Source organism: Actinotignum sanguinis, assembly GCF_003957255.1.
GTDB lineage: Bacteria > Actinomycetota > Actinomycetes > Actinomycetales > Actinomycetaceae > Actinotignum > Actinotignum sanguinis.
This window is the reverse complement of sequence record NZ_QDIE01000002.1, coordinates 1-57671: the sequence shown is the minus strand read 5'-3', so window position 1 is coordinate 57671 and position 57671 is coordinate 1. Positions and strand designations below refer to the sequence as shown.

The 57671-nt window shown below is 59.0% G+C and carries 52 protein-coding genes and 3 tRNA genes (1 of these 55 running past the window's edge); 34 read left to right on the top strand and 21 right to left on the bottom strand.

Features of this window, described 5'->3' with window-relative positions; genetic code table 11:
* The 6 genes in view from DDD64_RS00910 to DDD64_RS00885 are tightly spaced (at most 45 nt apart) and all read left to right on the top strand, a layout consistent with a single transcriptional unit that may run on beyond the window.
* A protein-coding gene (locus DDD64_RS00910) for a metal ABC transporter substrate-binding protein (protein WP_241227322.1) crosses the window boundary here: on the top strand, positions 1–431 show its final stretch. It extends 544 nt beyond the left edge of the window; only the last 431 of its 975 coding nucleotides appear in the window; its start codon lies off the left edge, out of view; it ends in the stop codon at positions 429–431.
* The gene (locus DDD64_RS00905) at positions 422–1171 is read left to right on the top strand and encodes a metal ABC transporter ATP-binding protein (protein ID WP_126134609.1); all 750 of its coding nucleotides are present in this window, start codon (positions 422–424) and stop codon (positions 1169–1171) included. Before DDD64_RS00910 ends, DDD64_RS00905 begins: the two co-directional genes overlap by 10 nt.
* Positions 1168–2028 (top strand): metal ABC transporter permease, encoded by an 861-nt coding sequence (locus DDD64_RS00900; RefSeq protein ID WP_126134608.1) that lies wholly within the window; start codon positions 1168–1170, stop codon positions 2026–2028. The genes DDD64_RS00905 and DDD64_RS00900 overlap by 4 nt, the downstream gene beginning before the upstream one ends.
* Complete coding sequence (locus DDD64_RS00895; RefSeq protein WP_126134607.1) at positions 2015–2464, top strand: Fur family transcriptional regulator; 450 nt, start codon at positions 2015–2017, stop codon at positions 2462–2464. Before DDD64_RS00900 ends, DDD64_RS00895 begins: the two co-directional genes overlap by 14 nt.
* A gap of 2 nt (positions 2465–2466) precedes the next feature.
* Positions 2467–2991: a VTT domain-containing protein gene (locus DDD64_RS00890; RefSeq protein ID WP_126134606.1), complete on the top strand. Its 525-nt coding sequence runs from the start codon at positions 2467–2469 to the stop codon at positions 2989–2991.
* Between the two features lie 45 nt (positions 2992–3036).
* The gene (locus tag DDD64_RS00885) at positions 3037–4434 is read left to right on the top strand and encodes a glycine--tRNA ligase (protein WP_126134605.1); all 1398 of its coding nucleotides are present in this window, start codon (positions 3037–3039) and stop codon (positions 4432–4434) included.
* Here the strand turns inward: DDD64_RS00885 and DDD64_RS00880 are convergent.
* Positions 4431–4667, bottom strand: a complete 237-nt coding sequence (locus DDD64_RS00880; protein WP_126134604.1) for an RNA-binding S4 domain-containing protein — start codon at positions 4665–4667, stop codon at positions 4431–4433. The two genes, DDD64_RS00885 and DDD64_RS00880, sit on opposite strands and share 4 nt — an antisense overlap.
* A 99-nt stretch (positions 4668–4766) precedes the next feature.
* Here DDD64_RS00880 and DDD64_RS00875 point away from each other — a divergent pair, with 99 nt between their 5' ends.
* Both DDD64_RS00875 and murJ read left to right on the top strand, forming a co-directional pair.
* Positions 4767–5999 carry a carboxylate--amine ligase gene (locus DDD64_RS00875; RefSeq protein WP_126134603.1) on the top strand — a complete coding sequence of 411 codons (1233 nt, stop codon included), beginning with the start codon at positions 4767–4769 and terminating at the stop codon, positions 5997–5999.
* 15 nt (positions 6000–6014) lie between these two features.
* The gene (gene murJ, locus DDD64_RS00870; RefSeq protein ID WP_126134602.1) at positions 6015–7784 is read left to right on the top strand and encodes a murein biosynthesis integral membrane protein MurJ; all 1770 of its coding nucleotides are present in this window, start codon (positions 6015–6017) and stop codon (positions 7782–7784) included.
* A gap of 81 nt (positions 7785–7865) precedes the next feature.
* On the opposite strand, the gene DDD64_RS00865 is transcribed toward murJ, so the two are convergent.
* Positions 7866–9098 (bottom strand): lipid II:glycine glycyltransferase FemX, encoded by a 1233-nt coding sequence (locus DDD64_RS00865; RefSeq protein WP_126134601.1) that lies wholly within the window; start codon positions 9096–9098, stop codon positions 7866–7868.
* A gap of 86 nt (positions 9099–9184) precedes the next feature.
* Here DDD64_RS00865 and DDD64_RS00860 point away from each other — a divergent pair, with 86 nt between their 5' ends.
* The gene (locus DDD64_RS00860; protein WP_241227321.1) at positions 9185–10339 is read left to right on the top strand and encodes a YibE/F family protein; all 1155 of its coding nucleotides are present in this window, start codon (positions 9185–9187) and stop codon (positions 10337–10339) included.
* Between the two features lie 72 nt (positions 10340–10411).
* Here the strand turns inward: DDD64_RS00860 and DDD64_RS00855 are convergent, their stop codons facing one another.
* Complete coding sequence (locus DDD64_RS00855; RefSeq protein ID WP_126134600.1) at positions 10412–10759, bottom strand: PRC-barrel domain-containing protein; 348 nt, start codon at positions 10757–10759, stop codon at positions 10412–10414.
* Between the two features lie 197 nt (positions 10760–10956).
* On the opposite strand from DDD64_RS00855, the gene dusB reads away from it, so the two are divergent.
* The 3 genes from dusB (at position 10957) to dnaG (ending at position 15906) form a co-directional block, all read left to right on the top strand.
* Positions 10957–12303: a tRNA dihydrouridine synthase DusB gene (gene dusB / locus DDD64_RS00850; RefSeq protein ID WP_126134599.1), complete on the top strand. Its 1347-nt coding sequence runs from the start codon at positions 10957–10959 to the stop codon at positions 12301–12303.
* A gap of 125 nt (positions 12304–12428) precedes the next feature.
* Positions 12429–13679 (top strand): deoxyguanosinetriphosphate triphosphohydrolase, encoded by a 1251-nt coding sequence (locus tag DDD64_RS00845; RefSeq protein WP_126134598.1) that lies wholly within the window; start codon positions 12429–12431, stop codon positions 13677–13679.
* Positions 13680–13767: 88 nt separating this feature from the next.
* Positions 13768–15906 (top strand): DNA primase, encoded by a 2139-nt coding sequence (gene dnaG, locus DDD64_RS00840; protein ID WP_164545860.1) that lies wholly within the window; start codon positions 13768–13770, stop codon positions 15904–15906.
* A gap of 28 nt (positions 15907–15934) precedes the next feature.
* Here dnaG and DDD64_RS00835 read toward each other — a convergent pair whose 3' ends face one another.
* Together DDD64_RS00835 and DDD64_RS00830 are read right to left on the bottom strand one after the other, a co-directional pair.
* Positions 15935–16693, bottom strand: coding sequence for an IclR family transcriptional regulator (locus tag DDD64_RS00835; RefSeq protein WP_126134596.1), 759 nt, complete (start codon positions 16691–16693; stop codon positions 15935–15937).
* On the bottom strand, positions 16659–16916 hold the full coding sequence (locus DDD64_RS00830; RefSeq protein WP_126134595.1) for a hypothetical protein: 258 nt from the start codon (positions 16914–16916) through the stop codon (positions 16659–16661). The genes DDD64_RS00835 and DDD64_RS00830 overlap by 35 nt, the downstream gene beginning before the upstream one ends.
* A 149-nt stretch (positions 16917–17065) precedes the next feature.
* Between DDD64_RS00830 and DDD64_RS00825 the strand changes: the two genes are divergently transcribed.
* The 4 genes from DDD64_RS00825 to DDD64_RS00810 all read left to right on the top strand — a co-directional run bounded on the left by DDD64_RS00825 (position 17066) and on the right by DDD64_RS00810 (position 21292).
* Positions 17066–18349 (top strand): enolase C-terminal domain-like protein, encoded by a 1284-nt coding sequence (locus tag DDD64_RS00825; RefSeq protein ID WP_016442580.1) that lies wholly within the window; start codon positions 17066–17068, stop codon positions 18347–18349.
* 136 nt (positions 18350–18485) lie between these two features.
* Positions 18486–19943, top strand: a complete 1458-nt coding sequence (locus DDD64_RS00820; RefSeq protein ID WP_126134594.1) for a GntP family permease — start codon at positions 18486–18488, stop codon at positions 19941–19943.
* Between the two features lie 224 nt (positions 19944–20167).
* Entirely contained in the window at positions 20168–21058 is an 891-nt protein-coding gene (locus DDD64_RS00815; protein WP_126134593.1) for a dihydrodipicolinate synthase family protein, read from the top strand.
* A 160-nt stretch (positions 21059–21218) separates the two neighbouring features.
* Positions 21219–21292, top strand: a tRNA-Ile gene (locus DDD64_RS00810).
* Between the two features lie 925 nt (positions 21293–22217).
* Here DDD64_RS00810 and DDD64_RS00805 read toward each other — a convergent pair.
* Genes DDD64_RS00805 through DDD64_RS00790 form a run of 4 tightly spaced genes read right to left on the bottom strand, consistent with a single transcriptional unit; the run spans position 22218 to position 26983 of the window.
* Complete coding sequence (locus DDD64_RS00805) at positions 22218–23585, bottom strand: GntP family permease (RefSeq protein WP_126134592.1); 1368 nt, start codon at positions 23583–23585, stop codon at positions 22218–22220.
* 27 nt (positions 23586–23612) lie between these two features.
* A complete protein-coding gene (locus DDD64_RS00800; RefSeq protein WP_126134591.1) occupies positions 23613–24476 on the bottom strand; it encodes a Cgl0159 family (beta/alpha)8-fold protein in 864 nt (287 codons plus the stop codon).
* 2 nt (positions 24477–24478) lie between these two features.
* Positions 24479–25468: a 5-dehydro-2-deoxygluconokinase gene (gene iolC / locus DDD64_RS00795; RefSeq protein WP_126134590.1), complete on the bottom strand. Its 990-nt coding sequence runs from the start codon at positions 25466–25468 to the stop codon at positions 24479–24481.
* A 24-nt stretch (positions 25469–25492) separates the two neighbouring features.
* Positions 25493–26983, bottom strand: a complete 1491-nt coding sequence (locus tag DDD64_RS00790) for a CoA-acylating methylmalonate-semialdehyde dehydrogenase (protein ID WP_126134589.1) — start codon at positions 26981–26983, stop codon at positions 25493–25495.
* Between the two features lie 247 nt (positions 26984–27230).
* Here DDD64_RS00790 and DDD64_RS09125 point away from each other — a divergent pair, with 247 nt between their 5' ends.
* On the top strand, positions 27231–28013 hold the full coding sequence (locus tag DDD64_RS09125; RefSeq protein WP_126134588.1) for a GntR family transcriptional regulator: 783 nt from the start codon (positions 27231–27233) through the stop codon (positions 28011–28013).
* 155 nt (positions 28014–28168) lie between these two features.
* On the opposite strand, the gene DDD64_RS00780 is transcribed toward DDD64_RS09125, so the two are convergent.
* From DDD64_RS00780 to DDD64_RS00760, 5 genes are read right to left on the bottom strand one after another with little or no spacing between them, the layout of a single operon-like run.
* Complete coding sequence (locus tag DDD64_RS00780) at positions 28169–29503, bottom strand: hypothetical protein (protein WP_126134587.1); 1335 nt, start codon at positions 29501–29503, stop codon at positions 28169–28171.
* A complete protein-coding gene (locus tag DDD64_RS00775; RefSeq protein ID WP_126134586.1) occupies positions 29504–30478 on the bottom strand; it encodes an ABC transporter permease in 975 nt (324 codons plus the stop codon).
* A complete protein-coding gene (locus tag DDD64_RS00770) occupies positions 30475–31965 on the bottom strand; it encodes a sugar ABC transporter ATP-binding protein (RefSeq protein ID WP_126134585.1) in 1491 nt (496 codons plus the stop codon). The genes DDD64_RS00775 and DDD64_RS00770 overlap by 4 nt, the downstream gene beginning before the upstream one ends.
* A gap of 2 nt (positions 31966–31967) precedes the next feature.
* Entirely contained in the window at positions 31968–32924 is a 957-nt protein-coding gene (locus tag DDD64_RS00765; RefSeq protein WP_016442592.1) for an ABC transporter substrate-binding protein, read from the bottom strand.
* 60 nt (positions 32925–32984) lie between these two features.
* Positions 32985–34013, bottom strand: a complete 1029-nt coding sequence (locus DDD64_RS00760) for a LacI family DNA-binding transcriptional regulator (RefSeq protein ID WP_126134584.1) — start codon at positions 34011–34013, stop codon at positions 32985–32987.
* Between the two features lie 297 nt (positions 34014–34310).
* On the opposite strand from DDD64_RS00760, the gene DDD64_RS00755 reads away from it, so the two are divergent.
* The 6 genes from DDD64_RS00755 (at position 34311) to DDD64_RS00730 (ending at position 37164) form a co-directional block, all read left to right on the top strand.
* Positions 34311–35153, top strand: a complete 843-nt coding sequence (locus DDD64_RS00755) for a methyltransferase domain-containing protein (protein ID WP_407706503.1) — start codon at positions 34311–34313, stop codon at positions 35151–35153.
* Positions 35154–35164: 11 nt separating this feature from the next.
* Positions 35165–35506 (top strand): cupin domain-containing protein, encoded by a 342-nt coding sequence (locus DDD64_RS00750; protein ID WP_126134583.1) that lies wholly within the window; start codon positions 35165–35167, stop codon positions 35504–35506.
* A 9-nt stretch (positions 35507–35515) separates the two neighbouring features.
* Entirely contained in the window at positions 35516–35881 is a 366-nt protein-coding gene (locus DDD64_RS00745) for a hypothetical protein (protein ID WP_126134582.1), read from the top strand.
* A 23-nt stretch (positions 35882–35904) separates the two neighbouring features.
* A tRNA-Asn gene (locus tag DDD64_RS00740) sits at positions 35905–35976 on the top strand.
* A gap of 113 nt (positions 35977–36089) precedes the next feature.
* A complete protein-coding gene (gene def, locus DDD64_RS00735; protein ID WP_126134581.1) occupies positions 36090–36602 on the top strand; it encodes a peptide deformylase in 513 nt (170 codons plus the stop codon).
* Between the two features lie 55 nt (positions 36603–36657).
* Complete coding sequence (locus DDD64_RS00730) at positions 36658–37164, top strand: DUF3145 domain-containing protein (protein WP_026428785.1); 507 nt, start codon at positions 36658–36660, stop codon at positions 37162–37164.
* A gap of 30 nt (positions 37165–37194) precedes the next feature.
* Here the strand turns inward: DDD64_RS00730 and DDD64_RS00725 are convergent, their stop codons facing one another.
* Positions 37195–37584 (bottom strand): phosphopantetheine-binding protein, encoded by a 390-nt coding sequence (locus DDD64_RS00725; protein WP_126134580.1) that lies wholly within the window; start codon positions 37582–37584, stop codon positions 37195–37197.
* Positions 37585–37618: 34 nt separating this feature from the next.
* Between DDD64_RS00725 and DDD64_RS00720 the strand changes: the two genes are divergently transcribed.
* The 4 genes from DDD64_RS00720 (at position 37619) to DDD64_RS00705 (ending at position 40216) form a co-directional block, all read left to right on the top strand.
* The gene (locus DDD64_RS00720; protein ID WP_126134579.1) at positions 37619–38227 is read left to right on the top strand and encodes a hypothetical protein; all 609 of its coding nucleotides are present in this window, start codon (positions 37619–37621) and stop codon (positions 38225–38227) included.
* A gap of 104 nt (positions 38228–38331) precedes the next feature.
* On the top strand, positions 38332–38946 hold the full coding sequence (locus tag DDD64_RS00715; RefSeq protein ID WP_126134578.1) for an L-threonylcarbamoyladenylate synthase: 615 nt from the start codon (positions 38332–38334) through the stop codon (positions 38944–38946).
* A complete protein-coding gene (locus DDD64_RS00710) occupies positions 38943–39605 on the top strand; it encodes an HAD hydrolase-like protein (protein ID WP_126134577.1) in 663 nt (220 codons plus the stop codon). The genes DDD64_RS00715 and DDD64_RS00710 overlap by 4 nt, the downstream gene beginning before the upstream one ends.
* 173 nt (positions 39606–39778) lie before the next feature.
* Complete coding sequence (locus DDD64_RS00705; RefSeq protein ID WP_126134576.1) at positions 39779–40216, top strand: hypothetical protein; 438 nt, start codon at positions 39779–39781, stop codon at positions 40214–40216.
* Here DDD64_RS00705 and DDD64_RS00700 read toward each other — a convergent pair.
* Positions 40213–42000, bottom strand: coding sequence for an ABC transporter ATP-binding protein (locus tag DDD64_RS00700; RefSeq protein ID WP_126134575.1), 1788 nt, complete (start codon positions 41998–42000; stop codon positions 40213–40215). The genes DDD64_RS00705 and DDD64_RS00700 overlap by 4 nt on opposite strands.
* Complete coding sequence (locus tag DDD64_RS00695; RefSeq protein ID WP_126134574.1) at positions 41997–43850, bottom strand: ABC transporter ATP-binding protein; 1854 nt, start codon at positions 43848–43850, stop codon at positions 41997–41999. The genes DDD64_RS00700 and DDD64_RS00695 overlap by 4 nt, the downstream gene beginning before the upstream one ends.
* A gap of 91 nt (positions 43851–43941) precedes the next feature.
* Here DDD64_RS00695 and DDD64_RS08725 point away from each other — a divergent pair, with 91 nt between their 5' ends.
* Complete coding sequence (locus tag DDD64_RS08725; protein WP_164545858.1) at positions 43942–44082, top strand: hypothetical protein; 141 nt, start codon at positions 43942–43944, stop codon at positions 44080–44082.
* 12 nt (positions 44083–44094) lie between these two features.
* On the opposite strand, the gene aceE is transcribed toward DDD64_RS08725, so the two are convergent.
* Positions 44095–46830, bottom strand: a complete 2736-nt coding sequence (aceE, locus tag DDD64_RS00690) for a pyruvate dehydrogenase (acetyl-transferring), homodimeric type (protein ID WP_126134672.1) — start codon at positions 46828–46830, stop codon at positions 44095–44097.
* A gap of 337 nt (positions 46831–47167) precedes the next feature.
* Between aceE and DDD64_RS00685 the strand changes: the two genes are divergently transcribed.
* Together DDD64_RS00685 and DDD64_RS00680 are read left to right on the top strand one after the other, a co-directional pair.
* Positions 47168–47566: a DUF3052 domain-containing protein gene (locus tag DDD64_RS00685; protein ID WP_126134573.1), complete on the top strand. Its 399-nt coding sequence runs from the start codon at positions 47168–47170 to the stop codon at positions 47564–47566.
* 97 nt (positions 47567–47663) lie between these two features.
* A tRNA-Val gene (locus DDD64_RS00680) sits at positions 47664–47737 on the top strand.
* 41 nt (positions 47738–47778) lie between these two features.
* Here DDD64_RS00680 and DDD64_RS00675 read toward each other — a convergent pair.
* Positions 47779–48618: an aldo/keto reductase gene (locus DDD64_RS00675; protein ID WP_126134572.1), complete on the bottom strand. Its 840-nt coding sequence runs from the start codon at positions 48616–48618 to the stop codon at positions 47779–47781.
* Between the two features lie 525 nt (positions 48619–49143).
* Between DDD64_RS00675 and DDD64_RS00670 the strand changes: the two genes are divergently transcribed.
* The 4 genes from DDD64_RS00670 (at position 49144) to DDD64_RS00655 (ending at position 54467) form a co-directional block, all read left to right on the top strand.
* On the top strand, positions 49144–50586 hold the full coding sequence (locus tag DDD64_RS00670; RefSeq protein WP_241227319.1) for a peptide MFS transporter: 1443 nt from the start codon (positions 49144–49146) through the stop codon (positions 50584–50586).
* Between the two features lie 105 nt (positions 50587–50691).
* A complete protein-coding gene (locus DDD64_RS00665; RefSeq protein WP_126134570.1) occupies positions 50692–52746 on the top strand; it encodes a CocE/NonD family hydrolase in 2055 nt (684 codons plus the stop codon).
* Positions 52747–52760: 14 nt separating this feature from the next.
* Positions 52761–53546 carry a Nif3-like dinuclear metal center hexameric protein gene (locus DDD64_RS00660; RefSeq protein WP_126134569.1) on the top strand — a complete coding sequence of 262 codons (786 nt, stop codon included), beginning with the start codon at positions 52761–52763 and terminating at the stop codon, positions 53544–53546.
* 180 nt (positions 53547–53726) lie between these two features.
* Complete coding sequence (locus DDD64_RS00655) at positions 53727–54467, top strand: zinc ribbon domain-containing protein (protein WP_126134568.1); 741 nt, start codon at positions 53727–53729, stop codon at positions 54465–54467.
* Positions 54468–54858: 391 nt separating this feature from the next.
* Here the strand turns inward: DDD64_RS00655 and DDD64_RS08720 are convergent, their stop codons facing one another.
* Positions 54859–57264 carry a coiled-coil domain-containing protein gene (locus DDD64_RS08720; protein WP_164545857.1) on the bottom strand — a complete coding sequence of 802 codons (2406 nt, stop codon included), beginning with the start codon at positions 57262–57264 and terminating at the stop codon, positions 54859–54861.
* A gap of 178 nt (positions 57265–57442) precedes the next feature.
* Positions 57443–57671, bottom strand: a 229-nt coding sequence (locus DDD64_RS08885) for a hypothetical protein (protein ID WP_206435358.1), incomplete at its 5' end; no start/stop codon positions are given.

Below are 57671 nucleotides of genomic sequence, written 5' to 3'. Positions count from 1 at the left end.
ACCCGGAGCATCGCGCTGATTTCGAGGCGAATTTCGCGCGCCTCAAGAACGAGCTAGCCGATCTTAATTCGCGCTATTCCACGGGCCTCGCCCAGTGCGCTACTACTACCGTGGTGTCCTCCCACGCGGCTTTCGGTTACCTCACGGACCGTTATAACCTCGTCCAGGTGGGAATCTCGGGGATTGACCCGGATCAGGATCCCTCCCCGCTCGATATTTCCGAAGTGAAACGCATTATGGCGGAAACCGGGACCCGCACCATCTTTGCGGAAGTAAATAGCCCCGCGAAAACCGCCGAGGCCATCGCCGCGGAAACCGGCGCGCAACTCTCCTCGCTGAGCACCGCGGAATCCGATCCGGATGGCGCGGGTTACCTGAGCATTATGGATACCAACCTCGCCCACCTGCGTGAGGGATTGCAGTGCCAGTAAGTCCGTCCCCGGCACCCGGCACGGGCGCGATATCCGTTGCGGGCCAGGCCCCGGCGCAGTCTACGCTTCCCCCGGCCCTCCTTGCCCGCGACCTGTGTATTACCCTGGGCGGGCGCGAGATCGTGCATTCGGCCCACCTGGAGATAGCGGCCGGGGAATCGGTGGGGATCTTCGGGCCCAATGGCTCGGGTAAATCCACCCTCGTCAAGGGGCTTCTCGGCGTCGTTGCCCACACCGGAACCGCGCAAATTTTCGGGGCGGATACCGCACGCCCCCGCCAGGTGCCCTGGCACCGGGTGGGCTACGTGCCCCAGTCGATGGTGCACGCCGGGAACTTGCCCGCCACCGCGCTGGAAGTTGTGCGCTCCGGTTTACTATCCGGGCGTCACCTTTTCGCGGACAAGGGGAAAGCGGCCCGCGCCGCAGCCTATGACGCCCTCGCGGCGGTGGGACTGGAGGATCGCGCCCAGGATCCGGTACGGGTCTTTTCCGGCGGCCAGCAGCACCGCGTCATGATCGCCCGCGCGCTGGTGCGCCGCCCCGATCTACTGGTGCTTGACGAACCGCTGGCCGGGATCGATGCCCGTGCCCGCGCCGATCTGGCCGATATCCTCACCCGCCTGCACGGCGCGGGGCTCACCCTCGTGATGGTGCTCCACGAACGCGGGGAACTCGCTCACCTGGTGCACCGCGATATCCAGGTATCAGATGGCTACGTTCACGGGGGAGTGGCGCAATGATCGCAGATATTCTTTCCTCGCCCCTCATGATGCGTTCCCTGCTGGTAGCGGTACTCGTGGGGCTGGCAGCGCCGGTGGTGGGCAGCTACCTCGTCCAACGCGGCATGGCCCTCATGGGCGACGGTATCGGGCACGTGGCTCTCACCGGGGTGGCCCTCGGCTGGCTCACCGGCACGTGGTTGCATGGCCAACCCGAACGTTTCGCGGTGCCCGGTGCCCTCGTTATCGCGGTGCTCGGCGCCCTCATTATCGAATGGGTGCGGTCCGCGGGAATTACCTCGGGGGATACCGCGCTCGCGATTTTGTTCTACGGGGGTATTGCCTGCGGGGTGCTGCTCATTTCTCTTGCGGGTGGCACGACGGCGAACCTCAACTACTACCTCTTCGGCTCAGTTACCACGGTCACGGGGCAGGACGTGTGGTACACCGTGGCCCTCACCGTGGTTATCCTCGCGGTGGGTATCGGGCTGCGCGGCCCGCTTTTCTCCGTGACGAACGACGAAGACTTCGCGCGTGCCTCGGGACTGCCGGTGCGGGCCTTTAATATCCTCATCGCGGTCACGGCAGCGCTCACGGTCGCGGTGTCCATGCGGGTGGTGGGTATTCTGCTGGTGTCGGCCATGATGATCGTCCCGGTGGCCACCGCCCAGCTGGTGTGCTCCTCCCTGGCGCATACCCAGCGCCTGGCCATGGGGCTCGGATGCGGAGCCGCACTTGTCGGATTGGTCATTACCCGCTATGTTTCTGCCTCTCCGGGGGCTATGATCGCGGTGATTCTCATTGCCGGGTACGCGGCCGTGGCAATGGTATCCACGCTGGTACGGCGCAATCACAGGAGGGTTCATGAACGCGTCTAAACCGCGGGTAACTGCCCAGCGGATCGCCATTTCGAAGATGGTGGAAACGATCCCAGAATTTGTTTCCGCCCAGGAGCTCCACGAAAAACTTTCTCGGGAGGGCCGGCGCATCGGGCTCGCCACCGTGTATCGCACCTTGCAGGCCATGGCGGAGGAGGGGATTCTCGATACCATGCAGGAGGGGACCGAAACTCTCTACCGCTATTGTGAAACCGAAGAACACCACCACCACCTCATGTGCCGGCGCTGCGGCAAAACCGTGGAAATCGCACTCGAAGGTGCCGAAGATTGGGTGCGTTCGATTGCCACCGCCAACGGTTTCTCGGATGTGGACCACACCCTTGAACTCATTGGGGTCTGCTCTGATTGCGCCGGGCAAACAACCGGGCGGGGTGGGCAGGGAACGAGCCGCACCGGAGAAAGCGCGGGTCGCTGAGCATGGATTCTTTCGCGTTCCTGGCCGGGCGTTCCTTTGCCTTCGTCTATCTTTTTCTTTTCCTCGTGGTTTCCTTGCGCTCCAGCGCCACCTTCTGGTTGGGCCGCTATGCCGCTTACCTGGTGGCGCGCCAGCGTGAACCGCGCAATCGCCTCGCCCACCGCGCCTGGGCCTGGGCGCATGACGAACGCGTTATCGCGGCCTCGGCACGGGTGGCGCGCCGCGGCTGGCCTCTCGTCACTCTCTGCTTCTTCACCATCGGCGTGCAAACCGTCATCCTCATCGGCGCCGGGCTCACCCGCATGAGCGGCTGGCGTTTCACCTTGGCCGCGCTTCCCGGCTGGCTGGGGTGGGCGGCGATCTACTCCACGGTGGGTATGCTCGCCTTGCGAGCGGTATGGGCAGCTATTTTCGGTAACCCGTGGGGGATAGCAGCAGTGGTGGTGCTGGGCGTCGTCGTCGCATATTTCCTTTTCGTTTTCCGCACCGGCCGGGACCGCGCGGAAACGGGCGCGGCGGTAGACTAGACGGGCCACGCATCATCCGGATGCGCGCAATAGAAAGGAACAACGTTGGCTAAGCCTGCTCCCTCCCGTCTCGATAACGTTATTTCTTTGGCCAAGCGCCGCGGTTTCGTGTTCCCCGCCGGGGAAATTTACGGCGGCACCCGCTCGGCCTGGGATTACGGCCCGCTGGGAACCGAGCTGAAAGAAAATATTAAGCGCCAGTGGTGGCGTTACATGGTGCAAAGTCGCGATAACGTTGTCGGCATTGACTCCTCCATTATTTTGCCGCGGGAAGTGTGGGTGGCATCCGGGCACGTCGGGGTGTTCAACGATCCGCTCATCGAATGCCTCAACTGTCACAAGCGCCTGCGCATGGACCAGCTCCAGGAAGCCCAGGCCGCGAAGAAGCATATTGACGACCCGGATTCCATTACCACCGCGGAGCTGGGCTGCCCGCATTGCGGGGTGAAGGGCCAATGGACCGAGCCGCGCGATTTTAACATGATGCTGAAAACCACCCTCGGCCCGGTGGAAGATGAATCCGGCTTGCACTACCTGCGCCCGGAAACCGCCCAGGGTATTTTCGTCAATTTCGCGAATGTACAAACTACCTCGCGCAAGAAGCCGCCGTTCGGCATCGGCCAGATCGGCAAGTCTTTCCGCAATGAAATCACCCCCGGAAACTTCATTTTCCGCACCCGTGAATTTGAGCAGATGGAACTGGAGTTCTTCGTCAAGCCCGGGGAGGATGAAGAATGGCACCAGTACTGGATTGACCAGCGCCTAGATTGGTACAAGGACCTGGGGATCAACCCGGAGCACCTGCGCCTGTACGAACACCCCCAGGAAAAGCTCTCCCATTACTCTAAGCGCACCGTGGATATCGAATACAAATTCGGGTTCCAGGGATCGGATTGGGGCGAGCTGGAAGGCATCGCCAACCGTACCGATTTTGACCTCACCACCCATATGAAGCATTCGGGTAAGGATCTGTCCTACTTCGACCAGGCCAGCGGGGAACGCTATGTTCCTTACGTGATTGAGCCCTCCGCCGGGCTGACCCGTTCACTTATGGCTTTCCTCGTGGATGCTTACGTGGAAGATGAGGCGCCCAATACCAAGGGCGGGGTGGATAAGCGCACCGTGCTGCGCTTGGATCCGCGCCTGGCACCCGTCAAGGCCGCGGTGCTCCCGCTCTCGCGCAATGAGAAGCTCACCCCCTTGGCGGCGGATCTTGCCGCGCGCTTGCGGGCCTCGTGGAATGTTGATTTCGACGACGCAGGAGCGGTCGGGCGCCGCTACCGCCGCCAGGATGAAATTGGCACCCCGTACTGCGTGACCGTGGACTTCGATACCCTCGAAGATCAGGCGGTCACGGTACGCGACCGCGACACCATGGAGCAGGTCCGTATCCCGCTAGAGAAGGTGGAGGGCTTCCTGGCCCAGAAACTGGTGGGCTGCTAGAGGCTCGTCACTCGTACGCGCAGCGCGCCGCGCGGCTGGGCGAGGGCAACCACATCGCCCTCCGCCAGCGCGCTGCCGCGGCGGGTTTCTACCCGACCGTTCACGCTAATATCGCCCGCTTCGATAAGCTCGCGGGCCTCGGCGCCCGAAGCCGCCAACGATGCTAATTTCACGAACTGGCCGAGTTTAATCGGCAAACGAACCTCGATGCTGGGGATAGCGGTGTCGGTCATGACGGTCCTTTCACGTGGGCGGAGTGCTGGCTTCTACTTTAGCGCGGCGCTGCTAGCATAATGATCGTGCCCGCGGCGGGGCGCGGAGGGAGAACACGTATGGATGCACTGCCGGTGATCTTCGGTAATGAGGTGGAAGCCTATAGTTTTGCGCGGCTTTTCCACGAAACCTACGGGGTGAATTCGCTCGTCGTTGCCGAATACCCGCGCGGGCATATTAATAACTCCTCGATTCTCTCGGTGCGGTACTGCGAACGCCGCATTATGGAGGACGAAGAAAAATTCGTGGCCTTGCTTAACTCCCTGGCTGCGGAGTTTGCGGATCGTACCCTCATCTGCCTCGTTAATGTTGACGAGGGCGTGGACGTTATTGTGCGTAACCGGCACCGTTTGGCCTCGAATTGGTTCTTCCCTTTCGCCGCCCCGGAGGTCGTGGACCTGGCAAATTCGAAAGAGGCGATGGCGCAGGTATACGAAAAGGTGGGGGAGGCGGCTCCGCGGCGCGCCGTCGTCCATTTATCCCGGCCCGAAACCTGGGACGCGGCCCTCGCTGCGCTGCCGTTCCCCATTGTGGTGAAACCTGCGCGCGCGGATAACCCCACCTCGCTGTACGCCACGGGTCTGAAAAAGGTGGAGGTATTCGACGACGCCGCCGCAGCCCGCGCGAAATTTGCCATGCTTGCCGGCCGCCAGGTTGGTATTGACCTTATCGCCCAAGAGCTTATTCCGGGGGATGACACCACCCAGTGGGTTGTCAATGGCTATATTGATTCACGCGGGCACCTCAGCGCGATTGGCTCGGGGAGGGTGTTACTGGGATTGCATGAGCCTTCTCTTATCGGCAATGCTGGGATTATCCTCACGGATCCGGATGGTTTCCTCACCGACCGGGCCGAACGGATCGTGCGGGAGGTTGGCCTGCGGGGCTTCTTCTCCATGGACGTGAAAATAGATCCGCGCACCGGCCGGGCCTACTGGCTGGATCTCAACCCGCGGGCCGGGCGCGGGCACTACTACCTTAAGGTGGGCGGGGTGAATCTGGCGCGTGCCCTGGTGGCGGATATCGCCGGGGAAACCGCGCCCCTCCAACGGGTTAACCGCGCCGGTATTTTCGCGATTATTCCCGCGTGGCTGGCGGGCCGGAACTATGTGCGCGATCCGCAGCTGGCTGCGCAGGTGCGGCGAGTGCGCCGGCGTGGCCCGGTGGTCAATCCGATTGCCTATAGCAAGGACCGCCACCTGAAACGCGCTATTTTCCGGATGCTTTCCGATATTCGCGCGGTGCAGAAAATGCGGCGCTTCTACCCGCATCCCACCGAATCTGGATTCTAAGGATAAGCTCAAGGCATGCGTTTCTTCCCCCCGCGCCGCCCGACGGGGCGGCATTTTGTGGCCGATGATTGTGCCGATGCCCGCCCGGAACTAGCGGAGCCCGATACCTCCGCTAGTTCCGGTGCAAAAAGCGCGAGTGCCGCGCGGGCCTCCATCATTATGTTCTTCGGCACGCTCGTCTCGCGTATCCTCGGCCTGGTGCGTTCCCCGATTCTCCTCGGCGCGGTGGTGGGCCTGACCTCACCGGCCGGAAATGCTTTCGGGATTGCCAATAAGCTCCCGAACCTCATCTACATGATTATTGTGGGCGGCCTGGTCAATGCGGTGCTGGTGCCGGCGATCGTGCGGGCCACCAAACGGGGGGAGAAAGAAGGCGCCGCTTTTATTAACAAGCTCCTCACCGTGGCGATTGTGGGCCTGGGGGCGGTGACGGTGCTTATTACTCTGGCCGCGCCCGCCGTGGTGAAAGTTATGGCGGCCACCATGTCCGAGGACTGGTATCGTCTCACGGTGGCCTGGGCCTACTGGTGCCTGCCTCAGATTTTCTTCTACGGCATGTACACCGTTATCGGGCAGATCCTCAACGCCCGCGAAAACTTCGGGCCCTATATGTGGGCGCCGGCTCTCAATAACGTGGTGGCGGTTCTCGGGATGCTCGCCATTCTTGCCATTTTTGGTTCGGCCACCCCGGAGGACGCTCTGGAAGCCGGGCGGTGGACCGCCTCGCGGGTGGGCTGGCTCGGTGGTATTTCCACCCTGGGGATCGTGGCCCAAGCGCTTATCCTTATCTGGCCGCTGCGCCGCCTGGGTATCCATTTCCGTTTCGATTTCCGGTGGCGTAATTCCGGGTTGGGGGCGGCCGGCCGGGCTTCCTGGTGGATGCTCCTCATGATGGTCACCTCGATCATCCCGACGGCGCTCATTTCCAATGCCGCCGCCGGGGCCTCTGACCGGGCCATTCGCATGGGCATGAATTCGGAGTACGTCGCGGGTAATTTCGCTTACGACACCGCCTACACGATCTACTCCCTACCCACCTCGCTTTTCGTCGTTTCTATTGCCACCGCTGTCTTTACCCGGATCTCGCGGGCGGCCGCGGATGGAGATAGGGATCGCATGCGCCGCGATGTTTCTCGCACCCTGCGCATCGTCTCCACCATCATGTTCCTGGCGGCCATCGGTCTCATGGTTTTCGCGGTTCCCGTCTCGCGGCTTTTCGCTATTACGTCGAGCGCGGAGCAGGCGGTCACCCTGGGGAAAGTGGTGGCTTCCATGGCCCTCGGGCTCTTTGGGATCGGTGCGGTGAGCGTACTCGACCGCGTTTACTACGCCTTTGAGGACACCCGCGGTGCCTTCCTCATTAGCTTGCCGTTCCAGGGCGCCTCCTGCGTGCTCACGGTATTCTGTGCGCTGCTGCCGCCCCAGCACGTGGTGTGGGCGGTGGGTATTGTGGGCTCCCTCGCCAATATTTTTGCGGTCATCGTGATGTTGTGGCACCTGTCCCCGCGCATGGGTGGGGTCGACGGCGCCACCCTGATATCCTTCCATCTCAAACTCCTGGCGATTTCCGGGCTGGCGGCCGCGGCCGGCTACGGGGCGGCCCGCCTGGTGGGCCCCGTCTTTAGCCCCATGACCCCGGCGCAGGCACTCCTGGCCCTCATCGTGGGAGGAAGCGTCATGGTGCTGATCTACGTGGGCGGCATGAAACTCGCAAAAATGGAAGAAATCGACGTGCTTTTCCGCCCCGTGGCGAAGATCCTGGCCCGGTTGCGCCGGCGTTCATGAGGCCGCGCGGGGAACTAGCCGGGCTGCGCCGGTGGCGCAGCCCCGTCGTCGTACCGCTGCCGCGGCACCGTGCCGGAAAACCTAGAGCAGCGCTCCCGTGAGCCTGGCCTCCGGGCGCAGCGGCAAGGCGAAAGTGCCGATAAATTCCTCCACGTTCCCGTTGAGTTTGCGTTTGTACTCAAGCACCGGGTAATCAGGGGCGGACTCGTCAAAAATCCCGGAAATCCCGAGAGTGTTATAGGTGGAAATACCGTGGGCGGCCGCCCAGCGCAGCAGGGTGGATTCCACCGGGTAATCGCGATTATAGGTGGTGAAATCCTTATTGAAGCCGCGGAGCAGCTGCACCAGTTCGTCACCCCAGCGGAAAGCCAGCACCCCGGCGAAAGGCACACTAGTGCCGTAACGCTGCGCTAAATCACGGGCCTCGGTTTCCTGCTTGACCAGGGAGGCGCGCTGATTACCGAGCTCCTTGAGCGCTCCCGCCTTTTTGCGAGTATGCGGCTCGGTGGAATTCTGTGCGATCTGCTCATCGAGGCGGGCAATATTCGCGGTGATCTCCTCCAGGTAGGTGGCCGGATGCGCGTAGGCAATCGCGAGGAAAGCCCGCTCCGGGCCCAGTTTCTCCATCATCGCGGTATACAGGTGCGCGGAATAATCCGAGATTTCGGCCATCTCGGTGCGCTCGCGCGAGGATTCGTAAAGCTGGTGGAAAGTCTCCCACAACTCCACGCCTCCGGTACGCACCTCCACGCCGTAGCGCCCCACGTGCTTGACTTGGCGGCGCATTGTTTTCGTGAGGGAATCAGCGATCTCCTCGAAGCTCTTTCCAGCAATATCCTTCGTATAAATAAAATGAATATCGGCCGGGTCATTGGGATCCACCGCGACGCGCTGGAAGCCGGCCGCGCTCAGCTGCGCAGTTACCCGCGTACCCAGGGCAGAATCCGCCACTTTGTCAGTGTCTGCGTAGAAAGCCGCGGGAACATTAGGCGTGATACGCAACGCGATCACCCGTTTCTTCGCGGCGAGGTAGCCCTTGAGTTCCGTGAAAAAGAAATCCACCAGCTCGGCATCTTCCCAATCCAGGGTGGGGCCGTTGGTAATAATGGCGCGAGTGAAAAGCTTTTTCCACGGCTGGTAGGTTATAAGGGCGACGCCGCGCAGCTCGGAGCCCTCGCGTACCCCCACATAATCAACGGTGTCTCCCTGCTCCGTGCGCCACTGGCCGTATTCGGGAAGCTGAGCGAGGAAGAGCCGGGAGCTGTGGCGGGTGGCGGAGGCGTACTCTTCGGCAGTCAACGTGGTGAAATGCATGTAGACAGTCTAATGATGACGGTGGGGGCAAGCCCGGGAAGAAACACCGGTTTCCACGCGCGGCGGTGGGCCGGTAGCCTGAAGGCGTGCATCATCATTCAGATATCGAGGTACCGGCGCGGGTGCGCCGTAAGGTTGGGCGCCTGCTCGCCGCTATTGTTGTGCCACTCGCCCTTCTTACCGTGATTGCGCTGATCGTGCTGTGGCCGCGCGGGGAGTCCCCGGTGGGCTCTATCCCGCTTAATTCGCCGGGTGTGAGCATGGTGAGCGGGCCGATCACCTCGGTGGGGGAAACGGATGCGCAAGGCCAAACGCCGGTGGAGATGGAAGTGGAGGGCGTATCCGTTCCCGTGCATGTTCCGGCGGAGGTGGTGGCTTCCGGGCTGGCCGTGGGGGATGTTATTGAGGCCCGTTTCAATCCTGCCATGGTCACCTCCGGTACGGCCCATATTTTCGTTGATTTTGAGCGCGGGGTGCCCCTGGCGCTCCTGGCCGGACTCTACGTGCTAGTCATTGTGGCGGTGGCGCGCTGGAAGGGTCTGGCGGCGCTCGCAGGCTTAGGGGTGTCTCTCCTGGTGGTCGGGTTCTTTATTATCCCGGCGCTGGCCGGTGGCGGTCATGCTTTCGCGGTGGTGCTGACCGGGGCGTCAGCGATGATGTTCGCGTCGATTTATCTGGCTCACGGCATTTCGATCCGTACGACCACCGCGATTATCGGGACTTTCCTCGGGGTTCTTATTACCACGGCGGTCGCGGTGTGGGCGGTGGGTGCCCAGAATCTCAGTGGCACGGGCGGGGAACAAACCGCAATGCTCTCCTGGAGCCTGGGCGGTATTAATATGCGTACGCTGCTGCTGGCGGGGATTATTCTGGCCGGGCTGGGTGCCCTCAATGACGTCACCATTACCCAGGTTTCCACCATTTGGGAGCTGCATGCCGAATCGCCGAGCACACCGCGCCGCCGCCTCATCCGCCGCGGAATGGCCATAGGCCGCGACCATATCGCCTCAACCGTTTATACGCTGGCTTTCGCCTACGTGGGAGCTTCGCTGCCCCTTCTGATTCTCGCCTCGATTTACCAGCGGTCTTTCCTTGACCTCATGCAGGTGGAGCAGATCGCGGAGGAGATCACCCGCACCTTGGCCGCTTCCGTTGGCTTGGTGCTGGCGATTCCTTTGACGACGGCGGTAGCCGCGCTTCTCGCCCCCGTGGCCCCCGGGCGGGATCGGGTGAACGCCTAGTTTGTGGCTCCACGGTGCAACCAAGCAGCGGGAGAAACGTTGAGGAGCGGATTCCCCTTGGAGATCCGGTGGTTAAGCGTCGATAGCGTGCTCGTTGCCGTCGGCAATATCGGTGAGGGTGAAATGTTCGTAAATGCGTTGCTGTTGGTCCTCGGTGAGGCCGTCCTCCACTGACCAGGCCGGAGCGCTGGCCACCGCTTCTGCGGAAACCGCGAGGATGAGCTTGCCCTCCACCAGGCGCGAACCGCGCAGCGGAACCAGGGCGGAGCGAAGATTGAATAATCCCCTCCCAATGAGGGCGAAGGTGGGTTGCCCGCTGGCGTCATCGAGGAACACTTCACGCACCGGCCCGATTTCCGCCTCGGAGCGGTCATAAGCGGTGGCATCCAGGACGTCTTGGACGGTGCTGTTGTCAGCCATATGCGCTGTGCCTTTCTGGTAGAAAATGTAGAAGCTACGTGAGCTTGCCGAAGCTAGCCATGCACGGGTAGTGGTGACACACCTTCAGGTTACCGTGATGCAGGTCATATAGTGGGGTGTTTAGCTCACGGAATAACTCTGGCTCCTGGCTGTGCGGTACCCTCATCCATGATGCAGGACGGGAAGAAGGGAAACACATGGGGGATAACGCCGCATGGCCGGCGATCCGGCTGGGCGATCTGACTTTGGCCACGCCGGTGATGCTCGCGCCAATGGCCGGGGTGACCAACCCTCCTTTCCGCCAGCTGTGCCGTGAAGAAGCCGAAGCGGGAATCCGGTGCGCAACGGGCGCGGGAAATGTTCCCGAAGTCGCGCGTCCAGATACCAGCCACGTTGCGGGGGCGGATACCAACCACGCCGTGTGCCCGGATACGAACCAGGCCAAGACCACGGGGGAGGGGCAAGCCTCGGAATCTCATGCGTCCGGCTGCTACGCCCCGGCCGGACTGTGGGTATGCGAAATGATCACTTCCCGCGCGTTGCTGGAACGTACCCCGGAAACCATGACTATGATCCAGCCCGATCCGAGAGATCCGGTGCGTTCCATCCAGCTCTACGGGGTGGAACCCAAGGTGGTAGCCGCGGCGGTGCGGCTCCTCATTGATGAAAACCGCGCGGACCATATCGATATTAACTTCGGCTGTCCGGCCCCAAAAGTTACCCGCAAGGGCGGGGGTTCGGCACTTCCGTGGAAACTGGATTTGTATGAGGACCTGGTGCGCCAGGCCACCGAAGCAGCTAACCTCGCGAACCGCGGGCGCGATCACGCCGTGCCTATCACGGTGAAATTCCGGGTGGGGATTGACGCCGCCCATGAAACGTTCCGGGATGTGGCCCGTATCTCGGAAGACTACGGGGTCGCCGGGCTCACCTTGCACGCCCGCACCACCGCTCAGCACTACGCGGGCCACGCGAATTGGGATTATATTGCCGAGCTGGTGGACTCTACGGAGCTGCCTGTTTTCGGTAACGGTGATGTTTTCGACGCCGCAGATGCCGCCGCGCTGCGCGCCCATACCGGATGCGCCGGGGTGGCAGTCGGACGCGGCTGCCAGGGGCGCCCCTGGATTTTCTACGATTTGGCCGCACTCATGCACGGGGCCACGGCGCAGCGCCGCCCCTCTCTGCGGGAAGTCGCAGCGATTATTGAGCGCCACGCCCGCCTCTCGGTGGAGCATTTTGGGAGCGAAAATAAGGCGATGCGAGAACTGCGCAAGCACATCACCTGGTACCTCAAGGGTTTCGCGGTGGGCGGGGAAACGCGCCATGCGCTCGGCCTGGTCTCCACCCTGGAGGAACTGCACGAGCGCCTCCAGGGCCTGGACCTCGACCAGCCCTATCCGCCCGCAGCGGAAGGAAAACGCGGGCGCGCCGGAGGGGAGAAGCGCCCGCATCTGCCCGAAGGCTGGCTTGATTCACGCGAATTAACCCCGGAACAAGCCGCCCGAATCCACGAAGCCGAACTCGATATTTCCGGCGGCTAAACCGGCTACGGTGCGGTGACTGCGTGTGCTACGGTACGGTGACTGTGCCGGCCGCGGCGTGGCGGCGCAACCGCACGTTCCGCCCGCCGGCACCGCACCCCTCGCAGGCTTGGTACTCTCTAGCTGTGACGGATTTATTTGGGGCGGCCGAAGTCTACGGGCCCGATGACCGCGAACGGTGGGTGCACGAACCACCCAAATCGCGTTCGCGTACCGATTTTGAACGTGACCGTGCGCGGGTGCTACATTCCTCGGCGCTGCGCCGTCTCGGCGCGAAAACCCAGGTGCTCGGGCCCGAATCGGATGATTTTGTGCGCACGCGCCTCACCCACTCCCTCGAAGTTGCTCAAATCGGGCGTTCTTTGGCGAAAAATTTCGGGTGTGATCCGGATATCGTGGAAACTGCGTGCCTGTGCCATGACCTCGGCCACCCGCCTTTCGGGCATAACGGGGAGCGGGCCCTCGCGGAAGTTGGCGCGGATATCGGCGGTTTTGAAGGCAATGCCCAGACTCTGCGTATCCTCACTCGCCTTGAGCCCAAACGCACCACCCGCACTGGGCGCCCGGCGGGCCTTAACCTCACCCGCGCCACCCTGGATGCCGTGATCAAATACCCCTGGGGTAATAACGAAGGTCCGGGCGGCACCCCGAAATTCAATTACTATCGCGATGACGCCGATGTTTTCGAGTGGATCCACGGCGCGCACGGGCACAACCGCTGCGTCGAAGCGCAAATCATGGATCTGGCTGATGATATCGCCTATAGCGTCCACGATGTTGAGGATGCGATCGCCCGCGGGTTCTTCGATCCTTCTTGCCTGACCGATCCGGGCGAACGCCAGAAAGTCGTGGCCGATACCCTCGCCTGGTACGGCGAACCGAGCGCGGGTGAGCTTTCCGATGCCCTTGACCGTCTGTTGCGCGAGGAAGCTTGGCCGGTGCACTTCGGGGGTAATTACCGTGATTTTGCCCGCATGAAAGACCTCACCTCCGACCTCATCGGGCGTTTTGTTTCTGCCGTGTGCCAGGCAACCTGGGCACAGTCCGGGCACGGCAAATTGGTGCGCTACAACGGTAACGTCGTCGTGCCGCCAGAAACTTTTGCCGAAATCACGGTCCTGAAAGGGATCGCGGTAGCTTATGTCATGGCCCCGCGCGAGCACGAACCGCATTACGTGGAACAGCGCGCCATTATTTTTGACCTCGTGGAGGCGCTTCTGGATAATCCGGCCGAATTGGAGCCGCACCTGGCGGAACTGTGGGCGAGTAGCGATAAAGACGCGCGGCTGCGTTTGGTGATTGACCAGGTCGCTTCGCTCACCGATCTTTCCGCACGGCAGTGGCATGCGCACCTGTGCGGAATGCTGCGCCACTAGGCGTGCGGTGGCAGTCACGCGCGGGTGAATTGCGGAGCCGTGCGATCCTCACGTGCACGGCGCCGCGGCCTCGCTTAGACTAGGCGGCATGGCCGGGCTCATCAAAAGGGAAGACATCGATCGGGTGCGCGCCGCGGTGCGGATCGACGACGTCGCCTCTCAGTACGTGGCCCTGCGCCCGGGTGGAGTGGACTCTCTCAAAGGCCTGTGTCCCTTCCATGATGAGAAAACTCCGTCGTTCCACGTGCGCCCGAACCTGGGGCGCTGGCACTGCTTTGGCTGCGGGGAAGGCGGAGACGTTTTCGCTTTCGTGCAGCGCGCTGAGAGTATTGACTTTGTCGAGGCGGTGGAGCTGCTGGCGCGGCGCGCCGGGATTGAGCTGCATTACGAGGGCGCGCGTGAGCGCAAGCCGGGCGAGCCTTCCAAGCGGCGGCTGATCGATGCCCACCGGGTTGCTGTGCAGTTCTATCGCGCTCAATTTGACAGCCCGGAGGCAGCCCCGGCCCGCACGTTGCTAGCTGAACGCGGCTTTGAGCGGGCGGCCATCGACCATTTTGACTGCGGTTACGCTCCCGACTCCTGGGACGCTCTCTATACACACCTGCGCAGCCACGGTTTTTCCGACCGGGAAATCGAAACGGCGGGCCTGGCCACGCGCGGCAACCGCGGCCTTTACGACCGTTTCCGCGGGCGCCTTATGTGGCCAATCTTCTCCATTACCGGCGAACCCATCGGCTTCGGGGCGCGCCGCCTCGGGGAGGACGACCGCGGGCCAAAATACCTCAATACCCCCGAAACACCCATCTACAAAAAATCGCAGGTGCTTTACGGCCTCAACCTCGCGAAGAAAGAGATCGCGGCCTCGCGTTCCGTGGTGATCGTGGAGGGCTATACGGACGTCATGGCCGCGCACCTGGCAGGGGTCACGACGGCGGTGGCGACGTGCGGTACGGCTTTCGGGGCCGAGCACGTGAAAATTGTGCGGCGGCTTTTGGGCGACGGCGCCAACCCGGCCGCCGGCGTGGTGCTTTCCTCCGGGAAGGCCTACGGCGGGGAAGTTATTTTCACGTTCGACGGCGATAGCGCCGGCCAAAAAGCGGCCCTGCGTGCCTTCGGGGAGGATCAGGCGTTCGCCACCCAAACCTATGTGGCGATAGCGCCGGATAATCTAGATCCCTGCGATGTGCGGCTCCAGCGCGGCGATGAGGCACTGCGGGATGTCATCGCCGGGCGGCGGCCCCTCTTTGAGTTTGCGATTCGCTCCCTGATCGAGGATCTTCCCCTCACCACCGCGGAAGGGCGCAGTGCCGGGCTACGGGTGAGCGCCCCGATTGTGGCCGGGATTCGGGATCGGGTGCTGCGCGGGGAATACACCCGAAATCTGGCCGGCTGGCTCGGTATGGATGAGCATGTGGTGCGGCAAGCGGTGGCGGAGGCGGGGCGCCAGGGCCGGGCCCAGGCGCGCGCGGTGCTCGAGGCTGCTAGTGAACACACCGATAGCGCTCGCGGTGCAGATAGCCGCTACGGTTCGGAAAACCGGCACAGCGTGGAAAACCGCTACGGCGGGTCATCAGACTATGCTGGCGGTGCGGTGGTGCAGCCGGGGAATGCGGCGGCGTCGTACCAGGGGGCGCCGCAGCAGGGGAGCGCACCCGATGGTGGTGCGCACCGGGCGGCGACCTTGCCGCCGGTGTCTGAGCTGCGTGATCCTACCGAAAAAGTGGAGCGGGCCGCGCTGGAGATTTATCTTCAGCTTCCGGCTTTTGCGGCGCGGGCGGAGATGGATAATCTGCCCCCGCATACCTTTACCCATCCGGTGCACCACGCCATCCACACGGCGATTCGCGCGGCGGGGGGAACGCGGGTATTTGCGGAGCGTTTCGGGCAGCTGACCGGCGCAGGTATGGATGCGGAACACGCCGAACCTCAGGCGAGCGCCGCCTACGTGGAGGCGGTTATCGCGGCCGGGGGGCAGGAACTGGCCGGGGTGATATCCCAGCTCGCGGCTGAACCGCTTCCCGAGACCGATGTGCAGCGCCTCCCGCACTATGTGTGGGGGATTGCTTTGGCGCTTATTCGGCTAGGGGTGCTGCGCCAAATTGAGGACGTGCGTTCCGCCCTCCAGCGCACCAACCCGGAGGATGCCGCTTATCAGCAGCATTTCGCTCGCCTCATGGAACTCGAGGCACAGCGCCGCACCTGTGAGGAACGGATGGATCTGGGGTAGTTAAGCCCAACTACTCGGTTGATCATTCTCAGGATTCTTTAGCACCAAGAGAACGCGAGATCTTTGCTGCGGTTTGTTTAACTTGAGGAACCAAGGCAATGACTTCGTCCATGCTTTTCTCCAATGTTAAAGTCGTGATTGATAATGCATGGTTCACACGCCCAAGATGGTTGCGAATAGGCACGGCAACACACCGAATTCCGGGCACATTCTCTTCGTCGTCAATAGCGAATCCACGGTCACGAACTGTGTCGATTTCTTTTATCAGTTCAACGGTTGTCGAAATAGTTCGGGGTGTATGTTTAGGGAGTTGCATCTCTGCCACGTAACGAATGATCGCCTCATCCTCTTCCTCGGCGAGGAAACACTTACCAATTGAAGTTGAATGGAGAGGAAGCCGATCCCCAATTCGTGATGGTATGCGGTACGGGGTATCAGTTTCTTGTATGGCAACATAAACGGCATCCTTACCGTTCCTCGCCCCAATGTGCACTTGGCACCCAACTTCGCGGGCAAGTTGTCGGATGTAGGGTTTCGTTTGTTGAGAGATGTCGATTCTTTCGAATGCTGTTGCGGCGAGTGACAAAGCGGCCGGTCCGGCGTAATAGTTTCCGTCCGGGCTTACCGCAATGAACTCGTACTTCACCAAAGTTTGGAGAAGGCGATGCACACTAGATTTTGCCAGGCCGGTCGCGTTAACGATGTCGGTAAAACGGGGGTGCTGCAGTGCTGCCTGAAGAACAATGAGAGTTTTATCGGCTGCGCTCGGGCTCTGTTTGGTACTCAAGAGAAGAACCTTCTTCTAGATTGATACGGACCACCAGTTCCATTTTATGGAACTCATTGTAGATGGTTGGCTGTTGCTTGTGCGCCTCCTCTCGTGAGGGGCCTTGAGGAACCGGAAACGATTCAAAGTCATGGGGGAAGAGTCGCCCCGCATTCGTTTTGACTCTGAAATTATTATTTCCTGTAGCTTTGGTGAGATTATGAAGATTTGTGAAGTGTATCATACCTAAATTCTAAACTCGCGTATTTGTGCAGTTTTACGCACTGGGTGTAAATCTTGGTTGCAAAAGGTCCTAGGATAGTTCCCCAAATGGGACTAGGGTTCATGGCGTGGAACTTCCACGGTGGGTAACTAAAACAAAGGAGTTTACTCGTGAGTAAGATTACCGGCGTAAAAACGTACGATTTTCGATTCCCCACATCTAACACGCTCTCTGGCTCGGACGCGATGAATCCCGACCCTGACTACTCGTCGGCTTATGTAGAGATTTCTACTGACGCTGATGATGGAATTATCGGTGTTGGGTTTGTGTTCACCATTGGTCGTGGAAATGATGTCGTTTGCGCGGCAATGAACTCTATGGCTCACACGCTCGTTGGGCGTAATGTTGAAGAGCTGCTCGACAATATGCGACTCGCGTGGGATCTACTCGTAGGGGATTCCCAACTGCGGTGGCTTGGTCCCGAGAAGGGCGTGGAGCATATGGCTATCGGTGCATTGCTCTCAGCGCTTTGGGATATTAAAGCCAAGCGTGCTGGAAAGCCTCTGTGGCGCCTGCTGGGTGAAATGGAACCGGAAGAGTTGGTCGCAACCCTTGATTTTCGTTATCTTTCTGATGCGCTTCGCCCGGAAGAAGCTATTGAGTTTCTAAAGGACGGTCAGCGTGGTAAGCAAGAAAGAATTGCCAACCTTCTTGAAAATGGCTACCCCGGGTATTCCACTGCTGCGGGTTGGCTAGGCTACTCAGATGAAAAGATGGTCTCGCTGTGTAAGGAAGAGACTCAAGAAAAAGGGTTCAAGCTTATCAAGCTGAAGGTGGGGCGCCGCGTCGAAGACGATATTCGGCGTCTTGGCTTGGCTCGCGAAGCTATTGGTCCTGATGTGAAGCTGGCTGTTGATGCTAACCAGGTGTGGGACGTTCCTGATGCGATTTCTTGGATTAATGAATTCCATGATTTCGATTTGGCATGGGTTGAAGAGCCAACTTCGCCGGATGATGTGGTGGGACATGCAACCATTGCACGCGCTATTAATCCGATTCCTGTAGCAACTGGCGAACATATGCAGAACAGGATCATGTTCAAGCAGTATCTCCAAATGAATGCGTTTGGAATCATGCAGATTGATGCAACCCGTGTTGCGGGCCCGCAGGAACTGGTCATCGAATACCTGCTTGCCAAGAAGTTTAATAAGCCTGTCTGCCCGCACGCTGGCGGCGTTGGTCTATGCGAAGCTGTGGCGCACTTTGCGATGTTTGATTACGTCGCGGTATCCGGAACTATGGAGAACCGGTTGATTGAGTACGTTGATAACCAACACGAACACTTTGTGCACCCGACAGTTATCAAGAATGGCAACTATATGCCGCAAACGGCTCCCGGCAACGGTGCTGAGATGACTCAGGAAACCGCTGAAAAGTACCTCTACCGAGGCTAATTCTCCCGGGAAAGCCACGTTCCACTGCCGCACGCGGGCTAAATAAATAGCTGTCGCTGCTTGCTATTGGTAATCCATCTGGATTCCCCGCGTGCGGCGGTGCGGACGGTGCACTCGTCAGAAAAAGGAAATATAGATGAATTCTTTATTTGTAGGTGTGAGTCAGCTACAAAGCTCAATACCCCAGGGACTTTTACCTTTCGCTCGCGATATCCCGGAAGTAAGTCTTAACCCGGCGGCGCTTCTCATTAGTATCGTAACCGGCGTTGCCATCCTCATTATTTTGGTTAGCTGGGCGAAAGTTCACCCCTTCCTCGCGATTATGCTTGCGGCCCTGATTACCGGAATTGGATCCGGGTTCGGGCTGATGAACACCGTCCACGCCTTCCTTGACGGCTTTGGAGACACCACTAAAAGTGTCGGTATTCTAGTCGGTATCGGTGCAATGCTGGGTGCGGTTTTGATGGTAACGGGAGCGACCGGCGTTTTAGTTGACGTTCTGATTTCGAAGTCGTCTCGCAAGATGCTCCCTTGGACAATGGCTCTCATCGGGTCTCTTATTGGGTTGCCCCTGTTCTTTGATGTTGGACTGATCATCATGGCTCCGGTGATCATCATGGTTACGCGGAAATCTAAGATGCCCCTTATGATGATCGCGATGCCAGCCCTGGCGGGCCTCTGTGCAATGCAGGCACTCGTTCCTCCACACCCCGGGCCCACCGCCGCTCTCCAAACCTTTGAGAATGGTTCCATGGGCATCACGATGGGTATGGGCATCGTCCTTGCTATTCCTCTTGTTATTATCTGCGGACCGCTGTTCGCGAAGTACTCGACGCGCATCGTGCCGCGCGGTGCACCGGACACGTTCGCTATGGCGGATAAAGAGGACGGTGTTGAAGGCCGTCGTAAGCCTTCCTTCGGGTTGTCTTTGCTTTGTGTCACCATGCCGGCCATTCTTCTCTTGATCACTTCGATTATCATGATGGTCCGCCCTGACCTTCACGATTCCAAGGAAATGGGTGCTCAGATTTTGCAGTTTATCGGGAATCCCGAGATTGCCCTTCTGATTTCACTGGTATTTGCATCTCTCACGCTTTTCGTTACGACAAGGTACCCGTGGGAAAAGCTTAACGATGAAGCCGGGAAATCGTTACGTCCCATTGCTGGAATTGTATTTATCCTCGGAGCTGGTGGCGGTTTCAAGAACCTTCTGATTGATACCGGCATTGGAGATATGATCACTAAGTTTGTAGAAAACACAAATATATCGATCATCTTGATCGCTTGGGTGATTGCGGTGTTCGTGCGTGTGGCTACAGGGTCCTCGACCGTTTCGGCCATTACTACTGCCGGCATTCTGGAGCCGACAGCCACTGCACTTGCTTATGATCCGATCCAAACAGGTCTTCTTGTCCTTGCAATCGGTGCTGGGTCGTTTATTTTCTCCTTCGTAAACGACGCGGGCCTTTGGCTGGTAAAAGAGTACTTCGGGTTCACTCTTCCCGAGATGTTTAAGACCTGGACAGTGATGACATGTTTGATCTCCATTGTTGGGCTAGTTCTGGTTTGGGGTCTTGGACTCTTCCTGTTGTAGTGTAAATTCAATAATTTGGTCCTAACGTAGGGCTATCGCTGGCCGGCGTGTTCAATGATTCAGCGCGCCGGTCAGCGATGTTTCCTACGGCAACTTATTGTCTTCTAGTGTTTTGCGCGGGTATGGATTCGCATTCCTCCTGTTATCGTTCGAAGTAAGTCGCAATGATGCGTGAGACATGGAAATGGGTAGCTTTTATATGCCCAAACCTGGAAGGGGTTGGAATGTTTTCTGGTGTGTACTGCCCGTCGGTCACGTTGATCGATGATTCGGGTGCGATTGATTATCCGGCGATGGCTGCCCATGTTGATCGTCTTGCCGAGTCCGGGCTCAACGGGGTGCTTTTCTTCGGTTCGATTGGGGAGTTTTTCTCCTTTGCCACCGAGGAGAAGGCCGAGTTCTTGAAGTTTGCGGTCAAGCAGGCCGCGGGGCGCTTCCAGGTGTTGGCCGGGGTGAGTGCGGCCCGGCTGGGTGAGGTGCTGGAGAATGTGGCTGCAGCTGAGGCGGCCGGGGTTGATGGTGTGGTTGCTCTTCCGCCGTTCTATTTCGGGCATTCGTATGGGCGGGCGCTTGATTTTTATGACGCGGTTGCGGGTGCGACGCAGTTGCCGGTGATGCTTTATAACTTCCCGGAGCGTACGGGTGCGGATTTGAGTCCGGAGTTGGTGGCGGAGTTGGCTGGCCGGCATGCGAATATTGTGGCGCTTAAGGATACGGTGGATACTCAGAGTCATACGCGGCGGGTGATTCGTGAGGTGCGGAAGGTGCGTCCGGATTTTGCGGTGCTTTCTGGTTTTGATGAGTATTACATTGGGAATCGGGTGTGTGGTGGGGCTGGGGTGCTCTCTGGCTTGACGAATCTTATCCCCGAGGTTTTCGCGGCGATGCATGCGGCTTATGAGGCTGGAGATGTTGCGGGGGCGGCTGTTGAGCTGGGGAAGATTACTCGTTTGGCTGCGGTGTATGAGATCGGTGATATTTTCATTGCTGCGATTAAGGAGGGGGTGCGTTTGTGTGGGGTGGAGTGCTCGCCGTTGATGCGTGCCCCGCAGGTGCCGTTGAGTGTGGAGGATTCGGAGAAAATCGCGACGCTCCTGCGCGAAGTACGCGCATAGATTTAGACGACAAGTTTCTATTTTTCAAAAGCTGGGCGTTCCGGTCTGACGCACTCTAAAGGCCGGAACGCCCCCATATTCTACCTGTTTTCTTGGATGTGAAAGATGAGCCTGATGATTGGGGCCCAGACCAATTAGGAGCTGTTAGAATTTACGCGCTGCCCCCGTAGCTCAGCAGGTTAGAGCAGTGGACTCATAATCCATCGGTCGCGGGTTCAAGTCCTGCCGGGGGCACTATGTGATGGCCGCATCATAGCTCCGCCAGCTACGTGGGATTTTCGTGTATTTGGACTTGGAGTTCATTGACTTTTTAGATGAGGAGTCCAGTAGCTTCTTCGACAATATATCCATCTACTGTTGACACGGCTGCCCGGCCAGTGGTTGGCCTGTGGGGTGGCAGTAACGCCGTCCTGTATAGAACGGGTATTTTGAAGCGCCATGGTGGAGATCGTGAAGCAAGATGTGAAGGCCGTGAAGCACTTTCGATAATGGTTAGCCAGACTTTCTAGTACTGCCAGACCACCAGGCCGAGCACGAACCGCAGGTCTAGCGCAAGTTGAATCTGCACGCCCTCAACAAACGGGCAACCTCGCCCGGCGCCCGAGTGCCCCTATCGGTACCACCACTCAAAACGCACCGCCACCGGCGGGCGTGCCCGCCGACCAATAGTCCAACGTTGGTGGGGCAAGCGTAAGTAACGCCCGAAAATATCTCATATGGATCTTGAGGAACATAAATGCCGTCGGAACTGCTGGTGACGGCCAATCAGAGCCAAGCCGACAGTGGCAGCTACGCCTCCCAGACCGCCCAAGCCTTAGCAAGGTCCAGTCAGATCAACACCAACCAGGGTAATCGCGCTTCACGATACTCACCACGGTTCTTCAAAAACCCGTTCTAAACAGCCCGACCACCGGCGGGTGTTGAGTGGTGGTATAGATAGGGAAGCTTGGGCGTCGGGCAAGATTGCCTGTTCGGTCAGGGCGTGCAGTTTTAACTTGCGCTTGACAATTGCGCTAGTCGTGCGGATTTAACTCGTGCTTGACGCCCACGAGAGCATGTCATTCAGGATGTGCGTGAGGAAGTTAAACATGTACGCACCCGTGGTGGGTGTAGATCCAGCCCGCGGGTGCGTACACGTGGTTTTGTGAGTTAGAGCTTTCTAGACGATTACGTAAACAAGGGTGCAGAAAGCGAAGGATACGAGGGATATGACCGAGGTGAACGTGGTCCACATCTTCAAATTAGTTTTCGTATCTACCTGGAGGAAGCCGCCTACTAGCCAGAACCCGGAATCGTTGACGTGAGAAGCGAAGAACGAGCCTGCTCCCATTGCCACGACAACGAGTGCGGTTTGGATATCGTTCAGGCCTGCTCCTGATACGGTAGCCGCGAGCAAGGCGGCGGTGGTTTGGATGGCCACGGTTGCTGAGCCTTGTGCGACTCGTAGTGCCAGGGAGATAAGGTAAGCAGCCAGGAGCAGGGGAATACCAAGATCAGCTAGCGTGTTAGCAAGTGCGGTACCAATACCGGTTTCACGTAACACGGACCCGAACATACCGCCAGCACCGGCCACCATGACGATCGCTGCAACGGACTTGAACCCGGCGTCGTTGATCTTGTCGATATTCTTCCAGGGTACTTTACGTACATAACCCAAAATGATTGATGCAACCAGAGCGGTAACGAACAGGGCTACCGCGGTTTCACCGAAGAATTTCAGGGCGCTTGCCCACGCCGCGTGTTCTGGGATGATCCCAGCTGACTGCAAAGTACTAGTCACCGTGTTACCGGTAATCAACAGGATCGGGAGCATGAGAATAAAGAGGACGGTTGCGAAGCCGGGTTCTTTCCCGGGTAGTTCACGCCCGGATTCTTGCGATCCTAAAACGTTAGGGATGGGAACATCGAACCTCTTCGAAAGCCACAGTGCGAAGCGGTAACCGGCGAGATACCAGGTGGGAATCGCGATGATTAAACCGACCAGGAGCACGGTCCCGATATTAATGTTCATCGTGGTAGCCGCAGCCACCGGGCCGGGGTGGGGTGGCATGAGTCCGTGCATGACCTGGAACGCTCCAGCTGCCGGCAAGGCATACAAGAGTACTGGTCCGCCCAGGCGGCGAGCAACGGAGAAGATGATCGGGAACATGACGATGAGTCCGGTGTCGAAGAAAATTGGGAAGCCGAACAAGAGCGAAGCTACTGAGAGTGCTAAAGGTGCTCGTTTTTCCCCAAACCAGCGCAGCAGGGTTTGGGCGAGTACTTCAGCGCCCCCGGATTGTTCAAGCATGCGTCCAATAATTGCTCCGAACCCGATAATGAGAGCGAGTTTGCCAACGGTGCCCGAGAATCCGGTCAAGAGCATATCGAATAGCTCGCTGACTGGGACTCCGGTAGCGATAGCAGTCAGGGCTGATACTAGAATCAGTGCGACTGTAGCGTTGACTTTGAATACGATAATAAGGAAGAGCAAAACGGCGATCGCTGCTAGAGCGACACCGAGGAGACCTCCCGTTGTCAGAGTCATGAGTGTTCCTTCAATATATGAGCCTCTTTAGGAGAGAAGCTGGGCGGCGTTGGCCACGGCGCCTTGAACGTCGCCCGATTGTGGATAGAGCAATGACCGGCCAATGACCAGGCCGATCACGTTGGGGATCTCCAAGAGGAGAGCCCACCTGTGGAGGGTTTTGGCAGCATCATTGCTGACTTCCCCGCCGAGGATAACGATGGGTAGGGTAGTCGCCCTTGCGAAGCGTTCCAGGTCGGGAGTGTCGGGAAGTTTAAGTACCGTGTAGGCACTGTTGCTCCCCAAACCTGAAGCGATTGCTATCGAGCGGGTGACGGCATCGGTAGACACATCATTGACAACCTGTTTGTCTTCGCGCCGCGATATGAAGGGTTCGACCATAGCAATGCGTTGGCGTCGGGAAAGGTCGGTGACTACTTTTCCGGCCATCTCCAAAGTGCTCACGGTTTCTGTTTCGTCGTAGGCAATACGGAGAAGGATTTTCCCGCCTTGCAGGCCTGCTTTGGCTACTCCTCTAGCGGTATAGCCCGTGATACGGTCATCCAGTTCCCAGGCCGCGCCGGCCAGTCCTGCACGATTCATCGACCCGTAGACCCATTTGCCGTCCAAGACTCCGAGCAGCGCGAGGTCTTCAATAATGTCGGCTGTTCCTAACAGTCCGGAAACCCCGGGCACGGCAAGCGCGTCACACAGGCGCTGGAGTAGATCGAAACGGTTTTCCATAGCACGCGGATTAGCACCGGCGGCGAATGCGCCCCGGGCTGGGTGATCCGCGGCCATAATAAGGAATTTCCCGTTGGGTAGCAGGGTGGCGGGTTGCTCGCGTTTGAGCAAGGCTTTGTGAGCAGAACCCGGGCAACGCCGTCCTGCAATAAGCCTGGCAATATCCATGGTTACTGGTTGCTTTCTGCTGATTGAGGTGTCTTGAGTAGCGTGTCGGTGTGATTCGCGGCCAGCACGCGCTCGATTTCATCCTGGGTGGGCATAGCGGTGGAGCATTCGATACGCGAGGTGACGATCGCGCCGGCAGTGTTGGCATACCGGATCGTTTTCTCCAGGCTCCAGCCCTGTAAGAGTCCGTGGATAAGAGACCCTCCGAAAGCATCCCCGGCACCAGCGCCGTTGACCACAGTGGTATTCATCGCGGGGATGAAGAATTCTTCCCTGCGGGATTTCGCGAGGGTGCCCTTGCTGCCTTGCTTGACCACAGCAATTTGTACTCCGCGTTCGAGGAGCGCGCTAGCGGCTAGGTGCGGATCAGTTTCCCCGACCGCGATTTCACACTCTTCCACGTTACCCACCGCGACTGTCGCATAGTCGAGGACTTTCGCATACCGCTGGCGTGCTAGATCAACCGATTCCCAAAACATTGGACGCCAGTCCATATCGAAAACGGTGTGGTCTTTACGCCCACGCATGTCAAGCGCGCTCATGTGGGTGGAATAAGAGGGTTCCTCGCACAGGCCGGTCCCCGATACCCACAAGAGTTTAGCCTCGCGTACCTGGTTTTCATCCAGGTCCGTGTCCTTAATCTGTAGGTCAGGGGCCGAGGGCTCACGGTAGAAGAAGAACGGGAAATGCTCAGGTGGGATAATCTCGCAGAAAGTAACAGGCGTGTTCAGGGTATTGTCAATGATCACGTATTCATCCGATACGCCAAGCCGGCGCATTTCCAAGCGTACCCACCGTCCGAAGGGGTCATCACCTACCCCGGTGAGGGTGGCACAGTCTTCTCCCAGGCGTGCTGCTGCTACTGCCACGTTGGTGGGAGAACCTCCCAGGAATTTACCGAAAGTCGTTACTTCTTCGAGAGTGCAGTTAGTTTGCAAGGGATAAATATCGACGCCGCAGCGTCCAATTGTTAGTACATCATGGACGACCATGTCCATCACTTCCTTATCTGTGGTTTATTCGGTGCGTTCAAACGACATTGTTGCTTCATAGGTGCCCTCCGAAGGCCACCGCACCGTTGTGGCCTTCGCGCGCGTGTAGAATCGCACGCCTTCGGGCCCGTGAATATGGGTATCTCCCATAAGAGAGTCTTTCCATCCACCAAACGAGTAGTAAGCCACGGGCGTGGGGATAGGAACGTTGATACCGACCATGCCAGCTTCAACTTCCAGCTCGAAACGACGTGCCAGGCCACCATCGTTGGTGAAAATCGCTGCCCCATTACCGTAAGGGGAGGAATTAACAAGAGCGATTGCTTCTTCGTAAGTGCCTACCTCGACGATTGCCAGGACCGGCCCGAAGGTTTCTTCCCGATACAGGATGGAATCGCGCGAGACATGCGTGCAAATAGTTGGGCCAAGGAAATACCCGTTCTCGTGCCCGCTCACATTGAGAGCGCGTCCATCAAGGATGACTTTCGCACCCTTGCTTTGCGCATCAGTGATCGCGTTAATGATCCGTTCTTTAGCCTGAGCGTTGATAACCGGGCCCATTTGCACGCCTTCGTCCAGGCCGTAACCTACTCGGATAAGCTCAGCGTGTTCTTTGACGGCTTTTGCTAGTTTGTCACCGACCCCGCCCACAGCCACAGCCACAGGTAATGCCATGCAGCGTTCACCAGCAGCTCCGAAAGCCGCAGCTGAAAGGTGTTTGCCAGCGAAGTTGATATCAGCATCGGGCATAACAATCGCATGATTATTAGCCCCGCCCAATGCTTGGACGCGCTTGCCTGCTCTCACTGCACGCTCCTGAATCAGTTTCGCCACAGGGGTTGAGCCCACGAAAGAAACAGCCTTGATATCGGGGTGGTCAATCATGGCCATCGTGAAATCATTCGACCCGGAAATAACTTGGAAGATCCCGTCAGGCAGACCAGCTTCCTTATACAAACGTGCAATCAAAAGAGAAGCCGAAGGCGTGGCCGGTGCTGGCTTCAAAATAAAAGCATTCCCGGTAGCAATCGCAATCGGGTGCATCCACATAGGCACCATAACCGGGAAATTGAACGGGCAAATCCCGCCAACAACACCAAGAGGCTGGCGCAGCGTGTGAATATCTACCCCCGTGGAAATATTCGAGGATGTTTCACCTTTCAGGGCAACATTAATCCCGCAAGCAAAATCAAGGGTCTCCCGCCCCCGCTGGATCTCCCCAATAGCATCCGAATAATCCTTACCATGCTCAGCCACAATCGCTTTCGCGATCTCGTCTTGATGATCAAGGACAAGCTGACGCATCCGATACATAATCTCCGTACGCTTCGCCAGGGAAGTACGAGCCCAAGCCTTTTGAGCCTCAACAGCGATCCCCACTGCGTAGTCAAGATCTTCATGGCTCGCCTGTAACAAATACCCGCGAATCTCGCCACTAGCCGGGTCGTCAACCGCGATCTTTCCCTCCGGCCGGCCCGTGTATAGGCCACCATTAATCCAATGAGGTATATCCATTCGTTATCACTCCTTTGTGAGTCCAAACCAGCAACCCCACCAGCGGGGCGCCTCATTTGTTCCCAAAATAACCCCAGCAACCCTACTTGTAAACACAAAAGCACAGTAGGAGAAGGTAGGAACTTGAATGAAGGTGGCCATATAGGCCGCTGAGGAAGCGCTAAAGTGCTGAGAATACTAGCCAAACGCACCATTATCGGATATGTTTACAATTGGGTGAACAAATAAGAGTGAGAGGGTCACGTTAATGTCAAACCCCCATGGAAAAGACAATGCAGATCAGCTGGATGTTCCGGTTGCTCCCCGGATTGTTTTCGACTCTCGGTCTTCTACTCCTTTGCATCAGCAAATCACGCAATCATTAGCGAGTCTTATTGACTCTGGCACACTCTTACCCGGCCAGCTCATTGAAGACGAAGTGTCCATGTCACGCAGGTTGGGTGTCTCGCGCCCCACGCTACGGCGGGCATTACAAGTCCTGACCGATGAGGGGAAACTCTCGCGGCGCCCACGTGTTGGTACCCGGGTGATGCCACGAGTTTTTCAAAGGGATCCTTCCCTAGCAAGCCTTTCCGATGACTTACGGGCCGCGGGCCGTGAACCACGCACAGATGTTCTCCAGTATCGGGTGATGCTTGCCGATAGCGGTCTAGCTGCTGATATGCATTGCCTAGAAGGTAAAGAAATTGTGGCTTTAGAACGTTTGCGGTGGGCGGAGGGAAACCGTATGGGGATTATGCGTAACTGGATCCCTGCCGATCTGGCTCCCTCGCTTACCGCTATATCATCGGGAGGTCTCTACGCTTTCTTCAACAGTCACGGGATTGTGTTACGAGGCGGGGTCCAACGTATCAGCGCACGCAGCGCAACTCCCGCGGAAGCAGAACTTCTCCACGTGGCATCCGGGGCCCCTCTCTTACGAGTGAGACGTAGCGCCTACGATGAATCCGGGCAGATCGTGGATCTAGCCGATCACCTCTATGACGCAGAACAATACGACCTCACACTCCCACTCAACTTCCCAGCGTGAATCACATCTGGAGGAATCGGTTCCTTGGTCAAAGGGAACTGGGTGACTAACGCGAGAATTATCGCGCCAGCCACCCAGCTTTGTATACGGTAACGGTGCTGTCCTACTCCGGGACATATGGAAATCCGGCAACCGTCACGTGGGGTTCTGTGATCCTAAAGTACTTCCGGAGGAGTTTCTAACTGGTCGGCTATATCTTCCCAGTTAGACGCGAATTTGCCGTATGCCGTTTTGACATCGACACCCACAGGGAGCTCCGGGCATTCGTTTTCGAGGTTGGTACCCCAGTTTCCCCATCCCGATTGCTTGCGCTGTACGATCTGGAAGCCTCCCGATGGCTTCGAGGTATACCAGATCATTGCACGGCCGGAATGTGTGTCATATTCGACTGTCTTATTGGCAGCTCCGGGGAAGATAGTTTCGTGCGCCTCTTTCTGGACGTCGATAGGTTCAGAATCGACTCGCCAATCACGCAGCTCTGCATCAACAAACGATTTCTCGCGAACAATTGCCAGTCGGTCGCGAATTGTTTCATCTGTTAAAGCACCTTCGAAAGCCGAGAATAGGCGCCAGTACAAATCCCAATGGGCGTTCTCAATATCATCTGTTAAGACAGCCTTAAATTCTTCAAGTTTCTTGCGCTGAGGTAATGTGCTGTCAGAAATGGTCTGCTCTACCATGTCGGCCAGGTGCCCAGCATAAGGATCCCCGCTGCGATATCGGGATCCTCCGTAGCACGCAAACCGATCAAAGAGCAGTTTTCCTTGTCCGGCCTCGAATTCATCCCCAACGGTGATCTTGTTAGTTACAGAACGTCCGTTGATCACAGTTTGGAAATCATCTACGTGATAACGCCGGCTGAACCAAGGCGTTTTATAAGTGAAAGCCCACTCGATTGAGAAGTTTTTACCCCGGAGCTCTGGTAGGAGCCCGTCTGGTATCACACCTAGCATTCTGAAAGAAAGCAAGACTGGTCCGTCTTCAAGGATCTCAATCTTCACCTTTGTGTGTTCTGGCGGATTGATGAGTCCGTTTTCAGGAGTGAAGAACGGGCCGTAGAATCCACCAATCGCATTATTTCCAGAGGGGAGGAGGTCAATACCCTCATCAAGGGTACGGAAATGCTTGAGTCCCCACTTCGAGGCGCCAGTGCCCTCTGCGGTACCCGTGCATACATCAATATCGAAGTAGCCGGTATTAACACGGGCCCATGAGTCAGCTTCAGTACCGGGTCCTTTTGTGATTCCCTCTCCGGATTCGACTGGTTCATCCAGTGTAAAACTTGCCTCACCCTCAAAACTGAGTGTAGTGACAAATCTGGTGGTCTCTTGCGGAGCCGGCTGATCAGCCAATCGCTGGCAAAGGATCTGCTCTCCAGTATTGGTTCGTGCTAGCCACAAAGATTCTGTGAGCACTTGTGGTTCATCGAAGTAGATCGGTTCGAATGCCCGTTTTCCTTCGATATTACTGATTACTTTATGGGTCTTCATCTACTTTCCTGCCTTGGTGCTCTTCTGTTTGAGGGAGTCAATGGCGACGGCGAGAATAATGACGACGCCCTTAATTAGTAGCTGGGTGAAGAATTGGACATTCATGAGAATCATGCCGGTTGAGAGCACTCCGAGAATGATCGCACCGATGAGGGTTCCGATGATCTTGCCCTTACCGCCGGCAAGGGATGTTCCACCTAGAACAACCGCGGCGATGGCATCAAGTTCGTATCCGGTACCAGCGGTCGGCTGCGCGGAAACAACGCGTGCGGCGAAAATGACACCCGCAAGCCCTGAAAGCGCGCCTGCAATGACATAAACGGAGGTAAGTACCCGCTTGACGTTGATTCCAGCAAGACGTGCCGCCTCGGGATTGCCACCGACTGCGTAAACATGCCTGCCGTACTTCGTTCGTTCAAGGATGAACCAGCAGATGATGTACACAACGATCATTACAATGACGGGCACTGGGATTCCAGCAATGTATCCATTTCCAAGGTCTCTGAAAGCCAGCTTGTTGTCCACGATTGGTTGGCCTCCGGTCAGCGTGTATCCGAGGCCGCGGAGGAATGTCATCATGCCGAGCGTCACGATAAAGGGCGCTAGGGCTAGATACGCCGATAGAGCACCATTTACCCATCCCGCAACTGCACCGGCAAGAATGCCAGCGATTATCCCGATGATGGCTGGAGCACCGGAGATACAGGCCAGTACTGCGGTTACACCCGATACGGCAACGATTGATCCGACAGAGAGATCAATGCCGGCAGTAATAATAACGAAGGTCATACCTGCCGCAATGATCGCGTTGATTGAGATCGAACGGGCGATATTCATGAGATTGTTCATCGACATGAAGTTCGGGGCGATGAGCGCCATAATCACGACGAGAAGGACGAGGACCGCGAGAATCCCAACCTTATCCCACCACGCAGCGAAGTTCATTTTCCGTCGAGGTGCAGCTTCTATAGTCATGCTTGTTCCTTTGTTGCTCCGGTCGCGAGGCTCATGACCGATTCTTCTGTGGCATCTCGTGCATCGAGTTCTCCCACGACTTTTCCTTTTCGCATAACGATGATGCGATCAGACATTCCCAGGACTTCAGGGAGGTCAGAAGAAACCATGATGATGGTTTTGCCTTCTTTAGCAAGATCATTCATGATTTCGTAGATTTCCCTTTTCGCCCCGATGTCAACACCGCGCGTAGGTTCATCGAAAATCAAAAGATCGGCACCTGCCATGAGAGTGCGTCCGAGAAGTGCCTTTTGTTGGTTTCCTCCCGAAAGCGCTCTTACCGGAAGACTTGTGGAGGTCTTTCGAATATTGAGCACTTCCATGATCTGGCGAACTTTCTTTCGAATTGCGCTCCGCGCGAGCACACCGAGTTTGGTGAAGTCGCTCAAAGAGGCAATCGAGATATTCGATGCCGTTGTGTGATCCAAGAACAGACCTTGTTCCTTTCTGGATTCGGGCACCATGGCGATGCCAGATTCCAGGGCCTCCTTGGGGCTTTTAGGATGATAGCTTTTGCCTTTGAGTAGCAATGTGCCGCTACTTATGGGATCTGCTCCCATAAGTAGCCTGACGGTTTCCGAACGCCCGGCGCCGACCAATCCTGCAAATCCAAGAATTTGACCAGCCCGAGCTTTGAAGGAGACGTCATCGACTCCAGGAGCTTTGAGATCCTTTGCCTCAAGCAGCACTTCGCCCGATGCGCGGTCTGCGTGTTCGTAGAGATCACCGATTTTTCTACCGACCATCATTCGCACGATTTCATCAGGCGTTAATTCGGCTAGAAGCTGCGTTCCGACGGACGTTCCGTCCCGAAGAACGGACACCCTATCAGCTAACTTCCACACTTCTTCCATACGGTGAGTGATGTAGATAAGGCCGACGCCGTTTTGCTGCTGCTCCCGAATAATTCTGAAAAGATCCTCTGTTTCAGCTCGGGAAAGCGCGGCAGTGGGCTCGTCGAGAACGAGAATGCGGGCGTCCTCGGCAGCAGCACGAGCAATTTCGACCATCTGCTGCATACCGATGGAGAACGAGCCGAGAGGTCTGTTGACATCGATATCCACTCCAATGGCCGATAACTTAGCGCGTGCATCCGAACGCATCTTCTCACGGTCAAGGATCCCATGTTTGAGTGGTTCAACGCCGAGGCAGAGGTTCTCGGCCACCGTCAGATTTGGGACGGTATTAATCTCTTGGTGGATGATTGCGATTCCGTGTTTACGTGCATCGTTAGGAGATGAGATATGGACTTCCTCACCGTCAACGAAGATCTTTCCACTGTCGGCAGCAAGATTCCCCGCCAGGATTTTCATCAACGTTGACTTGCCAGCACCGTTTTCTCCCATGAGGGCATGAATTTCTCCGGCGTTCAGATCAAAGGAAACTCCTCCAAGCGCTTGGGTAGCGCCGAATCTTTTCCTGATCCCTTCGAGCTTGAGCAGAGTCATTTCTACCATCCCGGGTATTCGTCTACCGCATCCCGAGTGATGATTTGCGAGGGGATGAGGATAGTGGTTTCGGTGAGTGATTCTCCACGAGCAAGCTGCTGCCCAACCTCGATTGCTTTTTCGACCATTTTTGCGGGTTCCTGGGTGGCAGTGCCGACGAAGGGAGAACCAGCGGTTCGGAGTTCCTGGAGTCCTTCGGGAGAAGCGTCGATTCCTACCACCTTAATTTCATTTGTACGTCCAGCTTGCTGGACGGCAAGCGTCGCACCAAGGGCGGAAGGGTCATTCATTCCAAAGATGCCCTGGACATCGCTGGCTGCAGTAAGCATGTCGGTAGTGACAGAAAGGCCGGTAGCGCGGTCATTTTGCGAGTTTTGGTGCCCGACTTCCTTAATGCCGGGGAAATTCTTCATAGCTTGATTGCAGCCCTTAATGCGATCCGTGATCGTCTGGATAGGTGTGCCATCAACAACCAAAATATTCCCCTTGCCACCCATCTGCTCGAATAGATAGGTACATGCAATTTCGCCGGCCTGAACGGCATCGGTCATAACAATGGCATCTGCGCCCTTCGCAGGAGTATCAACAGCTACCACGAAGATCCCTGCCTGTCGGGCACGTTCGATGGCGGGTTGGAGGCCGGACTCGTCAACAGCAGAAACAACGATAAGGTCTACGCCTTGCTGAATGAATGTGTCAATCTGAGTATTCTGATTCGCCAGATCAAGTTTGGCGTCCTGGACGTTAAGAGTCGCGCCAATCTTCTCGGCTGCTTCCTTCGCTCCCTTATCCATGGCGGAGAAGAAGGGGTTGGACATGTCCTGCACCATCAAGCCGATTTTCTCGATTTTGTCAGGTTTCGGCGCTTCTGTAGCAGAGTCACCTGAAGTGCAACCCGAGAAAGTTGCGGCGAGCAGAATGCTTGTCGTGAAGGCGAGAGCCTTTTTTGCTGTTCTCATCGTTGAGATCTCCTTTTGGTTAGATAGGCCGGTTTGGCCCAATTTGGTTTTCTAATTCGTTTAGCAGCCGCAGGAGGAGCGAACTCTGAGTTTGACGTTCACCTCCTCAGACTCCTGGTTGTGGTAACGGATAGCTCCCTGCGGATGCTCTTGCATGATGTGAATAAGTTTTAGAGCGGCTTTCGCGCCGATATCGCGAGAATCTTCGTCAATCAACGTCACTGGAGGATTGACGAAAGTTGACCAGGTAAATTCGTCAAATGCGATTAAGGCAACCTGATCGGGAACCCGGAGGTCACATGCCTGGAGCGCGTGCATGGTTCCGAGGAGGAGAGGATTGTTTCCGGCAATGACCGCGAGCTTCTCTACCTTCGTATTTCTGAGGTACTTCTCTAACACAACTGCGCTCGATTGTGAGTCATTAGCGCATTCGAGAATCGAGAGAGTTGCCCCGAATTTCTTGGCGGCGTTTTTCATGCCTTTAATTCGAGTTTGCCTTGTGGACCACCGCTCGGGATAAATCAATAAAAGCCACGTGTCGAGTCTGTGGTAGTTGAGATGCTCACCAATTTGATACGCTGCTTGTTCGTTATTTGAGGTTACAGATACCGAACCGGACGGTGCGGTTGGTCCTTGTGAGTCAACATAGACAATGGGGATTCCCCACTCGCAAAGTTTCTCGTGATTGTCTACAGATAAAGTAAGAGTGCTAATAACTCCGGCAGCCCGCGATTGGATCGCCTCGGTGACAACTAGATCTTCAGTTTTCTGATCAAATCGGCCTTCAGGAGCGAGATCGGCTGTGCGTACTCCATGGGAGGATGTGCGCAACATTTCATGAATGCCATCGAGCATATCGACGTAGTAAGCATTGGATGTTGATGCAGTCATCACGACGATTGGACCGGGAGTTTCGCGACGCAGGGCGCGTGCTGTCTGGTTGGGGATGTAGTTGAGCGTTTTAGCCGCTTCCAATACTCGGGTTTTGGTCAATTGCGTGACGGGCGCTTTACCGGAAAACGTATTGGAAACAGTCCAAATAGACACACCGGCGGCCCGAGCCACGTCTTTAAGAGTTGCCGGTTTCATCAGGGTCTCCTTTGTCCCAATTGGTTGCGTTGAGGTCAAGCTATGTCACCTAAACGTTTAGGGCAAGGATGTGTGTTTACCCAAGTTTATGTGGGGTGCGCCACAGGGATTTGTATTGTGGTTATTTCAAGATGCTTACCTCAACAGTTTTGTATTTATTAGCATCGGGTGATTTGGTAGCTAAGACAGTACGCGGATTTTGAGTGGTAATTATTCGCCTTTATGAGTCGCGCGGTTGGTGTCAAGTAGTTGTGGGGTGCTCTTTTCTCACCAGGCTCGCGGGATTAAAGTGAATCCATGATCGATGATAATGCTCCGCTTCCACAATCTGATCGTCCTACCGCTACCGCCGCCGGGCACTGGGTGCTCGCCCGCGCGGGGAAGCGGGTACTGCGCCCCGGTGGCCTGCATTTGACGATGGCTATGCTTGAGCACGCCCGGCTGGCCAATGCGGACGTAGTGGAATTCGCCCCCGGCCTGGGCCGAACCGCGGAACTCATTATCGCCCAGCCCATTCACTCCTATACCGGAGTCGATCAGGACAAGAATGCGGTGACCCGCGTCAGAGGGATCGTCGACAAAGTGGGCGGCGTCGTCGTTAATTCCACCGCGCAAAAATCTGGACTTCCTGATGCCGGTGCGGATGTGGTCGTGGGCGAAGCGATGCTCACCATGCAGGGTGCCAGTTCGAAAGCCGCGATCGTGGCCGAAGCTTTCCGGCTGCTGCGCCCGGGCGGGCGCTACGCCATCCACGAGCTGAGCCTCACCCCGGATACTATCGATCCGGCCATTGCCGATACTCTGCGCAAGGGCCTGGCCCAGACGATTCGCGTCAACGCCCGCCCGCTCACCCAGGCCGAATGGCGCCAGGTACTTATCGGTGCCGGTTTCGAGGTGGAATGGGTGGGGGATGCCCCCATGGCGCTGCTTTCCCTGCGGCGCAACCTCGCTGACGAAGGTCTGCGCGGAGTGGCACGGATCCTCCGCAATGTATTGCGCGATAAAGAGCTGCGGGCGCGAGTGCTGGCCATGCGTGCTCTCTTCCGCAAGTACCGCCACCACCTGGCCGGCGTGGCCATGGTGGCTCGCAAGCCCACCGAATCCGCCAGCGCTGCCGAATCCGCTACTACCTCTAACTGAAAGGACGACCGATGACTGACAACACCCCGCAGCTTTCCTACCTGGAAGATCTTGGTGCCACGGTGGATTACGCCGCTGCCTCGACCGTTTCCACCACCGCACTGCGCGCTGAAGGTGTGAATGTGGTGGTTTTCTCCTTCGATACCGGGGAGGAACTTTCTGAGCACACCGCCGCCGTTCCTGTACTTATCCAGGTACTAGAAGGGGAGGTGGAGATGCGTACCCAGGGACGCACTGTACAGCTGCGCCCCGGCGGCCTCGTGCACCTGCCCACCCGCCTCCCGCACGCGGTGCGTGCCCTGGCTCCCACGAAGATGGTGCTGTTCATGCTCACCGGGCAGAGCGTGGGCTAGAGTAGCCCCATGTCAACATCCGAGAAACCGGACCCATCAGAGAAGCCCGAGCTGCCGGACGTGCGGAAACTGCCAGAGAAGCCCGAGCTGCCGGAAAAGCCGGAAAAGCCGGACATGCAGGTAGAACCCGTTCCCCTTGACGCCGCCCAGGCGGAGGAGATTCAGCGCATTGCGTGCCGCCGCATGATCGCCGCCGCGATTGTGGGAGTCATTCTGCTGATTATCATGTTCTTCGCCGGGCGCGCCCTGCGTCAGCACCTGAGTGCACCCTCGACCGGTGCGGGCGAATCGGTAGCTGTGATAGCGACGGGTGGCGCTCACGGCCCGGAGTGGCAGAGCGCACACCTCTTAAGTTGCTTCGCGTCTCGCCATTGACTATTATCTTTTCTGTTGCAAATTCCCGCATAGCTCAATGGCAGAGCATTCGACTGTTAATCGAACGGTTGCTGGTTCGAGTCCAGCTGCGGGAGCGAACGAACGGCGGTGAGCGTAGGCTTGCCGCCGTTCTGCTCTGTCCGGCACCCGCGGCTACCCGCGCCGCGGGGGTGAGTAAATGTGAAGAATCTTACCAAAGGAGTTCGCTATGGCATACCGGGAGATTCGCGTGGTGGGAGACCCGGTCCTGCGCACCCCCTGCGATCCGATTCGGGATATCACCCCAGGCATTGTGCGCCTGGTAGAAGACTTGCTCGAGAACGTGAACGACGACGCCCGGGCGGGCCTAGCAGCCAACCAAATCGGGGTCTCCCTGCGCGCCTTCTCCTGGCATATCGACGGCGAGATCGATTACATTCTCAACCCCGTGATCGTGGCGCTCTCCGAAGATGAATACCAGGACGGTGACGAAGGCTGCCTATCCGTCCCGGATCTGTACTACCCGACTAAGCGGGCCTGGTACGCCCGCGCTGAAGGTATTGACCTGGACGGTAAGAAGAAAATTGTGGAAGGGGAGGGCCTCCTCGGGCGCTGCATCCAGCACGAATGTGATCACCTGGACGGCCACCTCTACCTCGACCGCCTGGAACGGGACGTACGCAAACAAGCGATGCGCGATATTCGCCAGCTGCGCGTCTCTTCTGCGCTACAATCGCTCTAGTAGCCCCTCCGCGTGGGTAGCACGGGGAAAGCCACCCAAGCGCAGGAGGAATGCTATGGCACACAAATACGCCACTCGCGGCGTCATATTCATTCACTCTGTTATGCCGGCCGTTCAACCCCACGTTGAATGGGCGGTTACAAGTGTGCTCGGATACGAACCGCATTTTGAGTGGACCAAACAACCCGCCGCCCCGCATATGAACCGGGCAGAAGCCTCGTGGACGGGAGAAGTGGGAACCGGTGCCATGCTCGCCTCCGCGCTCAACGGCTGGGAACACTTACGTTTTGAAATCACCGAGGATGCTAGCCCGGTATCCGAAGGAGGCCGCTGGTCCGCCACCCCCGGCCTCGGTATTTTCTACGCCCAAACAGATCTGACCGGCAATGTGGTGATCCCCGAAAACCGGGTGCGGGCCGCGCTGGAAAACGCCGGGAACGACGCCGCAGAAATGCGCCGGCTTCTCGATATTGCCCTCGGTCAAGCCTGGGATGATGAACTCGAACCCTTCCGCTACGCCGGCGCGGGTGCTCCGGTGCGTTGGCTGCACCGGGTGGGGTAAAGCCCGGGGGGGGGCTAAAGCCCGAGTGGGTTAGAGCCCGAGGGCAGCCCGCAAATCCGCCGCGGAAAGCGGAGCATCTTCAGCGGGCCTCTCCGGCTTCTCCGGGCTAAGCCCCGCGGCATCCGCCGCTGTGGCAGCAGGCATGGGGCGGGCGGCAGCGGCGCCGTCGTTCCTAGAAGCGGACGGGGTGATGCTGAATTCCACGCCCGGGCAGCTGAGCCGCACCAGATCCCCGAGAGTATTCGCCGCGCAAATCTCGCTATCGGGCACCACCACGCCGCTGGCATCCTCCAGTGCCACCGCAACAGCCCAGCGTGTCACGCTATCCACGCGGCTCAGCTCGAAACTCTCGGTAGCATCCGGGTAGCCTTCCCGCTCCAGGATATCCGCGCCCAGCGACATGAGTTGCGCTACCTCCATCGCACGACCTCCCTATTTTCGGTACGCTCGCATCATGGCATTCCTCGATTTGATGCAGCAACTCTTCCAGCATACTCGGGCCCCGGAAGCCGATACCGCCACCGCGCAGGCGCTGCGTGATCGGCTTGCTGAAGATCCCAACGATGTCGAGGCTTTCACCCAGCTTGTCACCCTGGCACGCGACGCCGAGAACGAACTCCCGCCCGCGGATCCGCTTACCGCGGAGGTGACCGGAAGCCTTCTTTCCGCGGATCTGGCGATCTACGCTCTCGCGGAAGAGCTCTCCAGCTCCCCGGCTTCCTGGTACCCGCAGCTGCATATGGCTCGCCTCGCGGTGACCTCCGATCCTGAGCGAGCGCTGCGGCTCCTCACCACCGCCACGGACCGCAATGCGGACGGGCACATCCTCGCCCGCGCCATGGCTATTCTGCGCGAGGCTGGCCACCCGGATCAGGCCCTCAGCTTAGGTCTGGCCCACTGGGATCCGGCCACCCATAGTTTCGAGGCTGGGGAAGCGCTGGTACGTACCGCGCTGGCAGCCGGGCGCGCCAGCGAAGCCCGCGCGTACCTGCGGGAAATGGAGCCCTATATCAGTGCGGCGCAGCTCGCGGAGCTGCGCGAGGCGGCGCGCGCGGCGGAGTAGGGCGGCGCGCGCAACGGAGTCAGAGTAAGTCAGAGTAAAGCGGAATGCGGCGGAGTAGGGCGGTGCGGCCTCGTCGTGTCGCGCCCTCGACTAGACTAGTGGCTATGGCTACCTTCATTGATATTCATCCTGAGGATCCGCAACCGCGGCTCGTCACCAAAGTGGTGGATCGGCTCCGGCGCGGTGAGGTAGTGGCCCTGCCCACCGATTCCGGTTATGCCATTGTGTGCCAGATGGGCAATAAAGAGGGCCTGGAACGGATTCGCACCATCCGGCAGGTGGGTGATAAACACCATTTCACCCTGCTCTGCCATGATTTCGCGCAGCTCGGGCAGCTTGTGATCGTAGATAATCCAGATTTTCGGCTCATCAAAAGCCTCACGCCCGGGCCCTACACGTTCATTCTCAAGGGCACTAAAGAAGTGCCGCGCATGACCCTCAACCCGAAGAAACACACGGTGGGCGTGCGTATCCCGGATCACCGCATCACCCAGGCTGTGGTTACGGAGATGGGCGAACCCTTGCTCTTCTCCACCCTTATTCTTCCCGGCGCGGAAGAACCCCTTGAAGAAGGTTGGATTGTGGAAGATGAACTGGGCCATGCCCTGGATGTGGTGGTGAACGGACCCGTGGGGCGCGGCCCCACCACCGTACTTGACCTAGTAACTAACGAAATCGCGAGACAAGGAGCAGGCGATACCGCCGGACTTGACCTGTGAACCCTATCCTTATTGATCTGGACGGAACTTTCCACGATTCCGCCGCTATCGTCAAAAAAACTTTCCGGGCCACTCTGCGTGAAGAAATGGGGGAGGACCACCCCGAAGAATTCTTCGTGCAGTTCATTGGCCCGCCGCTTATCGAAACCTTCACGAAGCTCGGCGCGGCCGATCCGGTGGAGATGGTGCGCCGCTACCGGGTGCGCTACGAACAGCGCATGCTCGACACCCCGATTTTCCCGGGGATGCGTGAATTGGTGGAGGAGCTGGACGCAGCCGGGGTGCCGCTTGCTATTGCGACGTCGAAAAACGAAAAGAATGCCCGCGCGATTCTGGAACACCAGGGCGTAGCGCAGCACTTCCGCTACATTGCCGGGGATCCTGAAGATATCCCCGGGTACGGGAAAGCTGAAGTGGTGGGGGCGGCGCTGCGCGAATTGCGGGCGCGGGGCGTCGATACCTCACGGGCTCTTATGGTGGGGGATCGTATTCACGACGTCGAAGGCGCAGGCCAGCATGGCCTGCCCACGGTGCTTGTGGAGTGGGGGACCGCCCCGCGTAGCGAATGGGAGCTAGCTTGGCGGCACGTGGGAACCGCGGCTGAGCTCGGTGAAATTCTGCGGGATTTCGCCGGGGTGGAACAGTCACAATCCCATTAACACCGGCCACGGTTATATTAACAAGGGTTACAGTAGCATTACCCCGGGATACAATTTGATTAAGATGCTATTGGTATGGCCCGTGGCCGTATACATCCACCCGAGGCATCGTTAGACTCAAAAATAAGGTCGTCACCGCGGCGGTTGATTATATAACTCGACGGAAGGATCTTATGATGAATGCCTATATTTCTGGAAAGATTGCGGCGGGAGCGGCGATCCTGGGTGCTTTCCTTGGCTATCCGCTTCTCTATATTCACTCCATGGATATGGCACAAGGGGCCCCGGAATTTAGCCTTGCTATTTGGACCTGTACGTGCTTTGGCATGCTCTGGGTTGCGCTCGGCCAGGTTTATCTCCTGGGGGTCTACCAATGGTTCACGCTGCTGGAACAACCCCGGCGCTCCGCTCCCGCATGGCTGCGCCCGACGATGCAGGCGATCCCGGTGGGTGCTGCTGCGCTGGGAGCTATTCTCTTGGTCTTCCTCATTATTAAAAATGCCGGGCACCCGAGCGTTCTGATTCTTATGGCTGCCCTGTGGGTTCTCAGCCTGGGTGCCAGTGCGGTAGCACGGCTCATGTCCGGCTACCTTACGCGCCGCACAGCTTAGGCCCACTGGCTTTCGTAGAGGCGGGCATAGGAGCCGCCGGCTGCCAGCAATTCCTCGTGGGTACCACTTTCCACCACGTCTCCGGCTTCCATGACCAGGATCGTGGTGGCATTGCGGACGGTGGAGAGGCGGTGGGCAATGATGAAAGAGGTACGCCCTTCGCGCAGCCGCTCCATGGCATCCTGGATAAGCGCCTCGGTGCGGGTATCCACCGAACTGGTGGCCTCATCCAGAATCAGCACATCGGGATTGGCTAGGTACGCTCGCGCAATGGTGATGAGCTGCTTCTCCCCGGCGGATACATTCTCGCCCTCATCGCCAATATGGGTATCGAAACCGTGGGGGAGAGTCTCGAGAAGATCATCGATACCCAGGGCGGCCGCGGCGGCAATGGCGTCGTCGCGCGTCGCCTTTTCCTTTCCGAAAGCAATATTTTCCCAGACGGTGCCGTCAAACAGCCAGGTGTCTTGCAGGACCATCCCGAAATGTTCCCGCAAAGATTCCTTGGTAAAAGAATCGATGGGCGCACCGTCCACGGTAATCGCCCCGCCATCTACCTCGTAAAAACGCATAAGCAAATTGACGAGCGTGGTTTTCCCGGCGTCGGTGGGCCCCACAATAGCCACCGAATGCCCCGGCTCCACCCGCAGTGAGAGGTCGCGGATCACCGGAGTATCCGGTTCGTAAGCAAAACGTACATGCGAAAACTCGATAGTGCCACGCCGCGCTTCGGGAGCCACCACCTCGCGATAGCTCGAAGTGGCATCCGGCTCCATTTCTTCCTGGGCGAGGTAATCGAAAATCCGCTCCGCGGAGGCCGCCGCGGATTGGATGAGATTCGCGGTAGATGCTAGAGACTGGAGCGGATGGGAAAGCTGGCGGGTGTATTGCATCATCGCCTGCAGTCCGCCAATTGTCATCGTGCCGGCCATCGCCTGAATACTCCCCAGGAGCGTGACGATAGCGAAGGAACCGTTCTGTACCAGCATCATGAGCGGCTGGGACATTTGCGCAATCGCCTGGGCACGGAAGGACGCATCGTATAGCTCGCCATTCGCGGCATCAAACTGGCGCTGGAATTCATCTTCCAGGCCGTAGGCAGCCACCACATCCAGCCCGGTGAAGCTCTCCTCCACCACGGCGGATACCTCACCCGTGAGCCGCCACTGGTCGCGGAAATACGGGCGGGAGCGGCGTAGGAGCAGCAGAATGCCGATAATCCCCACCGGGATCACCACAAGCGAGGCAAGGGCTACCGACCAGGACAAATAGACCATGACCGCCACGATCCCGATGATCTGGTATATCGCGGAGAGCACTTCGGACAGGGTTTGCAGCAGGGACTGCGTCACGTTATCGACGTCGTTCGTGACCCGCGAGAGCACGTCCCCGCGCTGCTGTTTATCCAGCACGGACAGCGGCATCCGATCAATTTTCTGCTGGCAATCCCGCCGCATCTCATAGCCGAGATCCTGAATAATGAGGCGAATGATATAGCCGAACCAGAAACGCAGCAGCGCCGAGAGAATATAACATCCGGCCGCCAGGCTCAGCACCCGCGCCAGCTCCGAGAAATCCACCCCGCCCGCGCGAATCCCGTCGACCACCACGTTGGTGCCCTGCCCGAGGAGGAAGGGCGCGGCCACCACAGCCGCGGTCGCGATAAGCGAGAGCAGCAGCACCGCCAGGATCCGCCCAACATAATGGCGCAGGTAGTGGCGAATAAGGGTGAGGAGCGCCCCGCGGATATCGCGGGCTTCGTCAATATTTCCGGCACCTCTCATGCTCGCGCCTCCTCATTCGTTGCGGTCGCGGTGCCGTTCGTTTCCGCGCCGTCCGCTTCTGTATCGCGTACCGCGCCGCCTTCCGGATCGCGCTCCTGGGAGCGCACGATGGAGCGGTACATCTCATTTGTTTCCATAAGTTCGGCGTGCGTTCCACACCCCACCACCTCGCCGCAATCCAGAACGACGACGCAATCGGCGCTGCGGGTCGTCGAAATACGTTGGGCGATAATGACCACCGCCGCATCTCGGATCCGCTCCTTGAGGTTCGCCCGCACCCGCGCATCGGTGGCGTAGTCGAGGGCGGAGAAAGAATCATCAAAAACCACCAGGTCCGCTCCGGCCCGCCCGGAGCTATCGGGGAGGGCGCGGTAAAGAGCCCGCGCGATGGTCAGGCGCTGGCGCTGCCCGCCGGAAAGATTGGTTCCCCCGGTTTCTACCGGCATCTCCAGCCCGCCCCCGGCTTGCACAAAATCCCAGGCCTGGGCGCAGCGCAGTGCATCGATCACTCGCTCCTGGTCAATATCGCGGGTGGATCCAGCCACATTGCTGACCACGGTTCCGCTGAACAGGAAAGCGCGCTGGGGCACAATGGCTACTCGGCGGCGGAAATCAGCGAGTCGGATATCACGCACATCTACGTCGCCGGCCCCGGTGCTAGCTTCCACGGTGTAGCGCCCCGTGCTCACATCCACGAGGCGGGGCAGTATTTTGACCAGCGATGATTTGCCCGAGCCCGAGGCGCCGATAATCGCCGTCGTCGTTCCAGGTCTGAACGTTATAGAAATTCCGCGCAAGGCCGGTTCATCCGCATCCGCGTAGGTGAGGGAAATATCGCGCAAGCTGAAAGTGAGCGGCCCGGGCGGCATCTCCTGCGCATCCGGCGCGTCCGCAATGGAGGGGACGGTGCTATTGACCTCGATCACGCGCTCGGCGGACACATTACCGCGCGGAACCACCATAATAATCATGCCGAGCATCATGACCGCGCCCAGAATCATCATGAGGTAGGTGATAAAAGCCGCCAGCGCCCCCACCGGCATGGAACCTCCGACAATTCGATGCCCGCCAATCCAGACGATAAGCGCGGAGGCCAGCCCGATGACCGCGCTCATAGCCGGCAGCAGCGCGGACCAAATCGTGCCGATCTGGAGCATAATCGAACGGAAATTACGATTGTGGCCCTCGAATTCCCCCGCCATCGCATCTTCGCGGCGGAAAGCCCGAATCACCCGGACCCCGGACAGCTGCGAGCGCAGCGCATCGTTAATCGCATCCACACGCCGCTGCAGGGTTTCGTAGCGTTTGGCGAGCATAGCGGTACATATCAGAATAATTGCGGTGAGCACCGGAATAATCACAAGAAGGGTGAGAGAAAGTACCACATCCTGCCCGATGGCCATGAGCACCCCGCCCACTCCCATAATCGGGGCCGTCACCATAATAGTGAGGGACATGAGGGTGACCATTTGGATTTGGTTGACGTCGTTCGTGGTACGAGTCACGAGGGTGGAGGCCCCGAAGCGCTGCTGGTCCGCGGGGGAGAAGCGCTGCACGTGCGCGAAAGTTTCGCGGCGCAGCTCCCGGCCCAGATGGGTGGACACCAGCGCCCCGTAATAGATCGCCCCGATAGCGCAGAGCACCTGCGCGAGGGTAAAGAGGAGCATGAGTAGCCCGCGCGACCAGATATAGGAGCTATTGCCTTCCAGGATGCCGTAATCGATAACGTTCGCGCCCAGCGCGGGGAGGGTGAGCCCGAGGAGCACCTGCGCGATCTGCAACACAGCAATCGCGAAGAGCTGGAATTTGCGGTCGCGTAGATGCCTCCACGCCAGTCGATAAACGGTCAATCACTCGCCTCCATATAGGTGTGGCGGCCCGAAAGCTCGCTGTGCGAAAATAGCTCGCCGCGTGAGAAGGGACCGCCACACTATGCTACGTGTGAGAGCACAGATGCTCAAACACTATTCAATTAGTTACGACGACGCCGGGCCTGCACCGCTGCCAGTGCAGCGCCCGAGCGCCGTAGCTTGGCGCGCCGGGGATATTGGCTATGCCAGCGATGCAGGCCCGCCCGGGTAGCTTTACTCCGGTTTACTCCGGATCGTTATCGGGCACCGGTTCGGCTGCGGCCGGGTTATGCAGATCGTACTTCTCGATTGCCTGGCGGACAACCGAGCGGTCGATCTTGCCGGCCTTGGCCAGCGCGTACAGGGCCCGCACCACCATCGTGGCATCATCGATCTTGAAGTAACGCCGAGCGGCCGGGCGGGTATCGGAAATACCAATCCCGTTGGCGCCGAGCGTCTCATAATCACCCGGGATCCATTCGCGGATGGAATCTTGAACCTGGTGCTCGAAATCGGAGGTGGCGATGAAGGGGCCTTCTTCGCCTTCCAGCTTCGCGGTCACATAGGCCTTGCGCGGTTCTTCCTCCGGGTGGAGGTAGTTGTATTCATTGGTGGCCAAGCCATCCTTGCGCAGCTCATACCAGGAAGTCACGGAGTAGACGGTGGCATCCACGCCCCAGTCATCGCGCAGCATACGTTTGGCTTCGCGAGCCCAGCGCACCCCCACGCCCGAGGAAAGCAGGTTGACGCGCGGGCCGCCCTGACCATCGGCTTCATCGAGCTTGTAGATACCGCGGATAATGCCATCCACATCCACATTCTCCGGTTCGGCCGGCTGGTGGATGGGTTCGTTGTAGACCGTGAGGTAGTACATGACGTTCTGCTCACGCCCGTCCGAGCCATCCCCGTACATGCGCGTAAGGCCATCCTTGAAAATATGGCCGAGTTCGTAAGCGTAGGCCGCATCGTAAATAACCATGCCCGGGTTGGTGGAGGCGAGCACGGGGGAGTGCCCGTCCATATGCTGAGAGCCTTCACCCGTGAGGGTGGTGCGCCCGGCGGTGCCACCAATAATGAAACCGCGTGCCAGCTGGTCGTAGGCCGCCCAGAACTGATCCCCGGTGCGCTGGAATCCAAACATCGAGTAGAAGATGTAGAAAGGCACCATCGGGGTGTTATGGGTGGCATACGAGGTTCCGGCCGCCGCGAAAGCGGAGAGGGAACCGGCTTCGGTAATACCGGTGTGGAGCAGCTGGCCCTGGGTGGATTCCTTGTAGGAAAGCAGCATATCGTGATCCACCGCGGTGTACTGCTGGCCCTGGGTATTGAAGATCTTGGCCGAGGGGAACATGGAATCCATGCCGAAGGTACGCGCTTCGTCCGGGACGATAGGTACCATGCGGAAGCCGAATTCCTTATCGCGCATAATGTCCTTGAGCAGGCGCACCAGGGCCATAGTGGTGGCCACCTTCTGCTTGCCCGAGCCCTTCTTCATGGACTGGAAAGGCTTATCGGCCGGCAGGGCGATCCCACCCTGGTGGGTGCGGCGCTGGGGCAGGTAGCCACCCAGAGCTTCGCGCCGTTCACGCATATGCTTCATCGCCGGGTGATCTTCAGCCGGCTTGTAGTAGGGCGCGTTATAGGGATCTTCCAGCTGGGAATCATCAATGGGGATGCGCAGGGTATCGCGCAGCAGCTTGAGATCGTTGCTGTTGAGCTTCTTCATCTGGTGGGTGGCATTGCGCCCGGCGAAATTGGAGCCGAGGTCATAACCCTTGACCGTTTGCGCCAGAATCACGGTGGGCTGGCCCTTATGGGCGAGGGCAGCCCGGTAGGCAGCGTAAATCTTGTGATGATCATGGCCACCGCGGCGCAGCGCCCAAATCTCATCATCGGACCAATCTTCCACCATGGCCTTTGTGCGCGGGTCACGCCCGAAGAAGTTATTGCGCACATAAGAACCATCGTTTGCCTTGAAGCCCTGGTAGTCCCCATCCGGGGTGGACGTCATGAGATCCACGAGGGCGTGGTCTTTATCCTGGGCGAGGAGCTTATCCCAGCCCGAGCCCCACAGCACCTTAATGACATTCCAGCCCGCGCCCTTAAAGAAGGACTCGAGTTCCTGAACGATATTGCCGTTGCCGCGCACCGGCCCGTCCAGGCGCTGGAGGTTGCAATTGACCACCCAGGTGAGATTATCGAGCTTCTGGGAGGCGGCCAGCTGGAGCATCCCGCGCGATTCGGGTTCGTCCATTTCGCCATCGCCCAGGAAAGCCCAGACGTGCGAATCAGAGGTGTCCTTAATGCCGCGTTCGTTCAGATAGCGATTGAACCATGCCTGGTAGATGGAATTCGTAGCACCGATACCCAGGGACACGGTGGGGAACTGCCAGAAGTCCGGCATCTGGTGGGGATGCGGGTAGGAAGGCAGACCGCGCCCGCCGGAAATGCGGGAGGCTTCCTGGCGGAAAGAATCCAGGTCAGCTTCCGTCAGGCGCCCTTCCAGATAGGCGCGGGCGTAATTACCGGGGGAGGAGTGGCCCTGGAAGAAGATTTGATCCCCGCCGCCGGGAGCATCCGGACCGCGGAAGAAGTGGTTGAAGCCCACTTCATAGAGGGTGGCCTGGGCGGCGTAGGAAGAAATATGCCCACCAACCCCCACGCCGGGACGCTGGGCGCGCGTTACCATCACGGCCGCGTTCCACCGGGTCCAGCTGCGGAACTGATGTTCGAGTTCCTCTTCTTCCGCGGTGCCCGGGTAGGGAGGTTCTTCTTCAGCCGGAATCGTATTGATATAGGGCGTGACGAGATCAGGGGAGACCGAAACTCCCTTGGCGCGCGCGTGTTCATCCACGCTGGCGAGGATAAACCGCGCCCGATCCGCACCATTTGTTTCAATCAGATCATCCACGGACGCTAGCCATTCGCGGGTTTCTTCCGGATCAACATCCGGGATCTGGCTGAGCTGGCCGGATACCATGCGAGCATCAGAATCTTGTGAAGCCACGGAATCTCCTCCATTGCTTGAGTGGTCATGTTTCTTAGGGACGTGTCAAGGCTACCCGTTCGCGGCTTTAGTCCCAGAGCGGCTGTGGTACCTCTTACACATGCACTCTTATAGTACCGCGTTGTTGAGAGCCATCGCACAGGCATGAGGGGAATTAAGCTGAGCGATGGACGGGGCGCGCGGCGAGTGGGTTTCGCGGCGCCCGGATACCGGGCGGCGCGCGTCGTCGTACCGGAATGATCACCAAAATCACGAGGCACGCGGCTGAGATTAACTTGAAAAAACGGCGGCGATCAGATGAGCTTAAGCCATGAGTTCGTTTGGTTTCCAGAAAGGGAACATCATCCAAGAATTTGGCTACGACGACGACGTAGCCACCCAGGTCCGCGCGCAGATCGAAGAAACTATCGGAAGCGAGCTGCTGGACGAAGATTCGCGCGATATCGTGGACGGCGCCATCGCCTGGTGGCGTGCAGACGATGGCAACGTCGATGACCTCGCCGATTTGCTCCTGGATATCAAGGCTAATTTCGACGACGAAAATGCTATCTGCTGGCTCTTCGTGCCCACCGGGCGGGTGTCGAATGCGGTACCGCATAACGATATTGAAGAGGCTGCCGATACCGCGGGGATGCAACCAACCACATCCGTGGCCCTCGGTGAATCCTGGACGGGCGTGCGCCTGACCAATAAGGGCCTGCGCTACTAGTCTCCTCACCTCGCCCAAGGACTGGGCGGTCGGTATTTTGGTGAGAAGGTGCGCGCGGGCCGCGCATCGGGTAGGATCATCCGAGTGCGCAGCGCGCGGGCCCGTAGCTCAGTTGGTCAGAGCACCTGGTTTACACCCAGGGTGTCATCGGTTCGAATCCGGTCGGGCCCACTCTTTATACCGCCTATGCACTTCATTGCGTGCCGGTGGCGCTACCACTCTTCATGCGTACGCGCATCCCAAACGTGCAGGTCACCGGTATCCAATGCGGCTAAATCCCGCATATCCGATTCATCCAGGGTGAAGCTGAAGAGATCAGCATTCGCCCGCCAGCGCTCGCGGCGGGACGACGACGGAATCACCACAATGCCCTGCTGGACACACCAGCGCAGCACAATCTGGCCCGCACTTACCCCGTGCTTGGCAGCCAGGCGCCCCACCACAATCTGATCCAGCAGCTTCTCCGGGCCGCCCAGCGGGCGCCACGCTTGGGTGACAATGCCGTGGCGCTTATGGAAGGCGCGCAGATCGGTGCGCGGGAGGGCAACCGAGAGCTGGATCTGGTTGAGTACCGGCCACACCCCGGTAGCCTCATGCAGGCGCGTGAGATGTTCCGGCAAGAAATTAGAGACCCCCACGTGGCGCACCAGGCCCTCGGCCTGGGCGGCAAGCATTTCTTCCCAGGTTTCCACGTACAGGCCGCGGGAAGGATTGGGCCAGTGGATGAGGAGGGCATCGAGGTAATCCGTGTCGAGGCGGCGCAAGGAATCTTCGATGCTGCGCCGGGTATAGCGTTTCCCCTGTTCCGCGCCGGCCACTTTCGAAGTGATAAAGACCTCCGCGCGCGCCACCCCGGAGCGTTTCACCGCTTCCCCCACGGCTGTTTCATTGGCGTACTGCTGGGCGGTATCGATGAGGCGGTAGCCATCGGCGATGATGCGGCCCAGGGTGGTGGCAAGTTCGTTTCCCTTGGCTAGCAGGGAGCCGATCCCAACGAGGGGAATCTGCCCGCCATCGGCAAGGGGAACGGTGGGAATATTGCATGCGGTCATGCCCCTCAGCCTATCAATGTGACCGATGTCATGTCTATTCGAGTTTTTCCTACGGGCTCAGGGCTTGCGGCGGGTGCGCGGTGAGGTGAAAACGGTAAAAAAGTACTCAATTTTCGGTTATGTCGCAGGCCCTTGTTACCCTGGAAAACGGATGGCAGGGCTGAAAAGTGCCCCTGCTGTGCTTGGAAAAGCCGGGGATGTGCGCCCGTCGCGCTGCCCCGGACGGACGCACGCGCGCGCCTAGAGAAAGGAGGGAACGGCCGCGATAGCGGGGTCAGACGGTCCCGTTTTTCGAGAAGGAGTACCACGTGACTGACCTACCCCATAAGGGTAACCAGACTGACACCACCCGCACCGCCCAGCCCGGGCCCGAGGCAAGCTCGGATACCACCCACCGTTGACCTACCCACCCACGCGCAGATAGCCGCGCAGGTCCCCGAAAACGTCGAGAATCCAAAAAAGTATATTAAAGAACACAAAGAAGCCCTGCGCCGCGACCGGCGCGCCCGCGCTATGCACTCCTTTATGGGCCAACCGAAGGGCCTGTATTCCCTCTTTGGCCTGGAACTCTGGGAGCGTTTCTCCTATCTGGGCTTCCAAGCCATTCTGGTCCTCTACTTCACCGATGCCATTGCCAACGGCGGGCTCGGTTACGCGGAAGACGTGGGGTCCTCCATTGTGGCCGCTTACGGAGCCCTCGTTTACCTACTTTCTATTGTGGGTGCCTGGGTTGCGGATCGGATTTCCGGCACCTATCGCGCGGTGCTCTGGGGCGGCATTGTTATTGCCGCGGGCCATATTGCCATGGGTATCCCCACCGAATTCTTCACCTGGGTGGGCCTGGGCCTCATCGTGGTGGGAACCGGGCTCCTCAAACCGAATGTCTCCACCATGGTGGGTGAACTCTACGCACCCGGGGATAGCCGCCGCGATGCTGGTTTCTCCATCTACTACGCCGGTATTAATATCGGGGCGTTCCTCGGGCCGCTGGTGGCTGGATTCCTCGGTCAGCGGGTGCATTGGCACGCTGGCTTCGCCTCCGCTGCGGTGGGAATGATCCTTGGCCTCATCGCCTACGTGGCAACCGGTAAAAACCTATCCGGGCGCGCCAAGGCGCATCGCATTCGTGCCAGTTTCGTGGCGGACCGTTCTTTCTGGATGCTCGTGGGGCTCGTCGGGGGAGTAGTCGCGGTGGCCGCGCTTTTCGCCGTACTCTCATCAGCCACACTCAGCGACGTCGTCAACGGTATTTCTGTTATCACCTGGATCGTGCCGGTTTTCTTCTTCCTGTGGATGTACCGCTCTCCGAAAGTCAGCCAGGTAGAACGGCGTAATCTTATCCCCTATGCGCTGTTGCTCATCGCCCTGATTCTCTACAATCTGCTCTATTTCCAAACCGGTAATACCCTCAACCTCGTGGCCCTCAACGCCACCGATAACACCATCGGTTCCCTGAGCTATCCCTCCTCCTATTACATTTCCCTCACCGCTATCGTGGAAATCATCATGGGGCCGGTGCTCGCCTGGATCTGGCTCAAGTTAGGTAAGCGCCAACCGCACGTGGCCGCGAAAGTGGGGCTGGGCGCGGTGCTCGGCGGTATCGCCTTCGTGACCGTGTCGCTCGCGGGCATCGTGACACCGCGCGGTACTCTCCTCATGCCGCTGTGGCTGGTGGGATGCTATATCTTCCTCGGCCTGGGGGACCTGGTGCTGCAAACCTCGGGCATGTCCGCCACCACCAAACTCGCCCCGCGGGCTTTCGCCTCCCAAACCATGGCCCTCTGGTTCGCGGCCATGGCCTGCGCCCAGGGTATTCAGGCTCAGGTCGTGAAATTCTTCGATTACGAGAACATGGCTGCCTCCATACCCACCTACTTCGGAGTGCAGGGAGCGGTGGTTATTGGTTACGGCGTGCTGCTCATGGCGCTGACTCCGTGGATGCGCTCCCGTATGAAAGTCGTCGCGTAGAACTGGCGGCGCCGTCGTTCATAAACGCGCCCCCGAAAACCGCAGCACGCGCACAGAAGCGAAGAGTGCAGACGCAATAAGCACAGACGCGAAGGAAGGAGAAAAATGGAATACATTACAGATTTTCCCTACGAGACCGAGATTCGCGAGGGATGGATTCCGCTCTCGGACGGTACTCGGCTATGGATGAAAGCCTGGATGCCACGCACGGAAGAAAAAGTGCCGGCCATCCTGGAATATTTGCCCTACCGCAGCGGGGACTGGACCGCGCCGCGCGATCACGAACGCCACCCGTATTACGCCGGGCACGGCTACGCCTCCATCCGGGTGGATATCCGCGGGCACGGCAACTCCGAGGGGATCCCGGGCGATGAATACGATGCGCAGGAACACAAAGACGGCCTGGAAGTGATCGAGTGGATTGCCGCGCAGGATTGGTGCACGGGTAGCGTGGGCATGTTCGGGATTTCCTGGGGTGGCTTCAATTCGCTTCAGCTCGCCTCCTACCAGCCGGAAGCTCTCAAGGCGATTGTGACTACCTGCTCCACCGATGACCGCTACGACAATGACGTGCACTATTTCGGCGGCTCGATGCTCGCGGTGGATATGCACGCCTGGGGCGCCACTATGCTCGCTTTCGAATCGCGGCCACCGGATCCGCGTGCCGTGGGGGAGAACTGGAAGACCATGTGGTTGGAGCGCCTCAATAACATGGAACCGTACGTGGATACCTGGATGAGTCACCAGACCCGCGATGCCTACTGGAAACACGGCTCGGTATGCGAGGACTATTCGAAACTCGATGCGGCGGTGCTCGCGGTGGGCGGCTGGTTCGACCCGTACCGCGATACCGTGCTGCGCCTGGTGGAGAATCTCTCCGCGCTGGGGAAGAACGTGCGCGGGCTGCTCGGGCCGTGGAGTCACCAGTACCCGGACCGCGATCTGCGCCCGGGCCCGCACATCGATTTCCTCGGGGAGACGCTGCGCTGGTGGGATAAGTGGCTCAAAGGCGTGGACAACGACGTGATGGACGAACCGCTGCTACGCACCTGGATCAGCGATCCCATGCGCCCGGCCTCCGTTTATGAAGAGATCGCGGGCCGGTGGGTGGCCGAACGGGCCTGGCCCTCCCCGGATATTGAGCCGCTTCGTTTTGATTTGGGGCAAGCTAATATCTCGCCGGGTGTGGTGCGCGGCGGCAGAATTCTTGTGAAGTCACCGCAAGATATCGGTTCGGATGCCGGGCGCTACTTCCCGTACGGGAACGACGCCGATTTGCCGGTCGATCAGCGCGGCGACGATGGCCGCGCGGTGACCTGTGATTTTTACCTGGGAGAATCGGTCGAGATCCTCGGTAATGCCAGGGTGAGGTTGCGGCTGCGCAACGGCGGGGAACGCGGGCATGTTTATGTGCGCTTGGAAGATGTGGCTCCCGATGGTGCTTCTACCCTCGTCACCCGCGGGAATCTTAACCTGAGTGCCCGCGAGGGGCGTGACCGTATCGTGGAGATGCCCGCAGGAGAGTGGGTGGACGTGGAAATTCCACTCACTGGCATTGGCTATCATTTTGCGGCCGGGCACGCACTGCGGGTGGCGCTTTCCAGTGCCTACTGGCCGTGGATTTGGCCGGCCCGGGAAAATGCCGGAGTGGACGTGGATCTGGGGGCCTCGGCGCTGGTGGTACCCGCACGTCCGATTCGCCCAGGGGGAGAACGTGACGCTTGTGATGATGCGGTGAGCTTCGCCGGGCCCGTTCAGCCCATTGGTTTGGACGTGAAATACCCGGAAGCGGGAGCAGCCGGAGCCCGCCGCCCCGAACGGCTGATTGCCCGTGACATGGTGAAGAAAGAGACGTTTATCCAGGTGGATCCAGCTTACGGGGGCACCCGGGTATATCCGGACGGCCTCCACTACGACGAAGATTCCGTGGAACGCTACTGGATCTCCTGGGATAACCCACTCTCGGCGCGCACCGAAGCCGAATGGAAAACCGGGCTGGCCCGCCCGGATATCGGTTGGGAGGTTCGCGTGGAAGCCGATACCCGGATCCGCTGCGATACCGAGAACTTCTACGTGCAATCGGTGGTCAGCGCTTTCGATCACGAGGAAGAAATCTTCCACAAAGAGTGGACGAGCACCGTAGAGCGTACAGCCTCCTAAGGTAGGGTGAGTCCATGACGTATACAGTGGCGGATATCACCGCGGTCATGGACGAATTATTCCCACCCGCGTGCGCGGAAAGCTGGGATCGGGTCGGCCTGGTGGCCGGCCTGCCCAGCGATGAGGTGCGCAGCGTCGGTTTCGCCGTCGACCCGTGTGAAGCAACCGTGCAAGAAGCCTGCGAACACGGTGCTGACCTCCTCATCACCCACCACCCGCTCTTTTTGCGCGGAACTTCCACCGTGGCGGGAACTTTCGCCAAAGGGCGGTGGATAACGCAGTTGGTGCGCGGGCGAGTCGCGCTTTTCAGTGCCCATACCAATGCGGACGTGGTGGCCTCCACCGTTGCGCTCGCGCGGCTTCTGGGCGTGGAGATCGAGAGGCCGCTGGATCCCGAATCCGGAATCGGCGGGGTGGGGAGCATTGCGCCCGTGCCCTTCGGGAAACTGGTGGAGAAGGTAGCTCAGGTATTACCGCATACCCCGGCCGGGGTGCTCGGGGCGGGTGATCCCGAGCGGGAAGTGCGGCGCCTGGCTATCTGCTCCGGTTCGGGAGATTCACTCTTAGCGGCCGCGAAAGCCGCGGGCGCGGATGCCTATCTCACCGCGGATTTACGCCACCACCCGGCCACCGACCATATCTGGGACGGTGGCTGCGCACTCATCTGCGCCACCCACTGGGCCAGTGAATGGCCGGTGCTCGGTGAGATGGAGGAGCGCCTGCGTGAACATTTCCCGCAGCTGAATACGTATATCTCCGCGATTCCCACGGATGCGTGGAATATCGCGGTGCGTGGCTGAGGCTACCGCGGCTGCGGTGGCGGGGTGGAGGGCTTGCGGTACAGCGGGTGTGCCGCGGCGTCGGTGTGCCGCGGCGTGGTTGTGATGCGGTGCTGGCACCCTGCGCGGGGCGGGCTCTCCCACATAGAATAGGGGAGGCGCGCCGCGCGCCTTTCGTGCGAGTCGAAGGAGATCCACCCGATGAAAGCACCCCGTGCCGATCAACTTATCCTGCTTCAAGTTGCTGATTTGGATGCACAGCTCAACCGCCTCGAGCGGGAGAATACTCAGCATCCGCTGCGGGTATCCCTGGGGAAACTCCTCAATGCGATTGCCGCGCGCGGGCGGGAAAAAGCCGCGGCGGAAACGCAGCTGGAGCAGGCACGGGCAGACTTGGCAGATATTGAAAAAACTAGCGCGGAATTAGCGCGCCAGGTTGCGGACAAAGAAGAAAAATATAATGCCGGAACCGGGCTGACATCTCGCGATCTGCTTGTTTTAGAAGACGAAATGGCAGCTCTGCGGGCTACCCTCGAGGAAACTTCGGACAGAGAATTCACCGCGCTTGAAGCGGTTGAAGGCGGCGAGGAACGGGTGCGGGAACTGGGCGCAGCTATCGATTCACTCCAAGAAAAAGTATTGGCCCAGCGCTCCGAATTAGAAGACGTGGTTGCAGAACTGACCGCCTCCCAAGATAAAATCCGCGCCCACCGCGAGGAGCTTTATGCACCGCTGGCGGCGTCGCTCAAAAAAGTGTACGAACACTCGGTTGCCACCGGCGGCTACGCGGTCATGACCATGACTCCCAATGGTGCCACCGGCGCCGGAATCACACTCTCCCCGGTAGAAGTAGCACAAATCAAGTCCACCCCGGAAGATGATATTTATCTTTCCGAGGATTACGACTGTATTATCGTTCCGGTGGATTACGACGAAGCCTAGGTGGGTTTCCGGCTGCATTGAGGCGCGGAAGGCGCGAGGCTTCGGGAATCACATATGCACCAAAACTCACAGGATTCCGAAAAATCTCAGGTTTCCCACCCGAGGGACTATTCTTTTTCACTCCTGTACTTCCCATGTACAACATATGTAGTACAGCTCGGAAAAACAGCACGTCCCCGCCAGCGCATCGCTAGGCGGGGACGTGTCTAAGTGCGCATTCCGGACCACGAGAGCCACAGAGTGCGCGTAAGGAACACGAAATCAGATTCAATCGTGCTCTCACGCGCACTCCATATTGGAGGCCGGCAGGAGAGCTCACGCCGGCGCTATGCTCCTGGCTGCCCGCGCCGGTTAGGCCGGCGGCTGATAGGAATACGAAGCCATGCGGCTTTTAGCGCGCGGCACGCTTGCGGGAGGCATACGCCACCGCGCCCGTTCCGGCCAGCATAAGCAGCAGAGCCGAACCGGCCACACCGGTACTTTCCGCACCGGTGCTCGGCAGCTGCGCCGCGGGCGCGGCGTGCTTGGCAACCGACTGCTTAGCGCGGGCTGCCGGGGCTACCGGAGCGGAAGGATCGGCGTGCTTGCCGCCCGGTGCCGGGGCATTCGGTGCGGGCGTTTCCGGTGCCGGCGCGCTCGGAGTAGCAGCCCCGGTGCTGGGTTGCTCACCCGCACCCGGCGTCTCGCCTGCACCCGGCGTCTCGCCCGCACCCGGAGTCTCCGGCTGCTCTGCCGCACATTTCTCCAGGAAAGTACGCAATGCCGCGATACGGGCATCGACCGCCGCCAGATCATCCGTGAGCTGCTTCGCCGCAGCATCCGCCGCCGTGACCTTCTGCGTCGCTTCTTCAAGGGCCGAGCTCGCAGCCGTATCGTGCTCACGGGCCGCCGCGGCATCAGCCTCCGGCTGGGTAGCCGCCGCTGCCAGCTTGTCATAGTCAGCTTGCAGGCCGTCCAGCTTCGCCGCGGCTGCTTCCAGATCCGCAACCTGCTGGCGGGCCTTATCGCGTGCCCCCTCGGCGGCCGTCAGCGCGGCGGAACTCTTGTCCGCTGCCGCCTTCGCCTTCTCAAGTTCCTGGTCGGCAGCGCCCTTCGCGGTCTCAGCCTCCGTCAGGGCTGTTGCCGCTTGGGTGTGCTCCTGCTGGGCTTCTTCGCGCTTCGCCTTGAGTTCGTTCAACTTAGGCACGAACTCATTGATAATCTTCGCGGAGAGGTCTTCCAGCTCCTTGTTCGCCTGCGTGGCTTTCTCCTGTGCGGCGCCGGTTTCCTGCTGGGCTGCCGTCAGCGCCTCATCGGCCGGGCGGGTTGCTTCCGCCGCGGCGGTCTCCGCGGCGGCGAGGGCTGCCTTCGTGGTTTCTACCTGCTGCTGAGCCGCGGTGAGAGCCGCGTCTTTCTCGGCAAGAGCAGCGCGCTTCGCCTTCTCGGTTTCCACCGCGGCCGTCAGCTGCGCGGCGCTTTCCTGCGCGGCCTGCTGATTCGCGGCGTGGGTGGCCTCCAGGCCGGTCTTCTCGGTCTGCGCCGCATCACGCTCCGCTTCTTTGGCGGGAACCTGGGTGGCGAGCTCATCCTTTTCCGCAACCTTGGCGGTATACGCCGCATTCGCCTGCGTGAACGCAGCCTTCTTCGGGGCGGTTTCAGCCTTCTTCGCTTCCCATTCCTGCCGGAACTGCTCCACGTCCTCGTCAGTGTAATTCTTCTTGTCCCCGGCGGCGGCTTCGTACATCTCCTTCGCCTCATCCTCGGCCGCTTGGGCCTCGTTGTAGGCGGTTTCGGCATCATTCTTGGCCTGTTCCAGCCCCGGCAGTGCGGCCTGCACCTCGGCCTGGCGGTTCTGGAGTTCGGTAAGCGCATTCTCAAGATCGCCGAGTTTTTGCGTGGCCTGCGCCAGCTTCGCCTCCGAATCCTTGACATTGCGCTGGGCGGTTTCATCATCGCTGCGCTTGAGCGTCACATCGTTAGCGGCCGCGGTGGCCGCCTGTTGCGCCTCATCCTTCGCGCTCTGAGCGGCGGGAACGGCAGCAACGGCGTCGTCGTGCGCCCGCTGCGCCGCGGCGACCTTTTCGGCTTCCTGCGCGACAACCTGGTCGCGGGCATCCTGAGCTGCGCGTTCCTTGGCCTGCGCAGCCTGCAGATCTGCGTCCGCCTGGTTCTTCTTCGCGGTTACCTCACGCAGCTGTGCGGCGAGCTTCTCGCGTTCAGCGTTTCCGGCAGCCTCGGCAGCCTGCGCCGCCTCCAGCTTTGCGCGGGCATCTTTCTCCGCCTGCGTCTTCGCGGCGAGCTGCGCAGTCTTCTCGTCAAGAACGCGTTGCGCGTCGGCCGCCGCTGCGGCGTCTTTCTCCTTTTGGGCCGACGCCGCAGCTACCTGGCTCTCCGCCTCTTCCAGAGCGGTGCGCGCCGCGGGAATCGCATCTTTCGCCGCCTGCCCTTCCGCCTGGAACGCATCCAGGGCGGCCTTGGCCGTATCGCGGGCCTGTACGGCAGCCTGGGCGGCCTTCTCCGCGGCGTTCAGTTTCGCGGTAGCCGCATCTTTCGCGGCCTGTGCCTCCGTTGCGGCGGCCTGGGCGGCTGTGAGATCTTGCTGTGCAGTTTCCGATTTCTGGAGCAGCGCGTCCCGTTCGGAATTCGCTTGGGCGACAGCGGCCGTTGCTTTCGGGGAATCCGTGCAGGAGCTAAAGGAAGCGCCCGGAGCGGGGGAGTCTGCGGTCGGTTGAGCCTGGGCGGCCACGGTACCCGCCATTGTGAGGGCGAGGGTGGTCACGGTGAGAGTACTGGCGATTCGGGAGATACGCTGCGTCATGGGAATCCTTCGCGAAAGACATTACCTACTAACAGAGAAAACTTGCGAAACGTCGCTGTTTTGACTGTTGATCGGATTCTAAGCAGGTTTAATAATTACGGGCAAGAGATCCTCAAACCCTTAATGATTACGGTGCTTGGGTTAATAGACAAAATTAGTTGCTAATGGCGGCGTGTCGTTAACGTCCGATCTGGCCTTTACGGATGTTTAGACCGTCTTCCCAGGGGTGTTCGGTATCGATATGGGTATCAATCTCGACGGGCTTATCACTAGGCGTACTAACCGGTTCCTTCCTTGGTTGGATCGTGTTTGACACGAAATCAGACATCGGCTGCGTGTTGATCGACCTGGAATAAAGCCAGTAATCCAGGGCGGTGAGCAGGTGAGACTCAGACCAGCCACGGTGG

Excerpts from the sequence above, each read along its gene's own strand:
- DDD64_RS00900 (WP_126134608.1), top strand. The coding sequence starts at position 1,168 with ATGATCGCAGATATTCTTTCCTCGCCCCTCATGATGCGTTCCCTGCTG.
- DDD64_RS00895 (WP_126134607.1), top strand. The coding sequence starts at position 2,015 with ATGAACGCGTCTAAACCGCGGGTAACTGCCCAGCGGATCGCCATTTCG.
- DDD64_RS00890 (WP_126134606.1), top strand. The coding sequence starts at position 2,467 with ATGGATTCTTTCGCGTTCCTGGCCGGGCGTTCCTTTGCCTTCGTCTAT.
- DDD64_RS00880 (WP_126134604.1), bottom strand. The coding sequence starts at position 4,667 with ATGACCGACACCGCTATCCCCAGCATCGAGGTTCGTTTGCCGATTAAA.
- DDD64_RS00875 (WP_126134603.1), top strand. The coding sequence starts at position 4,767 with ATGGATGCACTGCCGGTGATCTTCGGTAATGAGGTGGAAGCCTATAGT.
- murJ (WP_126134602.1), top strand. The coding sequence starts at position 6,015 with ATGCGTTTCTTCCCCCCGCGCCGCCCGACGGGGCGGCATTTTGTGGCC.
- DDD64_RS00865 (WP_126134601.1), bottom strand. The coding sequence starts at position 9,098 with ATGCATTTCACCACGTTGACTGCCGAAGAGTACGCCTCCGCCACCCGC.
- DDD64_RS00855 (WP_126134600.1), bottom strand. The coding sequence starts at position 10,759 with ATGGCTGACAACAGCACCGTCCAAGACGTCCTGGATGCCACCGCTTAT.
- dusB (WP_126134599.1), top strand. The coding sequence starts at position 10,957 with ATGGGGGATAACGCCGCATGGCCGGCGATCCGGCTGGGCGATCTGACT.
- dnaG (WP_164545860.1), top strand. The coding sequence starts at position 13,768 with ATGGCCGGGCTCATCAAAAGGGAAGACATCGATCGGGTGCGCGCCGCG.
- DDD64_RS00830 (WP_126134595.1), bottom strand. The coding sequence starts at position 16,916 with ATGATACACTTCACAAATCTTCATAATCTCACCAAAGCTACAGGAAAT.
- DDD64_RS00820 (WP_126134594.1), top strand. The coding sequence starts at position 18,486 with ATGAATTCTTTATTTGTAGGTGTGAGTCAGCTACAAAGCTCAATACCC.
- DDD64_RS00815 (WP_126134593.1), top strand. The coding sequence starts at position 20,168 with ATGTTTTCTGGTGTGTACTGCCCGTCGGTCACGTTGATCGATGATTCG.
- DDD64_RS00805 (WP_126134592.1), bottom strand. The coding sequence starts at position 23,585 with ATGACTCTGACAACGGGAGGTCTCCTCGGTGTCGCTCTAGCAGCGATC.
- DDD64_RS00800 (WP_126134591.1), bottom strand. The coding sequence starts at position 24,476 with ATGGATATTGCCAGGCTTATTGCAGGACGGCGTTGCCCGGGTTCTGCT.
- iolC (WP_126134590.1), bottom strand. The coding sequence starts at position 25,468 with ATGGTCGTCCATGATGTACTAACAATTGGACGCTGCGGCGTCGATATT.
- DDD64_RS00790 (WP_126134589.1), bottom strand. The coding sequence starts at position 26,983 with ATGGATATACCTCATTGGATTAATGGTGGCCTATACACGGGCCGGCCG.
- DDD64_RS09125 (WP_126134588.1), top strand. The coding sequence starts at position 27,231 with ATGTCAAACCCCCATGGAAAAGACAATGCAGATCAGCTGGATGTTCCG.
- DDD64_RS00780 (WP_126134587.1), bottom strand. The coding sequence starts at position 29,503 with ATGAAGACCCATAAAGTAATCAGTAATATCGAAGGAAAACGGGCATTC.
- DDD64_RS00775 (WP_126134586.1), bottom strand. The coding sequence starts at position 30,478 with ATGACTATAGAAGCTGCACCTCGACGGAAAATGAACTTCGCTGCGTGG.
- DDD64_RS00770 (WP_126134585.1), bottom strand. The coding sequence starts at position 31,965 with ATGACTCTGCTCAAGCTCGAAGGGATCAGGAAAAGATTCGGCGCTACC.
- DDD64_RS00765 (WP_016442592.1), bottom strand. The coding sequence starts at position 32,924 with ATGAGAACAGCAAAAAAGGCTCTCGCCTTCACGACAAGCATTCTGCTC.
- DDD64_RS00760 (WP_126134584.1), bottom strand. The coding sequence starts at position 34,013 with ATGAAACCGGCAACTCTTAAAGACGTGGCTCGGGCCGCCGGTGTGTCT.
- DDD64_RS00755 (WP_407706503.1), top strand. The coding sequence starts at position 34,311 with ATGATCGATGATAATGCTCCGCTTCCACAATCTGATCGTCCTACCGCT.
- DDD64_RS00750 (WP_126134583.1), top strand. The coding sequence starts at position 35,165 with ATGACTGACAACACCCCGCAGCTTTCCTACCTGGAAGATCTTGGTGCC.
- DDD64_RS00745 (WP_126134582.1), top strand. The coding sequence starts at position 35,516 with ATGTCAACATCCGAGAAACCGGACCCATCAGAGAAGCCCGAGCTGCCG.
- def (WP_126134581.1), top strand. The coding sequence starts at position 36,090 with ATGGCATACCGGGAGATTCGCGTGGTGGGAGACCCGGTCCTGCGCACC.
- DDD64_RS00730 (WP_026428785.1), top strand. The coding sequence starts at position 36,658 with ATGGCACACAAATACGCCACTCGCGGCGTCATATTCATTCACTCTGTT.
- DDD64_RS00725 (WP_126134580.1), bottom strand. The coding sequence starts at position 37,584 with ATGGAGGTAGCGCAACTCATGTCGCTGGGCGCGGATATCCTGGAGCGG.
- DDD64_RS00720 (WP_126134579.1), top strand. The coding sequence starts at position 37,619 with ATGGCATTCCTCGATTTGATGCAGCAACTCTTCCAGCATACTCGGGCC.
- DDD64_RS00715 (WP_126134578.1), top strand. The coding sequence starts at position 38,332 with ATGGCTACCTTCATTGATATTCATCCTGAGGATCCGCAACCGCGGCTC.
- DDD64_RS00705 (WP_126134576.1), top strand. The coding sequence starts at position 39,779 with ATGATGAATGCCTATATTTCTGGAAAGATTGCGGCGGGAGCGGCGATC.
- DDD64_RS00700 (WP_126134575.1), bottom strand. The coding sequence starts at position 42,000 with ATGAGAGGTGCCGGAAATATTGACGAAGCCCGCGATATCCGCGGGGCG.
- aceE (WP_126134672.1), bottom strand. The coding sequence starts at position 46,830 with ATGGTATCCGGCCAGCTCAGCCAGATCCCGGATGTTGATCCGGAAGAA.
- DDD64_RS00685 (WP_126134573.1), top strand. The coding sequence starts at position 47,168 with ATGAGTTCGTTTGGTTTCCAGAAAGGGAACATCATCCAAGAATTTGGC.
- DDD64_RS00675 (WP_126134572.1), bottom strand. The coding sequence starts at position 48,618 with ATGACCGCATGCAATATTCCCACCGTTCCCCTTGCCGATGGCGGGCAG.
- DDD64_RS00670 (WP_241227319.1), top strand. The coding sequence starts at position 49,144 with ATGGGCCAACCGAAGGGCCTGTATTCCCTCTTTGGCCTGGAACTCTGG.
- DDD64_RS00665 (WP_126134570.1), top strand. The coding sequence starts at position 50,692 with ATGGAATACATTACAGATTTTCCCTACGAGACCGAGATTCGCGAGGGA.
- DDD64_RS00660 (WP_126134569.1), top strand. The coding sequence starts at position 52,761 with ATGACGTATACAGTGGCGGATATCACCGCGGTCATGGACGAATTATTC.
- DDD64_RS00655 (WP_126134568.1), top strand. The coding sequence starts at position 53,727 with ATGAAAGCACCCCGTGCCGATCAACTTATCCTGCTTCAAGTTGCTGAT.
- DDD64_RS08720 (WP_164545857.1), bottom strand. The coding sequence starts at position 57,264 with ATGACGCAGCGTATCTCCCGAATCGCCAGTACTCTCACCGTGACCACC.